This is a genomic window from Streptomyces sp. NPDC126499 (assembly GCF_040302485.1).
Classification (GTDB): Bacteria; Actinomycetota; Actinomycetes; order Streptomycetales; family Streptomycetaceae; genus Streptomyces.
The window spans coordinates 54,648-112,318 of the sequence record NZ_JBEOUO010000012.1 but is presented as its reverse complement, the minus strand read 5'-3'; the positions used below and the strand labels follow the sequence as shown (position 1 = coordinate 112,318).

The following is a 57,671-nucleotide window of genomic DNA, read 5'->3' as shown; positions in this document are numbered from 1 at the left end:
AACCGAGACGCCGTCGAACTCCAGGTGTTGGAGGCCCAGGACGACGAGGAACGAGGAGTCGGAGAGCTCCAGGCACGTCACTGTCCAGGGCACCCTCGCCGCCGGATCGGGCATGCTCGAGCGGGCTGCCTCGGCGTGCCGGGTGACGGCGGCGGCCCGTTCCCCGGGCGTCAGCGACCTGAGGTCCGTGAAGAGTTCGGCGTCGTCGGGAAGGATCTCGTCGAGCCCGACGACCACCGCCTTCTGGTCCTCAAACCTCCAGCGCAGGACGTCGTGCCGATCGGCGACGGCGAGCAGCGCGGTCCGCAGGGCGGCGCGGTCGAGGGTCACCTCAAAGCGGATGGGGACGAGCAGGCGGCCGTAGCCGACGGACAGCAGCTTCAACCAGCGGGATTGCTGGAGGGAGATGCGGTGGACCTCGCCGGTGATCGCGTTGCCCGTAGCGGGCGGCCGCGAGGCGGACGTACCCGCGCCCGCTCCGACGGACGTCCCGGCGCCGGTTCCGGCGGACGGGTCCGCCGGTCCGCTCGCCAGGTATGCGAGGCCGGAGAGGTACGTGGTCAGGCGGTCGACCGTCGGGTACTGGAAGCACAGGTTGGCGGGCAGCGGCTGTCCGAGGCGGCGCTGGAGTCCGTTGCGGAGCTGGATCGACGACAGCGAGTCCATGCCGGACTCGACGAGCGGCCGGTCCGAACCGGCCGGGTCGGCGGCCTCGGCTCCGAGGACACGCTCCACCTGGCGCCGGATCTCCTGCGCGATCAGTTCGGTCCGCTCCTCCCCCGTGGCCTGCGCGAGTACGCCGGCCAGGTCGACGGCGGCTGGGCGTGCGGGCGCGGCGGCCGCGACGGCGGCGAAGAAACCGCGCCCTTCCAGGTGCAGATGGTCGAGGAAGACCGGCCAGTCCACCGGGGCGACGACGACCCGGGCTTCGGCGGTGTGCAGCACCCGGTCGATCAGGGCCGCCCCGGCGGCGCGGTCGATGCCGCTCATGCCGATGCGGGCCAGCTTCTCCAGGGTGTCCGGCCGTCCGGCCAGGATGCCGGTGTCCGACCAGGCTCCCCAGTTGACCGTGGTGGCGGGCAGACCGCACGCGCGACGGTGGTGGGCGAGGCTGTCGAGGCCCGCGTTGGCCGCCGCGTGGTTCGCCTGCCCCGAGTTGCCCAGGAGACCGGTGGTGGAGGAGAAGAGAACGAAGAGTTCCAGCGGGTCACCGCGTTCGGCGGTGAGCCGGTGCAGGTGCCAGGCGCCGTCCAGCTTGGGGGCGAGGACCGTCTCGAACCGGCTCCAGTCCAGCTGGCCCAGGGTGGCGTCGTCCAGGACTCCCGCCGCGTGGACAATGCCGCGCAGCGGCCTGGCGGCGGTCGCCGCCCTGTCGAGCGCCTCGCGCACCTGCCTCTCGTCGGAGATGTCGGCGGAGACGGTCTCGACCTCGACACCGCGCCCGCGCAGCCGTTCGATCGTCCTGAGCGCGGTGGCGTCGGGTGCGCTGCGGGCCAGCAGGACCAGTCGTCCGGCCCCCGCCTCGGCGAGCCTCTCCGCGGCGAGGAGGCCGACACCGCGCAGTCCGCCGGTGACCAGGTAGGTGCCCTCGGCCGTGAGGGTGCGATCCCGGGCCTCGGCGCGGCGCGGGTCGGGCACGAGCCGGGGCACGTGCCGCACCCCGCCGCGGATGGCGACCTCGCTCTCCACCGCGTCGGCCGCGAGTTCGCGCAGCAGCACCTCGGCGTCCGCCGCCGGGTCCGCCGCCGGGTCGAGGTCGACCCGGGTGCACTCCAGGTCCGGGTGCTCGATGACCGCGACCCGGGCCATCCCCCACAGGGGGGCCCGCCGTGCGCCGTCCTCGGTGACGTCCGCTCCGGTGGCGGCCTGGGCGCCACGGGTGGCCAGCCACATCCGGGTGGGGGTGGTGGCGCGCGCGGTCAGTTCCTGGAGCAGGTGCAGGGTGCCCGTGCCGGCCGACGCGACCGGGTACGCCGGGTCGAGGGCGAGCAGGTCGACGATCCCCCGGAGCGGCTCGGACCGGTCGTCGAGGAGGCGGGACACCTCGGCGCGCGAGGTGAAGTCCACGCCGTGGGCCGGCGCGTGCTCCGCCCGGCCGCCCGCTCGCCGGATGTGCGCGGCGAGGGCGTCGGCGAGGGGCGCGGGGCCGCCGCAGAGCAGCCAGGTCCCCGTCAGGTCGGCGGGGGCCGCCGCTTCCCCGGCCGGCTGCCAGGTGACGTCATGCAGCCAGTTCGCCCACGCGGGCAGTGCGTCGGCGGCCGCTTCACGGCGCACCGTGCCCGGCGCGTCGATCCAGTGCCGCCGGCGCTGGAAGGGGTACGTCGGCAGGTGACGGCGCCGGAAGGGCTCGCGATACACGGCGTCCCACGCCACGTCCAGGCCCTGCTCGTACAGCGCGCCCAGGCCCGCCAGGACCTCCGTGCGATCGTCGCTCCCCGGCCGCAGGGACGGCAGCCACAGCATCGGGCTGTCCGGCAGGGCCGCGACGGCGACGCCGGTCAGGACGGGCGCGGCGCCCATCTCGACCGCCGCGTCGACGTTCAGCCCGGCCAGGGCGGTCAGCCCGTCCAGGAAGCGTACGGGTTCGCGCAGATGGCGGCGCCAGTAGACGGGATCGGTGACCTCGGTGGTCACCGGGGCTCCGGTCAGATTGGACAGGAGCAGATGCCGGGGCTCGTGCAGGGTGACGCCGCGTACCACTTCTTCGAAGGCGTCGAGGATCGGGTCCAGGAGTTCGCAGTGGGCGGCGCGCGTGATCCGCAGCTCCTTGACCTCGATCCCGTGCGCGCGCAGCCGGGCGGACACCTCGGCCACCGCTTCGGCGCGTCCGGAGAGCACCGTGTTGGCGGGGCCGTTGACGGCGGCGACCGAGATCCGGTCACCCTCGCGCAGCAGTGCGCAGACGTCCTTCTCTCCCGCCAGTACGGCGACCATCGCGCCGTTCTCGGGGAGTTCCTGGAGCAGCCGGCCGCGCTCGGCGACCAGCCGCAGCCCGTCCTCCAGGGAGAAGACGCCGGCGGCCCAGGCCGCCGCGTACTCACCGAGGCTGTGTCCCATCATGACCGTGGGGGCGACGCCCCAGGACTCCCAGAGCCGGAACAGCGCGGTCTGCAGGACGAAGACCAGCGGCTGGGCCTCGGCGATGCGGGGGACGGCCCCGATCTCCGTCGCCGTGTAGAGGAACTCGGCGACGGACGAGCCGAGGTACTCCCGCAGAACGGGGTCGCAGGAGTCCACGGCGGCCCGGAAGACCGGCTCGGTCTCGTACAGGCCCCGGCCCATGGTCAGGTACTCCCCACCCTGACCGCTGAAGAGGGCGGCGACGCGCGGCGCGCCGTGGCCGCTCCGCCTCGCGGCGGGCAGGCCGTCCTCCAGACGGTTTCCGAGCAGCGCGGCGGCCCGCTCCGCGTCGGCGGCCACGACGGCCATGCGGTGCGGAAGGTGCCGTCGCCCGAGGGCGGCGGTGGCGGCGACCTCGGTGAACGGCGTGCCGGATCCGGCGGCCAGCCGGTCGCGATATCGGCCCGCGAGCTCGGTGAGCGCCTCGGGGGTCGCGGCGCTCAGCGGCAGCAGCACCGCCTCCTGGCGGTCCACGGCGAGCGGCGGCTGTCCGGGCGCCTCCTCCAGGATGACGTGGGCGTTGACGCCGCCGAGGCCGAAGGCGCTGACGCCGGCCCGGCGCGGGGCGTCCTCCCCGGCCGGCCAGTCGGTGCGCTCGGTGACCACGTGGAAGGGCGTGTGCTCGAAACCGATCCGGTGGTTCGGACGGCGGAAGTGGAGCGACGGCGGGATCGTGCGGTGGTGCAGGGCAAGCACGGTCTTGATCAGCCCGGCCATGCCCGCGGCCCAGCCCAGGTGACCGATGTTGGTCTTCACGGTGCCGATCCCGCACCGGTGGCTGCCCGGCTCGGTGCCGTAGGCCTGGGTCAGGGCCGCGACTTCGATGGGGTCGCCGAGCGTGGTGCCGGTGCCGTGCGCCTCAACGTAACCGATGGTGTACGGGTCGACGCCCGCCACGTCCAGTGCGGCCTCGATCACCTCGGCCTGGCCCTGGACGCTGGGCGCGGTGTAACCGACCTTGCGCCCGCCGTCGTTGTTGATGGCCGATCCCTTGATGACGGCGTACACGCTGTCGCCGTCGGCGAGGGCCTCGCGGAGCGGCTTGAGCAGGACCACGCCGGCCCCGCTGCCGAAGACCGTGCCCTCGGCGTCCTCGTCAAAGGCCCGGCAGTGGCCGTCGGGCGAGAACACCATGCCCGGCTCGTACGCGTACTCCTCGATCTGGGGCACCGGGATGCTGACGGCGCCGGCGAGGGCGGTGGCGCACTCGCCGTTGAGCAGCGCCTGGCAGGCGAGGTGGACCGCGTAGAGCGAGGTGGCACAGGCTGCCTGCACGGCGACGGCGGGGCCGGTGAGGTCCAGCTTGTACGAGACCCGGGAGGCGAGATAGTCACGGTCGGCGGCGACCGCGATCTGGAGGTCGGCCATGGAGTCGAGGAAGTTGCTGTCACTCCGGGAACCGCGGGCCGGATACACATTGTTGATCATGTACGTGCTGAGGCCGGAGCCGCCGTAGACGCCGACCGGTCCCTGGAGCCCGGCGGGGTGGTATCCGGCGTCCTCGACTGCCTCCCAGGCGCATTCGAGGAAGGTCCGGTGCTGGGGATCCAGCAGTTCGGCGTCCCGCGCGCTGTACCCGAAGAACGAGGCGTCGAAGGCATCGACGCCGGGCAGCACGGCGGCGGCGCGCACCTGCTGGTCGCCGCCGTCGGCGGGCGCGGTCGGGGACACGGTGACGGACTCGACCCCGTCGGCGAGGTTCCGCCAGAACGTCTGCGGGTCCGGAGCCCCAGGGAAGCGGCAGCCGATGCCGATGACGGCGATGTCGACGGCGTCGGCCGCGGCTTCGTCGTCGTGGGAGTCGAGGGCGGAAACGGCGTGGTCGTTCATGCCAGGGTGTCCTTCGTCACGGCTGTGGTGGTTCGTCGGACGGACCGGTCACGGCGGACGCGGCCACGGGCCGGCCGTCCGCGCGTGGGACCGGAGGCGTCCTGGTCCAGGTACTCCGCCAGGGAACGGATGGTGGGTCGGTCGAAGAGCACGACCAGGGGGAAGCGTCGGCCGACGACATCGGTCAGCCGCGTGTACATGTGCGCGACGAGCAGCGAATTGCCGCCCAGGTCGAAGAAGTTGTCGTCCACGCCGACCTCGTCGAGCTGGAGCACCTCCCGCCACACGGCGGCGAGGCGTTCCTGGTCCGGGGTGGCCGGCGGCACCAGCGGGACCGCGAGCGCCGGGCGGGCGGTGGACGGAGCGGGCAGCGCGGCCCGGTCGACCTTGCCGCTGGGCGTCAACGGGAGCCGTTCCAGCAGGACATAGGTGGGGGGTACCATGAACTCCGGCAGCTTCTCGGTCAGATGCCGGTGCCACTTGGGCACGCCGCGCATCGTCACCGGTTCCCTCACGCCGTGTTCGGCCGCGCCCGGCGCGGGCACGACGTAGGCCGCGAGCTGGTTCTGCCCGGCCTGGTCGACCGTGGTCACCACGCAGCACTCCTCCACGTCCCGGTGGGCGGCCAGTGCCAGTTCGACCTCCCCGGTTTCCACGCGGTGTCCGCGGATCTTGACCTGTCGGTCACCGCGGCCGAGGTACTCCAGGGCGCCGCCGGGCAGCCGCCGCGCCAGGTCGCCGGTGCGGTAGCGTCGTGCGGTGCCGTCGGCGGGCTTCTCGAAGCGCTCGGCGGTCAGATCGGGGCGGTTCAGATAGCCGTCGGCCAGGCAGAGACCGGACAGGAACAGCTCCCCGTGTTCGCCGTCCGGGACCGGTCGCCCGTCACCGTCCAGGAGCAGCACGTCCACGTACGGCATCGGCTTCCCGATCGGCGGCAGTTGCGGCCAGTCGGCCGGATCGCCGTCGAGCACGTGTGCCGTGACGGCGTGGGACTCGGTGGGCCCGTAGTGGTTGTGCAGGCGGCAGCCGGGCATGGCCCGGAGCCACTGCCGGACCGCGTCCGTGACCTGGAGCTGTTCACCGGCGCATACGATGTCGCGCAGGGCCGGCCGGTCGGGGCGCCGTACGCCGCGCTGGGCGAGCTGGTGGAGGGCGGCGGCCGGCAGGAAGAGCCGGGTGACCCCGTGCCGTATCAGCAGGTCGAGCAGCCGGTCGGGATCGCGCCGGGACTGCTCGTCCACGAGCGCGAGCGTGCCCCCGGCGCACAGCGTGGTGAAGATCTCCTGGAACGAGACGTCGAAGCTGATGGGGGCGAACTGGGCGGTGACCAGCCCCGCCTGCGGTTCGTCGGTCCTGGCGTGCCAGTCGACGAGCCGGGCCAGCGGCCCATGGGGCATGGCGACGCCCTTGGGCTGCCCGGTGGAACCCGAGGTGTACAGCACGTACGCGAGGTCTTCCAGCGCCACCGCCGGGAGCTCCCGGGCCGCGCCGCCGGCGGGCGTGGGCCGTACTGCCATGTCGTCCAGGCACAGCATCCGGAGATGCGCCCCCGCCTCGGCGACAGCCGGCACCTCGACGGCGGTGCGACTGTCGCACAGGAGCACCTCGGCGCCGGAGTCGGCCAGCATGTGCCGCAGCCGGGCGTCCGGGTAGGCCGTGTCGAGGGGCACGTACCCCCGCCCCGCGAGCAAGGCGCCAAGCACCGCCACGACGAGTCGCGGAGAACGGTCGAGGCAGATCGCCACGGGGGTACGGGGCCCAGGGCCGTCGGCGAGACGGGCCGCCAGATCGAGGGCCCTGTCGAGGAGTTCACGGTAGGTGAGCCGGGACGCGCCGGAGACGACGGCGACGGCGTCGGGGGTGGTGCGGGCCTGTCGGACAAAAGCCTCGGTCACGCTGCTTGTCATGCGTGCTCGCCTCTCTTCGGGAGCAGGGCCCCGCTCAACGGGGTACGGGGATGGCTGCCCGTGCCCCGTCGGCCCGGCCGCGGGTTCTCACGGAGCATGTGGATCTGTCACGCGGGGGCGTCGATGCTGAGGAGCCCGGCCCGCGCCTGCGCCTGCTCGGCGGTGCGCAGGCGCGCCATGCGCCGGGCCACGGCCGTGCGGTACTCGTCGAGGACGTCCTGGGGAGCGCGGCCCAGGGGACCACGCTCCAACTGGAAGTTGCCCTGGTCGTCCTGGCCGCTGACCAGCATCGCGGAGTCCGGCAGATCACCCGTCGGCCGCACGCGCGTCGACAGGTAGTCGATGGCGAAGGCGATGCGGGGGCGCTCCGTGCTGTTGCCGCCGGACCCGTGCACGACGAGCATGTCGTGGAGTGAGCACTGCCCCGCCGACAGCACCACGTCGTGCAGCTCGCACCCCGTGACGTCGACGTCCACCTCGTCACCGACGCGCGTGGCGGATTCGGCCGCGGTGCGGACGTGCCGGAAGACTCCCTCCCGGTGGGTTCCGGCCGCGTAGCGAAGCGTTCCGTTCTCCGGTCCGGTATCGGTCAGCGCCAGCCAGACGCGCACGCCGCCGCGCGTACCGCGTTCGAGATCGTAGGTGAGAGCGTCCTGGTGCCAGGCGTAGTCGACCTGCTCGCCCGGGTTCTTGACGAAGATGTTCGTGCTCCACACCAGGAGGTCGGGTCCGAGCATGGACCGGGCTATGTCCAGCAGGCGCGGATCCCGTACCAATCGCTCCGCCCAGGGCTGGAGGACATGCACCTTGGGGGCGGCGGCGAAAGTCGAGACGATGCCGCCGACGAGACGGGATTCCCTGATGTGGTTCTCCACCTGAGAAGCGAGCTCGGCGGCTTCGCCGGCGGAGAGCACGTCCACCGGGAAAAGGAATCCGTCCCGGTCGAATGCCGCCTTCTGGTCAGCTGTCGGCGGAGCCGATGTCACGTTTGCCATCCTCTGCTATGTGCTGGAGAACGTCGCTCCAGGATCGGTACATCGCACTGCACACGGCGTCGATTCCGCCGGACCCTTGACGCAGCCAGGCGGAGGCAAATCGAAGCGCCCAATGGAGACCCACACTGGTGTGCGCGGGCTGCTGATCCGGCACAATGGCCACGCCTATTCCCGGCGCGAACTTTCCACCGAATGCCGGCACCTGAGGATCGAGATCCCGCGCGATCTCCGCCTTTCCGAGGACCGCGACAGCGGAAGGCAACTCCTTCGGCGCCAGATAGAGCACGCCGCTGTCGGCCCTTTCCAGGAGAGCGCGTGAGCCGGCGATCTTCGAGGTGAAGACCACCCCGGCGCCGTGCAGCGCACGGACCGTCCGGCACCAGGTATCGACGCCCCGGTCGGGAGAGAGATTGAGGTAGATGCGCGCGCGCAGGGCTTCGGCATCCGGGACCGGCGGGTTCCAGCGCAGCCACCGGACGTCCGAGGAGACGGCGACGGCCGGGGCCCTGACGGCCACCTGCCCGTCGTCGCGGATCTCGACGAAGGACCGGGGAACGGCCACCTCGCCACCGGACCTGTGACGAACCACGAAGGATTCACCAGCACTGCCCACGAGTGCCCAGTTCGCGAGGGGAACGGTCACATCGGAGAGACGGCCCCGAATCCCGGTGAGCATGCGCGCATATTGTTCACGATGGGCGTTTTCCCGACCGTTGGACGGGATTCTCCGACTGTGCAGGGCGCTGTAGATCCGGCTGGCCAGTTCCTCCTCCCCCGGCGTCGATCCCCCACGTGCATCCTGGAGAACCACCCGCTCGATGTCACCGCGCAGATCCCGCATACGATCTCGTTCATCCCTGAGCATCGATCGCCTTCCAGCGTTCCGGCGCACGCAGAAGCGACGATCCGACCTCGTACAGGCACGCCACCGTACGGTCATAGGTCGTATAGGCCGCCCGCGTGAACGCGCGCACCAGCAAGGCCGATCCGACGGCGGGACCCACGATTCCGCCGAGGTCGTCGCCGTTCGCCCGGCGATATCCGGAGAGCGCCGCGCGTACGGCCACGGTCCATCGGTCGACAGCCGTCGCGAGGACGACGGACGGGTCGGTTCGCACCGGACTTCCGGAGTGCACGAGCAGATCGGACAGGATCGCCCCGAGAAGACCGGCCATATCGCCCGCGGGGTGACCGCGACCAGCCGATTCCCAGTCGATCAGCACGGAATCGGAGGATTCCGTCACACAGAAGTTCGCGGTACGCGCGTCACCATGACAGAGCGTGATCTCCTCGCGCAGCCGCTCGCGCACCAGCCGGCCTCGGTCCCGGAGGACGCGGTCGCCGTGCAACGCGCTAAGAATTCTCGATTGGGCGGCGGAGAGCCCGAGATGGGTCTCCAGGGAAACCGGTTCCCACAACGGCTCTTCGAACGCGGCGGACCCGGTCACGTCGACGGCCGACGTGGCACTGTGCAGGGTCGCCAAGGTACGGCCGGCGCTCTCCAAAAGAACCGGGGAATACCGGCCTGTACGGATGCGCGTGTCCAGCCTGGGCCCGGGAACGCGCTCCAGGCGCGGACGCCCGGAACGAACACCGACCACCGGCGGCGATACGACGCCGCCGTCCGGCCCGCGCAGAGTCGCGGCCCAGGCCGCCACGGCGACTTCCCTCACGCCGCCTCCTCCCTCAGACGCCGGCCCGCGGGCGGGGACCCGCCCGCGGGATCCGTGCCTCAGACCGTGTGGCAGGGCAGGGTCGGGTTGATGCGGACGGCCCACTGCTCGCCGCCGAAATCGACCTCCAGCTCGGCGAGACCGGCAACGGCCTCCGTGTCACCCAGAAGGCCGGCCAGAACGCTGTCACCGGAGGTGGTCGTGAACTTCTCCATGGAACTCATCCCTTCAACGCTGATCAGGGAGGCACTTTGGTGCGCCACCCACGACTGGGATTCAATCAACAGTCATGCGCACCAGTCAAGAGAAGTCGCCGCAATGCCCAGGCAGGACCATACATAAGGCCTCCACTCGATGACACAAGACGCGACCTTCGACCGATACGAGTCATGCAGTCGAGTCATGCACGTCATCCGACGGCTCACAGGCATGACAAAGGGCGGGGAACAGGCCAGAGGCGTCTTTACGGTCTCGCCAGCAGGTTCCTGAGGTGGTTGGTTGGAGCGTCAAACGAGCGTCACGCCCCCACGCCCCCTGCGGAGAGACCCCTGAGCCGGAGCTGGTCGACCGTGCTCTCCGCATCATGCATGGCCGACGGCGATACCGTGTCACGCGCTCCCCGCATCGCGTCGAGAAGCCCCGGCGTCGCCTGGCCCACTGCATAGCAGCGCTGTGACCAGGTAAAACGGCAAACAGGCGGGCGAGACACGGGTCTCACGCCCAGGCGGTCGCGTCGTACACGCCACCGCAGTGCGGGTCGACGGCACCAGGGATGCGCACTGCCTTTGGTGGAGGCCCACCAGCCCACAGGACGGCTTTCCCTGGACTCCGGGTCGGTCGTACCGACGTCGACGCCGATCGCGCCCCGCTCGGGCAGCGCGAGATAGAGGCTGACAGCCCCTCCGTCACGCGCATCGAAGCCGACGAGGCGGTAAAGGGCCGGGCGACGGTGGCCGCTGGGTCATGCCAGGACGGATCGCCGACGAGATCGGCCACTACGTGGTCCAGGGCCCCGGCTGCCGTCAGCCTGTCGAGGTCGAGCAAGTCCGTCTCGGTGCTGCCGACCGCCCAGCGGGCCGCTTCGCGCAATGCGCCCACGTACCACCAGGAGCCGAGCGACGTCGACGTGGCTCCTGGGCGGTGGGGTTCGATCAGAACCGTCCTGGACGTGTCGTCTTCGAGACGGACACGGATGACTCCGGGAAGCGGCAGGAAGGGCCGTAAACGCCGGAAGTTTGAGCTGACTCCGCGCCGCCGGACGCAAACGCACAGGTCAGAGTCGCCCCAATACCCCATCCACGCGCAAGACGACCCCTCCTGGGCTCGGAACTCTTGATCGGGATACCGGTTGAAGGTGTTCACGATGGTCGATGGTCTGGTAGGCGGTGTTCGTCTCGGGTGGTGCGGGTTGGCCTGGAGCCGGTGCGAGTTCGGCGATGACCTTGGTGACCGGGTTCGCGAGTCGTGCTTCGGTCTCGGTCAGGGTGGCGGTCAAGTGCCGGATCGACTGAGCAGTTCGTCGGCACGGGCTGCGGTCTTGTCGCGCCGGGCCTGGACGTCGGCCAGGAACTCAATGCCGTTCACGCGGCCAGTCCGAGCGTGTCGCGCCAGGCTGGACTCGGTGTGGTGAGGCGGCGAGGACACGGCGGCGCTGGTAGACCGCGAGGGTGGAGCGGATCGAGGTGATCGCCTTGCGGGTGCGGTCGGAGGGCATGCCCTCCATGAGGACCAGGGCCTGGGTCCAGGCGGCAACGGCCTCGTCGGCGCGGGCCTGGGCGGCCAGGCTGTCGCCGAGGTCCGCGTGGGTGAGGGCATGGACGCGCTTGTACTTCTCCGGGTCCCAGCGGGTGAGCGCGTCCCGGTGCTGCTGCTCGGTGCCGATGCGATCGGCGAGGTCGGTCAGGGTGCGAGCGGTGTGGATGGTCACGGTTCCAGCAGCGGGGCCGCCTACGCGTGAGTAGCTGGGCTGGGGGCCGTCGTCTCGGAGGAGGGCGTCTTCGGCGGCAAACAGGGCGCGTGCGGCCGACGACTTCTCATCGTGGCGGCGTAGGCGCGGGCGTGGGTGATGTGGAGGAGGGCCTCGGTCTGGCTATCGACGTGGCCGAGACCGCGTCGAAAAGGGCGCCTTCGACGAGGTCGACGCAGTGGTGGGGCTGCTTGAGGCTGAGGGCCTGGTGGGCGAGGGTGCGCATCATCCAGGCGGCGTGGCCGTGGGGGTCGGCTTCGCAGGCGAGCTTGTAGCCGACCTGGTAGTAGCGCTGGACGGCGCCTTCCTGGCCGAGGTCGTGGTGCTTCCACCCTGCGAGATAGGCCAGTTCGGCGACAGCACCGAAGGCGGCCCGGCGTAAGGCTTCACTGGGGAAGCGTCCGCGCAGCATGGGGGCGGCGATGTCGGCGAGGTAAGCGGTGACGGAGGTCAGGCCGTGCCCACCGCCGAGGCGCTCGTCGGCCGCACTGAAGGCCGCGCTGATCTGCCGTACGACGTCCACGTCCTCCGTGCCGACCAGGGACGTGCCGGCGCGGGCGCGGAGCATTCGGGCAGTGGCTTCGTGGTCGTATCCGAGAGGCATGGCGACGCCGGCGGTGGTGAAGGCCGCAATGGCGAGGAAGCGGCGGCGCTCGACGTCGGCGCGGCCCAGGTCGGTGGCGGCGCCCCTGGAAGGGCTCGACAGCGCCGGCGCCTCGTCCAGGAGGGCCGTCGAGGCGTTCTACGAGGCCCGAGATGCGCGCGACCGCCTCCATCGCACCGTGGTCGCCATCGCCGACCACATCAAGGCTCATTCCGACAGCTCGCGGGCGATCCACGAGCAGTGCCTCCGCCTCATGGGCGACGAGCGGGACGCTCGCGCACTCAGCGGCGACATCGAGGACGGCGGCCACTACTGACAACCGACACGAAGGAGAAGCCACTTGGCCAACATCCAGAAGCGCCCCAATGGCCAATGGCGAGCTCGCTACCGTGACCTCGACGGCAAGGAGTACGCCCGCCACTTCGACCGCAAGATCGACGCCCAGCGATGGATCGACGAGGTCACGGCCAGCCTGGACACCGGTCAGTACGTCGACCCGCGATCGGCGAAGAAGCCCTTCAAGGAGTACGCGGAGGAATGGCGGGCCATCCAGCCGCACCGGCCTTCCACTGCCAAGGCGGTGGCACAGCACCTGCGCTGCTACGTCTACCCGGCGTGGGAGAAGCGGGCGCTCGGCGCAGTCAAGCCCGGTGATGTACAGAGCTGGATCACCAGCCTGACCACCACGCACGGGCTGGCCGCCAGTACCTCACGGACGGTCTTCAACACGGTCAACGCCGTCTTCCGGGCGGCTGTCCGTGACCGGATGATCCCCCACAACCCGTGCGCCGAGGCGAAGCTGCCCTCGGTGCCCCGGAAGAAGATCGTGCCGCTGGCCGTCGAGCAGGTGCGGACGTTGTCCGAGGAGATACCCTCGCGCTACAGGGGCCTCGTGCTGCTCGGCGCGGCCACCGGGCTCCGCCCCGGCGAGCTCTTCGGCCTCCAGCTCCGGCACGTGGACCTACTGCACGCGACCGTCTCGGTCGAGCAGCAGATCCAGCCGACCGCCAAGCACGGCGTGTACGTCTGCCCGCCCAAGACCGCTCGCTCGCATCGCACGGTCCCGCTCCCCCGCATGGCGGTGGATGCGATGGAGGCCCACCTGCGGGACTTTCCCGCCGATGGGCCCGAGGGCTGGATCTTCACGGCGCCGCAGGGCGGACCCGTGGTCTACACGCACTTCATGGACGCGTCCTGGCGGCCCGCCTGCGCGAAGGCCCGCATACCGAAGGGCACCAAACCCCACGCCCTCCGGCACCACTACGCCAGCCTGCTGATCAAGCACGGCGAGTCCGTGAAGACGGTCTCCGAGCGTCTCGGCCACACCAATGCGGCCATGACGCTGAACATCTACACCCACCTGTGGCCCGACTCCGAGGAGCGGACCCGGGCCGCCGTCGACAAGGCGTACGCGGACCAGTCCGCCGATGCCCAGCCACAGGTCGCCGAAGCGGCGTAGCCGCTCCCCCGCGCGCTGACCGAAGTCAGCACGCTGCGGACTCCGTGCGGACCGCAAAGGCCGCCCAACCCGCTCCGTCGCAGGTCAGACGGCCTTTCGCCGAACGTATTAGACGTTGAAGCGGAACTCCACCACGTCGCCGTCCTGCATCACGTAGTCCTTGCCCTCCATGCGGGCCTTGCCAGCCGCGCGGGCCTCGGCGACCGAGCCCGTCTCGACGAGGTCGTGGAAGGAGATGACCTCGGCCTTGATGAAGCCCTTCTGGAAGTCGGTGTGGATCACACCGGCCGCCTCGGGGGCCGTGGCGCCCTTCTTGATGGTCCAGGCGCGGGACTCCTTGGGGCCGGCCGTCAGGTAGGTCTGGAGGCCGAGGGTGTCGAAGCCGACGCGGGCCAGGGTGGCGAGGCCGGGCTCCTCGGCACCGACGGACTGGAGGAGCTCCATGGCGTCCTCCTCGTCCAGCTCGGCCAGGTCGGCCTCCAGCTTGGCGTTGAGGAAGATCGCCTCGGCCGGGGCGACGAGGGCGCGCTGCTCGTCCTTGAACGCCTCGTCGGTCAGCTCGTCCTCATCGACGTTGAACACGTAGAGGAAAGGCTTCGTGGTCAGCAGGTGGAGGTCGTGCAGGAGCTCCGCCTTCTCCGAGCCCTGGACGATGCCCTGCGAGAAGAGGGTGTCGCCCTTCTCCAGGATCGCCTGGGCCGCCTCCACCGCCGCGACCTTCGGGGCCACGTCCTTCTTGATCCGGGACTCCTTCTGGAGGCGCGGGAGGACCTTCTCGATGGTCTGCAGGTCGGCGAGGATCAGCTCGGTGTTGATCGTCTCGATGTCGTCCTTGGGCGAGACCTTGCCGTCGACGTGGACGACGTTCTCGTCCTTGAAGGCACGGATGACCTGGCAGATCGCGTCCGACTCCCGGATGTTCGCCAGGAACTTGTTGCCGAGGCCCTCGCCCTCGCTCGCGCCGCGCACGATGCCGGCGATGTCGACGAAGTCGACCGTGGCCGGGAGGATCCGCTGCGAGCCGAAGATCTCGGCGAGCTTGTCCAGGCGGGCGTCCGGCACGCCGACGACGCCGACGTTGGGCTCGATCGTGGCGAACGGGTAGTTGGCCGCCAGCACGTCGTTCTTGGTCAGGGCGTTGAACAGGGTCGACTTGCCGACATTCGGCAGGCCGACGATTCCGATCGTGAGCGACACGGTGGCGACTTCCCTATAAGGAGTGGATTCGGTGTGTCCCCAGTTTACGGGCGCACCGGACCGTCCCAAGACGGCGCTCTTCGCGCCAAGGTCACCCAAAGGGCGTGTCCCGCACCCGGTTCCCGGCCCCTTCCGACCTACGTTGGTGGGGTGGAGCAGCACAGGACACGCAAGCCGCAGCCCCGCCGCCCCGCCGGGGGACGGCCGAAGGCCCCTCTGACGCCGCCCGGCGCGCTGGTCGAGGGTGCGGCGGTCTACCGCGTCGCCGCCCGGCCGGGCCCGGGCCGGCCGCGGCTGGAGCGGCCCGCGCCGCCGGTGGTCGTGGCGCTGCGCAGGCTGCCCAGCCCCCGGCTCACCGGCCTCGGCGCCGGTCTGTTCGCGTCGGCCGTCATGCTGGTGATCGGCTTCCTCGACTGGCTTCTGTTCGACGGCTCGCCGCTGGTCTTCGGCCTGCTGTTCCTGCCGGTCAGCGCCCTGACGGCGCTCTGGGTCAGGACGGCCGACCTCGTGACAGCCCCGATCAGCGTGCCGATCGCCTTCGCCGTCGGCGTCGTGCCGATCTCGGGCGGTACGAGCGGGGTCGGCGGCCAGGCGATGGCCCTGGTCACGGCCCTCGCCGTGCACGCGGGGTGGCTGTACGGCGGCACCCTCGTGGCCGGTGTCATCGCGAGCGTGCGCAAGGTCCGGGACATGGGCCGCCGCCAGCGGGCCGCCGCGGCGGGCTCGCCCGTACGCCCCGTACGCCGTCCGGCACCCGAGCGCGGCTAGCGGGACGGGCGGGCAGCAGACCGGGCGCCACAAGCGCGGCGCGGCCGGGCCAGGGCGGGGCGGCGCGGACGGGCGGCGCAAGCCGGGGCGGGCGGCGTGGGCCGACGCGGCCGGGGGCGCCCCGGCGGCGTACGGCCCTGGCCACGCGGAACCGCTCGGCGCGGGCCCGGACCGCACGGGCCAGGTCCCCCGGGCGCCGTCCCCACCCCGTAACGGAAACCCCTATGCCGCCGGCCGCGCCGCCATCGCCGCGCCCACGATGCCCGCGTTGTTCTGCAGCTCCGCCGGGACGATCTCGGCCTCGATGCCCTCGATCAGGGGCAGGAACCGGTCCGCCTTGCGGCTGACGCCGCCGCCGATGATGAAGAGCTCCGGCGAGAACAGCATCTCCACGTGCGCCAGGTACTTCCGCAGGCGCCGGGTCGCCCAGTGCTCCCAGGTCAGGTCCTCGTCCTCGCGGGCCTTCGCCGAGGCGCGCTTCTCGGCGTCGTGGCCCTTGAGCTCCAGGTGGCCGAGCTCGGTGTTGGGCAGCAGCCGGCCGCCGGTGAAGACGGCCGAGCCGATGCCGGTGCCCAGGGTCAGCACGATGACGGTGCCCGTGCGGCCCCGGCCCGCGCCGAAGGACATCTCGGCGAGGCCGGCCGCGTCGGCGTCGTTGAGGACGGTCACCGGCAGTCCGCCGAGCCGCTCGCTGATCAGCCGGCCCGCGTCGACGCCGATCCAGCCCTTGTCCACGTTGGCGGCGGTACGGATCGTGGAGCCGGTCACGACCCCGGGGAAGGTGACGCCGACCGGCCCGGACCAGCCGAAGTTCCGTACGACCTCGACGACGCGGCCCACGACACCGTCGGGTGTCGCGGGCTGCGGGGTGAGTACCTTGTGGCGGGGCTCGGCCAGGTCGCCGCGGTCGAGGTCCACGGGGGCGCCCTTGATGCCCGATCCGCCGATGTCCACTCCGAAGACGTTCATGGACCCACCGTACGGGCCGGGCGGCGGCGTTACTCGCTTTCCACCAGTGCCGCCGCCTCCGCGCGCAGGTCCCGGTTGCGGAGCTCCTTGGGCAGCGAGAAGGTGAGCGACTCGTCGGCGGTCTTGACCAGCTCGACGTCGGCGTAGCCGCGCTCGGCCAGCCACTCCAGGACCTCCTGGACCAGCACGTCCGGGACGGAGGCGCCGGAGGACAGGCCGACGCTGGTGACGCCCTCGAGCCAGCTCTCGTCGATCTCGCTGGCGAAGTCGACCAGGTAGGCGGCGGGGGCGCCGGCCTGCTTGGCGACGTCGACCATGCGCTGCGAGTTCGAGGAGTTCTTGGAGCCGACCACGATGACCAGCTCGGCCTGGCCGGCGAGCTCCTTGATGGCCAGCTGGCGGTTCTGGGTCGCGTAGCAGATGTCGTCGGACGGCGGGGAGATCAGCTGCGGGAACTTCTCCTTCAGCGCGTCCACCGTCTCCATGGTCTCGTCGACCGAGAGCGTGGTCTGGGAGAGCCAGACGACCCGGGACGGGTCGCGGACCTCGACCTTGGCGACGTCCTCGGGGCCGTCGACGAGCTGGATGTGGTCGGGGGCCTCGCCGGAGGTGCCGATGACCTCCTCGTGGCCCTCGTGACCGATGAGGAGGATGTCGAAGTCCTCCTTGGCGAAGCGCACGGCCTCCTTGTGGACCTTGGTGACCAGCGGGCAGGTCGCGTCGATGGTCTTGAGGCGGCCCTGGCGGGCCTCCTCGTGGACGGTCGGGGCGACGCCGTGGGCGGAGAACATCACGATGTTGCCCGGCGGCACCTCGGTCGCCTGGTCGACGAAGATGGCGCCCTTCCGCTCCAGGGTCTGCACGACGTACTTGTTGTGGACGATCTCGTGCCGGACGTAGATCGGGGCCCCGTACTGCTCCAGGGCCTTCTCCACCGCGATCACGGCGCGGTCCACGCCCGCGCAGTATCCGCGGGGAGCGGCGAGCAGGACACGCTTCGGGCGGTTCGTCGCGGGCGTCGGCGCGGGCGTTGCAGTCATGGGCCCCATCGTAAGGCCGCGTCGGTCAGCGGTTTGCTCCCCGACGTGGCCGAAACTGGCGCCATGGCACAGGAAGCCCAGGTCGGGGAGCACGAGAGCCTTCGCCGGAATCTTGGATTCCGCGATCTTGTCGTGTACGGACTCCTCTTCATCGCCCCGATGGCACCGGTCGGCGTCTTCGGCACCCTCGACGCCAAGTCGCACGGGGCCGTCGCGCTCGTGTACGTGGTGGCGACCGTCGCCATGGCGTTCACCGCCTTCAGTTACGCGCAGATGGTGCGGGTCGCGCCGAAGGCCGGGTCCGTCTTCACGTACGCGCGGACGGCGCTGGGCGAGGGGCCGGGCTTCGTGGCCGGCTGGATGGCGATGCTCGACTACCTCCTCATCCCGGCGGTCGCGTACCTCTTCGCCGGCATCGCCATGGAGGCGCTGGTCCCCGGGGTGGACCGGTGGGTGTGGACGGGCCTCGCGGTCGTCCTGACGACCCTGCTCAACCTGTGGGGCGTGCGGGCGGCGGCACGGGTCGGCTTCGCGGTGCTGGCGATGGAGATCGTGGTGCTGCTGGTCTTCGTCGTGTCCGCGCTCGTGGTGCTCGTACGGGACGGGACGCGGCGCGACTGGTGGTCGCCGCTGACGGGGGACGCGGGGTTCTCGGCCGCGGCGGTCGTCGGGGCGGTGTCGGTGGCGGTCCTGTCGTACCTGGGGTTCGACGCGATCGCGTCCTTCGCGGAGGAGGTGACGGGGGGCTCCGCAAAGGTGGCGCGGGCGGTGCTGTTCTGCCTGGCGCTCGCGGGGGTGCTGTTCGTGGCGCAGACCTGGCTGGTGGCGCTGCTCGAGCCGATGTCGTCCGCGGAGCTGGCGGCGAATCCGTCGGCGCAGGGCTCGGCGTTCTACGACGCGGTGGATTCGGCGGTGGGCGACTGGCTGCACGATCTGGTCGCGGTCTCGAAGGCGATCGGCGCGGCCTTCGCGGCGCTGGCCGGCCAGGCGGCGGGCGGGCGCCTGCTCTTCGCGATGGGCCGCGAACGCCGTCTCCCGCACGTCCTGGCCCGTACGGACTCGGGCGTGCCGAGGGTGGCGCTCCTGGTGTCGGCGACGGTGACGATGATCGCCGCCGTGTGGGCGGCCCGCCGTGACGACGGGCTCGACCACCTGGTGTCGGTCGTCGACATCGGCGCCCTGACGGCGTTCGTCCTGCTGCACGCGAGCGTGGTGGGCTGGTTCGCCGTCCGCCGCATGGCGGGCCCGCCCCGCTGGCTGCCCCACCTGGTGGCCCCCGCCGTCGGAGCGGCGATCCTGGTCGCGGTGATCATCGAGGCGGCCCCCTCGGCCCAGGTGGTGGGCGTGGTCTGGCTGGGCGTCGGTCTGATCGTCCTCGCGGTGCAGGGGGTTCGGCGGCCGGTGGGGTAGTCCGGTCCGGGGGGCCCGGACGAGGCCGGGGACGAGCGGCGGTGTCCGCGCGTCGGCGCCGACGGCGGGCCGCTCCGCACCGCGCGCGTGCGGGCCGGGTCAGGCGGGTGGGCAGGCGTACGCCCTCGGCACGCGCCCCGCACGCGCCCCCTCCGCGCACCCGCCTCTGGCCTCGCACCGCGCAGCACCCCTCCGGCCCCGCACCGCGCGCCCCCCTCTGTCCGAGCCGCCCGTTACGCTCGGCGCATGGGTCTGAACACGTCTGCGGAAGCGCCGTTGCCCGTCGGCGAGGTCTCGCGGCTCATCGGGGGGTGGATCGACCGGTTGGGGGCCGTCTGGGTCGAGGGGCAGATCACGCAGTTGTCGCGGCGGCCGGGGGCCGGGGTCGTGTTCCTGACGCTGCGGGATCCGTCGTACGACATCTCGATCAACGTCACCTGCTACCGCCAGGTCTTCGACGCCGTCGCCGACGTCGTCTCGGAGGGCGCGCGGGTGGTCGTGCACGCCAAGCCGGAGTGGTACGCGCCGCGCGGGCAGCTGTCGTTGCGGGCGGCGGAGATCAGGCCGGTCGGGATCGGGGAGCTGCTGGCCCGGCTGGAGCAGCTGAAGCGGAGCCTGGGCGCGGAGGGTCTGTTCGCGCTGGACCGCAAGAAGCCGCTGCCGTTCCTGCCGCAGCTGGTCGGTCTGGTCGTCGGCCGGGCCTCGGCCGCCGAGCGTGACGTCCTGGAGAACGCGCGGCGGCGCTGGCCGGCCGTCCGGTTCGAGGTGCGGAACGTGGCGGTGCAGGGTGTGAAGGCCGTGCCGCAGGTCATCCAGGCGGTGAAGGAACTGGACGCCCACGACGACGTGGACGTGATCATCGTGGCACGGGGCGGCGGCAGCGTCGAGGACCTGCTGCCGTTCTCGGACGAGCAGCTGGTCCGCGCGGTCGCCGACTGCCGTACGCCGGTGGTGTCGGCGATCGGCCACGAGCCGGACTCGCCGCTGCTCGACCTGGTCGCGGACCTGCGGGCCTCCACGCCGACGGACGCGGCGAAGAAGGTGGTCCCGGACGTGGGCGAGGAGCTGGAGCGCGTGCGGGGCCTGCGGGACCGGGCGCTGCGGTGTGTGCGCGGGCTCCTCGAACGGGAGGAGCGGGGCCTCGCGCACGCACTGGCCCGGCCGGTGATGGAGCACCCCCAGCGGATGGTGGAGGTAAGGGAGGACGAGCTGGACGCGCTGCTGGCCCGGAGCCGGCGGACCCTCGGCCACCTCCTGGACCGGGCCGACTCCGAGCTGTCGCACACCCGGGCGCGGGTCCGGGCGCTGTCGCCGGCGGCGACGATGGAGCGGGGGTACGCGGTGCTGCAGCGGGCGGACGGCTCGGTGGTGCGGGACCCGGAGGAGGTCGCGGTGGACGAGCGGCTGCGGGCCCGGGTCGCCGCGGGCGAGTTCACCGTGCGCCGGGTGGCCGAGCCCGACCCCGGCGCCGCCTGACCTCCCTCTCCCCGCCCCCGCCCGTACGGAAGACGACGAACCAACATGGAGGACGGCATGGCAGCCGGCACGGAAGAGACCGCTCTCGGTTACGAGCAGGCGCGCGACGAGCTCATCGAGGTCGTCCGGCGCCTGGAGGCGGGCGGGACGACCCTGGAGGAGTCGCTGGCGCTCTGGGAGCGGGGCGAGGAGCTGGCGAAGGTGTGCCGGCGATGGCTGGAGGGCGCGCGGGCGCGGCTCGACGCGTCGCTGGCCGCCGAGCGGGCGGCGGAGGAGACCGCCGAGGCCGAGTAGCCGCGGAGCCGCGACGGCCAGCGGCAGGCGCGACAGCCCGCGACAGGCGCGACAGGCGCGGCGGGTGCGGCGGGTGCGGCAGTGCCCAGCCCGCGGCAGGTGCCACAGCCCGCGGCAGGCACGTCACTCAGGCGCGGCAGGCGTGGCAGCGCCACAGCCCGCGACAGGCGCACAGGCTCACCGGCTCACCGGCTCACGGGCGTCGCGACAGCGGCCATACGCGCAGGTCATCACGGTCCGGCGGCCCCAACCCTGTGAACCGGATCACTATCCACTTCGTTTAGTTGAAAGTTCACCTACTCCGGGCGTACTGTCGTGACATCGCTCGATCCCCCCGACGGGCGACCCCGCAGTCCGGAAGGTACGCAGCATGTCCCTCGCCCTTGACCCCGCCGCCCAGGACCTCCTCTTCCGCGAGGCCCGCACGGCCAACACGTTCACCGACGAGCCGGTGACCGACGAGCAGGTCCAGGCGATCTACGACCTGGTCAAGTACGGCCCGACCGCCTTCAACCAGAGCCCGCTGCGCATCACACTGGTCCGCTCCCCCGAGGCCCGCGAGCGCCTGGTCGCGCACATGGCCGAGGGCAACCAGGCCAAGACCAAGGCCGCCCCGCTGGTCGCGATCCTCTCCGCGGACAACGAGTTCCACGAGGAGCTCCCGGCCCTGCTCCCCCACTTCCCGCAGGCCAAGGACATGTTCTTCGCCGAGCGCCCGGTCCGTGAGCAGTCCGCGCTGCTGAACGCCGCGCTCCAGGCCGCCTACTTCATCGTCGGCGTCCGCGCCGCCGGTCTGGCCGCCGGCCCGATGACGGGACTCGACTTCGCGGGCGTCCAGAAGGAGTTCCTGGACGACGACCACACCCCGCTGATGGTGGTCAACATCGGCAAGCCGGGCGAGGACGCCTGGTTCCCGCGCTCCCCGCGCCTCGCCTTCGACGAGGTCATCACCACCGTCTGACACGTACGGGAAAGCCGTGCGGCCACGCCGTACGGGAAGGGCCCCGGTGCACACCGCACCGGGGCCCTTCGCCGTACGTGCGGCAGGCGCCGCTCCGCCCGCCGTACGTCGCCCGCCCTACGCCTTCTGCGCCTTCTGCGCCTGGAGCGAGCCCGCCATCTGAGCGAGCCGCTCGAACGAGGCCGTGCCGGTCACCACGGTCGTCACACCGCCCTCGGAGCGCACCAGGGCGTCGTACTTCGGCCCCTCCCAGCGCTGCCAGACCTGCCCGGCGACCGTCTGGGTCTTCCCCGAGTCCTTCGCCTGCAGGGTGACCTCGGGGACGTACTTCTTCGGGTCCTCGGTCGACTGGTTGACCGCCACGTACTGGGTGTCGGGGTCCAGGAAGCCCAGCCGCCAGGCGTTGTGGTCCTCGCGCTTGTACGAGACGACCGTCGCCCGCCAGTCCTCGCCGAGGCCCTCCGGGGCCAGCACCGGATACGGCGCCGCCCGCTGGGCCGTCAGGAGCTCCACCCGGTAGTCCTTCGTCCGGACCGGGTTCGCCTTCTCGTCGTGCGGGATGAAGAGATACATCACGCCCGCGGCGACCATGATCACCGCGAGGGACTGGAACATCCCGCGTACCGTCTGTCTGCCTCGCATACCTGCCACGCACCCATGGTCGCATCATGGTGGTGTGCTCATACGTGGGGCCCTCTGCTCAATATGTCGGCCTGACGATAGAGTCGCATCACCCTCTTCATCCCGGCCGTCGCCGTACAGAAAGGTGCGCTCCGATGACCGAGCACCACTTGCCGCCCGAGCTGGAGGTCTCCCCCGAGGCCCCCGACCGCAACCTCGCCCTCGAACTGGTCCGCGTCACCGAGGCCGCCGCCATGGCCGCCGGCCGGTGGGTCGGCCGCGGGGACAAGATCGGCGCGGACGGCGCTGCGGTGAACGCCATGCGGACCCTGATCTCCACCGTCTCGATGAACGGCGTCGTCGTCATCGGGGAGGGCGAGAAGGACGAGGCGCCCATGCTGTTCAACGGCGAGCGGGTCGGTGACGGCACCGGCGCCGAGGTCGACATCGCCGTCGACCCGATCGACGGCACCACGCTCAACGCCAAGGGCATGCCGAACGCGATCGCCGTCATGGCCGCCGCCGACCGTGGCGCGATGTTCGACCCGTCCGCGGTCTTCTACATGGACAAGCTCGTCACCGGCCCCGAGGCCGCCGACTTCGTCGACATCAACGCGCCCGTCTCGGTCAACATCCGCCGGGTCGCCAAGGCCAAGGGCATGACGGCCGAGGACGTCACCGTGGTCATCCTGGACCGGCCGCGTCACGAGGGCATCGTCAAGGAGATCCGCGAGACCGGCGCCCGGATCAAGTTCATCTCCGACGGCGACGTGGCCGGCTCCATCATGGCCGCCCGCGAGGGCACCGGCGTCGACCTGCTGATGGGCATCGGCGGCACGCCCGAGGGCATCATCTCGGCCTGCGCCATAAAGTGCCTGGGCGGTGTGATCCAGGGCAAGCTGTGGCCCAAGGACGACGCCGAGCGGCAGAAGGCCCTCGACGCCGGTCACGACCTGGACCGGGTGCTCACCACCCACGACCTGGTCTCCGGCGACAACGTCTTCTTCGTCGCCACCGGCATCACCGACGGCGAGCTGCTGCGCGGCGTGCGCTACCGCTCCGAGACCGCCACCACCCAGTCGCTGGTCATGCGCTCGAAGTCCGGCACGATCCGCCAGATCGACTCGACCCACCGGCTCGCGAAGCTGCGCGCCTACAGCAAGATCGACTTCGACCGGGCGAAGTAACCCGCCCCCGCGGCCGGGCCACCGCGCCCGGACCGCGACGCGGCGAAGACGGTACGAAGAGGGGCGCCCCCATGTGCGGTGGGGGCGCCCCTTCCCGTACGGGTGGCGGGACCCGTCAGCCTGCCGTCGGCCGGCCGTCAGCCCGCCTTGGCGATCCGCTCGGCGCGCTCGGCCGCCGCGGCCTTGCGCAGCTCGACGTCCCGGCGGCGGCGCCGGGCCAGCACGACACGGCGCTCGGCGGCGGTGAGCCCGCCCCACACCCCGTACGGCTCGGGCTGGAGCAGCGCGTGCTCCCGGCACTCGACCATCACGGGGCAGCGGGCGCAGACCCGCTTGGCGGCTTCCTCGCGGGAGAGCCGGGCGGCGGTGGGCTCCTTGGAGGGGGCGAAGAAGAGTCCGGCCTCGTCCCTCCGGCACACCGCCTCCGTGTGCCAGGGACCGGCCTCGTCCTCCCGAGCGGGGATACGCTGGGGCGGCACGGCGGCGGCGACCCGGAGGGGCTGATGCGGCGTGTGCAGCACGGTCTACTCCTGACGACGGCTTCCGCGGGCGAGCGACGATGCCCCAAGCCCTACCCGTTGTGCGCGCGCCTATGCACTGCGTGGCTCCGCAGCCCGGACACCGGACGGCGAAATCCGGTCACCGCCCGCAGCTGAGACGCCGTTCAGTGGCCGTCAGTGGCCGAGATGTCGACGGAATTTGTCCTGAACCCGGTTCTGCAGGTCGGTGACCCACGCGCCGCGCCGGGGTCTGGCCTCCACGTTCCCGAAGACCGCGTAGCCGTTGACGACCACGACCGGGGCCTGCGGGTCGGCACCCTCCAGGGTCACCACCTCGAAGTTGCCGAAGATGCCGGTGCCGGTGCCGCGCAGCGTGATGTTCTCCGGGACGCGCACCTCGACGTGGCCGAAGATCGAGGTGGCGTTGATGGTGGTGAGCCGCTGGGCGAAGATCGCCTCGGTCAGGTCGATCTCGATGCTGCCGAAGAACGAGAAGGCGTTGGTCCTGCGGCCCACCCGCCAGCGTCCCTTCCGGGTGGAGGCGGAGAAGACGGCGACCATCGTGTCCGCGGGGCCGTCGGTGTCCTCGGGGCCGTAGAGCGGGGCCGGCGCGGGGGTCGTCCGGGTCCCGGGGGCGGGCAGGTCCCGCACGATCGGCTCCAGCTCGCCGACGGTCTTGGCGCGGTAGACGGCGTCGATCCGCTCCGCGTGCTCCTCGGGATCGATCCGCCCCTCGGCGAGGGCCTCCCTGAGGATGTCCGCGATCCGGTCCCGGTCGGCGTCCGAGGCCCGCAGCGAGCCCTGCGGATCGGCAGGCGCGGGCCCGGTAGCGGGCGCGGGCGCCGGGGCGGGGGCGGGCGCGGGCGCCGAGGCGGGGGCGGGCCCGTCCGGAGCGACCGGCTGCTGGGGCTGCTTTTCGAGGTCCACGAACTCAGCCTAGCGAAACGCGATAGATCGCGACCAGGGGCGCAAGCCGTGTCCTGTGGACAACCCGCAAACCCGCTCCCGGGCGTGGGCTGTGGGCAACCCGCAAACCCGCTTGCGCCCGTGTCCTGTGCACGACCCCCGCGAACCCGCTCCCTTGCGCGCACCGTGGACAACCCGCCACCGCTCGCCCGCGGGCGGCAGAACACGCCGTTCCGGCGTGGTCGCGGCCGCTAGTGAGCCTTACCTCACAGGATCCGGGCCGCACCCGCGTCTTACGCTGGAGGGCGCGCCCGCCAACGGAGGCGGCGCGCTGCTGTCTGCCGAGTGAGGATTGCCGCCGTCATGCCAGAGTTTGCGTACTCCGATCTGCTCCCCCTGGGAGAGGACACCACGCCCTACCGCCTGGTGACCTCCGAAGGCGTCTCCACCTTCGAGGCCGACGGCCGTACGTTCCTCAAGGTCGAGCCGGAGGCCCTGCGCAAGCTGGCCGCCGAGGCCATCCACGACATCCAGCACTACCTGCGCCCGGCCCACCTGGCCCAGCTGCGGAAGATCATCGACGACCCGGAGGCGTCGAGCAACGACAAGTTCGTCGCGCTCGACCTCCTGAAGAACGCGAACATCGCCGCCGCGGGCGTCCTGCCCATGTGCCAGGACACCGGCACCGCGATCGTCATGGGCAAGCGCGGCCAGAACGTCCTCACCCGCGGCGAGGACGAGAAGGCGCTCTCCCAGGGCATCTACGACGCGTACACCAAGCTCAACCTGCGCTACTCGCAGATGGCCCCGGTGACCATGTGGGAGGAGAAGAACACCGGCTCGAACCTGCCCGCGCAGATCGAGCTGTACGCGACCGACGGCGGCGCGTACAAGTTCCTCTTCATGGCCAAGGGCGGCGGCTCCGCCAACAAGTCCTTCCTCTACCAGGAGACCAAGGCGGTCCTGAACGAGGCCTCCATGATGAAGTTCCTGGAGGAGAAGATCCGTTCGCTGGGCACCGCCGCCTGCCCGCCGTACCACCTGGCCATCGTGGTCGGCGGCACCAGCGCCGAGTTCGCGCTGAAGACCGCCAAGTACGCCTCCGCGCACTACCTGGACGAGCTGCCCACCGAGGGCTCGGCCGAGACCGGTCACGGCTTCCGCGACAAGGAGCTGGAGGAGAAGGTCTTCGAGCTCACGCAGAAGATCGGCATCGGCGCGCAGTTCGGCGGCAAGTACTTCTGCCACGACGTCCGCGTGGTCCGCCTGCCGCGCCACGGCGCCTCGCTGCCCGTCGCGATCGCCGTCTCCTGCTCGGCCGACCGCCAGGCCGTCGCGAAGATCACCGCCGAGGGCGTCTTCCTGGAGCAGCTGGAGACCGACCCGGCGCGCTTCCTGCCGGAGACCGAGGACGCGCACCTGGACGCGGGCGAGGTCGTGAAGATCGACCTCAACCAGCCGATGGACGACATCCTGGCCGAGCTGACCAAGTACCCGGTGAAGACCCGGCTCTCGCTGACCGGCCCGCTGGTCGTGGCCCGTGACATCGCGCACGCCAAGATCAAGGAGCGCCTGGACGCGGGCGAGGAGATGCCGCAGTACCTGAAGGACCACCCGGTGTACTACGCGGGCCCGGCGAAGACCCCCGAGGGGTACGCCTCCGGCTCCTTCGGCCCGACGACGGCCGGCCGGATGGACTCCTACGTGGAGCAGTTCCAGGCGGCGGGCGGTTCGAAGGTCATGCTGGCCAAGGGCAACCGGAGCAAGCAGGTCACGGACGCGTGCGGCACGCACGGCGGCTTCTACCTGGGCTCGATCGGCGGCCCGGCGGCCCGGCTCGCGCAGGACTGCATCAAGAAGGTCGAGGTCGTCGAGTACGAGGAGCTCGGCATGGAGGCGGTCTGGAAGATCGAGGTCGAGGACTTCCCGGCGTTCATCGTGGTGGACGACAAGGGCAACGACTTCTTCCAGAACCCGGCCCCGGAGCCGACCTTCACGCACATCCCGGTGCGCGGCCCGGGTCTCGCCTGACCCCCTGATCTCTGACGCCCCCCGGTCCCCCGCGGACCGGGGGGCGTCGCGTTGTCGGTCGCCGCTCAGAAAGTGGCTACCGACTGGTAGCCCTCTGGTCGCCTACCGGCCAGTATTGGCCGCGAGCATGTCAACTACTGAGCCGGTCGACCACTCGGGAGCCCCCCATGCCCTCCGCCAAGGCCACCAAGGCCACCACCGCCGCCGCCACGCTCGGACTGACGGCCCTCCTCGTCGTCGGGCCCGCCCCCGCCGCCTCCGCCGCCGATCCGGACACCCACGTCACCTCCACCGCCGCCCTCGCGGACATCGACTACGGGACCTGGCGCCGTGACGTGGCGGCGGTGGTCGCCGAGGCGCGGCCGTACATCGAGAAGCGGGCCGAGGACGCCGGACGCGAGAAGCAGGCGATCGTCCTCGACATCGACAACAGCTCGCTGGAGACGGACTTCCACCCCTTCTGGGAGCTGCCGACCCCGGCCATCCCCGAGGTGCGCGAGCTGGTCCGCGACGCCCATGACCGCGGTGTGGCCGTCTTCTTCGTGACCGCCCGCCCCGGGATCATCCACTCCCTCACCGACTGGAACCTGAAGCAGGCCGGCTACCCGGTCGACGGGTTGTACGTGCGCTCCCTGCCCGACCTGTTCGCCGAGGTCGGCGCGTACAAGACGCAGAAGCGCGCGGAGATCGAGGGCAAGGGCTACACGATCATCGCGAACATCGGCAACAACACCACCGACCTGGTCGGCGGCCACGCCGAGCGCGCGTTCAAGCTGCCCGACTACGGCGGAAAGCTGTCCTGACCCACCCGCTCCCCCGGCGGCCGCCGCCGGGGGCCCGCCGCCGGTCGTGGATGATGAGCGCATGCCAGAGAGAGCACCGATACGTACGGCGGTCCCCGCCACCCTGCTGGCGGCCGGGCTGCTGCTGACCGGCTGCGGTACACAGGCCGCCCCCGCGGCGCCCGCCGCCCCGCCGCCCGCCGCTCCGTCGAAGAGCGCCGCCGCCGCGCCCGAGGTCGCCGCCCCGGCCGGGTCGCTCGGCGGCGCCGGGAGCGCCTGCGTCCTGCCGGTCACCTTCTCGCTCGCCAAGGGCTGGAAGCCGAAAGCGATCGACGTGCCCAAGGACCCTGATCTCGCCGACGCCCTCGAGGGGCTCTACCGGCAGGGTCCGGCCACGGCCGTCTGCGAGGTGGACGCCAAGCCGTCCGGCAACATCGGCTTCCTTCGGGTGTGGACGGCCCCCAAGGGCTCGGCACGGGGCGCGCTGGAGGCCTTCGTGAAGGCGGAGGACGGCTCCCGCAAGGCGGTCTACGCGGAGACGAAGGCGGGCGCGCTGCCCGCCGTCGAAGTGACGTACGCGGTCTACAGCGAGCTCATGGAAGAGACGAGCGACAAGCGCGCCCTCGCCGTCGCCACCCCGAAGGGCGTGGTCATCGTCCACCTCGGCGGCCTCGACTCCGAGGAGCACAAGGAGATGCTGCCGGCGTACGAGCTGGCGAGGACGTCCCTCAAGGTCTCCTAGCCGCCTCCTCGCCGCCTCCTTGCCGTCCTCCCGCCGTACCCCCTAGCCGTCCCCTCGCCGGCTGGGCCTTGCGGCCCCGAGGCGGCCGTGGCCCCCGTCCCGCACCGGACGGGGGCCACGGGGCTTCGCGGGCGGGACGGTTAGGCGACGAACCGCTGGTTCGCCGAGCCGTCGCAGCTCTGCAGCCGGATCGGCTGCCTCGCCGCGCCCTGGGTCAGGCACAGGCCGGTCGCCGCGGCCGGGCGGAGGGTGTCGCCGTCCCGGACGAACTTCTGGTGGGCGGCGCCGTGGCAGTTCCACAGGACGAGTGCCGCGCCGGCCTGGTAGCGGGCGCCCGGCACGTCGAGGCAGCGGTCCTGGGTGAGTTCGGTGTGGACGCTCCGGCGTGCGGGGTCGTACCACCAGCCCTGGTTGCGGCCGCCGTGGCAGTCCCAGCCGAGGACGGCGGTGCCGTTGGCGGACGCGGAGGCGTCGACGTCGAGGCAGTTGCCGGTGGCGGCGTTCTTCAGCGGCTTGTAGACGTCGTCCCAGGCGAACGGGAACAGCACCGGGCTGCCGGAGGAGTTCACGTCCGCGCAGCTCGCCTCGCGCAGCGAGGAGCCGTAGAGCTGGGTGAGGCAGGACGCGAAGGCCGCGTGGCCGCCCTTGTTGGGGTGGAAGGACTGGCGTACGGAGTTCTCGTCCGGGGTGCCCGGCTTGGAGAGGTCGATGTAGAGGCCGCGGGCCCAGGTGTCCTCCATGCAGACCTCGTGGCCGTGGAAGAGCCGCGAGTTGTCGAGGTAGACCGCGCCGGTGGCGGCGGCCGCCCTGCGCATGCCGCGCTCGAAGGCGGGGACGGCGGTGTTGCGGCCCCAGACGGTGTCGGAGTCGTAGCCGAGGCCGCCGCAGGCGAGCTTGCCGGGGAAGTCCGGGTTGTCGTGGAAGTCGGGGCCGATGGGGCTCGGGTAGCCCATGACGACGAGTTTGTAGTCGCCGTCGGCGTACCCGGCGTCGCGCATGACGGCCTTGAGGTCGCGGACGGTCTGCTCGACCTTGGGGACGAGGCCGTCGACCCTGGCCTGCCAGCCGGGCGCGTACTTCGGCTCACAGGGGCCCTGGAGGAGCAGATAGCGCTGGACGCAGTCGGTCATGACGGGACCGAACTGGAGGTCGTCGTTGGCTCCGGCGACGAGCAGCACCATCTTGATGCGGGTGTTGCGCGCCTTGATGGCCAGGCTGTCGCTCTGGACGAGCTCGTCCGCGTACTGCTTCGACCCGCCGATGCGGATGTTGCCGGTGTACGCGCCGGAGCAGGACACGTTGAAGGTGAGGTCCGCGGGGATTCGGGTGCGGTGGATGGCGGCGTCGGGCGAGCGGTGGCACCAGTTGGTGGGGCCGTTGGTCGGCGGCTCGTAGGTGCCGACGCCCTCGCCGGAGATCTCGCTGTCGCCGAGCGAGATGAGGCCGGTCTTGCGCTGGGCGAGCGGGCGTTCCTCCGGGGAGCCGTAGATCTTGGTGGCCTCGGCCGCCCGGATCGCCTCCAGCTCGGGCGGGAGCGGTACGGAGGTGATTCCGGCCGTGGTCGCCGTGTCGGCCGCGCCGGCGGGTGCGGCGGCCGTCATGGTTCCGAGGAGTGCCGCGGCCGCGGCGCCGGCCGCGATCGTCCATCGGAGTCTGTACCTGGTGCGCGTCATTGCGCCTCCTGGAAGTGGGGTTACCCACGGTTTTTACTGGCCGGTAAACGACTTGGGAATACGTCGAACAAGACAAGTGCTCAACTTTTAGAGGAGGTTGACGAACCATGAGCAACGAAGAGGCCGGCTCGGACGGCTACCGCGTCGAACACGACTCCATGGGCGAGGTACGGGTGCCCGCCCACGCCAAGTGGCGCGCCCAGACCCAGCGCGCGGTGGAGAACTTCCCCGTCAGCGGACAGCGCCTGGAGCGCGCCCACATCGAGGCACTGGCCCGCATCAAGGCCGCCGCCGCCAAGGTGAACGCCGAGCTCGGCGTGATCGACGCGGACCGGGCGGAGGCGATCGTCTCGGCCGCCGAGGAGGTCGCGGAGGGGCGTTGGGACGCGCACTTCCCGGTGGACGTCTTCCAGACCGGCTCGGGCACCTCGTCCAACATGAACGCCAACGAGGTGATCGCCACGCTCGCCGGGGAGCGCCTGCCGAAGGGCCGGGAGGTGCACCCCAACGACCACGTGAACGCCTCCCAGTCGTCCAACGACGTCTTCCCCTCCTCCATCCACATCGCCGCCACCGCCGCCGTCACCCACGACCTGATCCCGGCGCTCGATCATCTGGCCGCGTCCCTGGAGCGGAAATCAGCCGAATTCGCGAGCGTGGTGAAGTCGGGCCGTACGCATCTGATGGACGCCACCCCGGTCACCCTCGGCCAGGAGTTCGGCGGCTACGCGGCCCAGGTGCGGTACGGGATCGAGCGGCTGCGCTCCGCCCTGCCGCGGCTCGCCGAACTGCCGCTCGGCGGGACCGCCGTGGGCACCGGCATCAACACCCCGCCCGGCTTCTCGGCGGCCGTGATCGCCGAGGTGGCCCGCGTCACCGGGCTGCCGTTCACCGAGGCCCGTGACCACTTCGAGGCCCAGGGCGCCCGGGACGGACTGGTGGAGACGTCCGGGCAGCTCAGGACCATCGCCGTATCCCTCACGAAGATCGCCAACGATCTGCGCTGGATGGCGAGCGGCCCGCGCACCGGACTGGCCGAGATCAATCTGCCGGACCTCCAGCCCGGCTCGTCGATCATGCCGGGCAAGGTGAATCCGGTCATCCCCGAGGCGGTGCTCATGGTCGCCGCGCAGGTGACCGGAAACGACACCACCGTCGCGGTCGCGGGCGCCGCCGGGAACTTCGAGCTCAACGTGATGCTCCCGGTGATGGCCAAGAACCTCCTGGAGTCGGTCCGGCTGCTCGCGGCCGCCTCCCGCCTCCTCGCCGACCGCACGGTCGACGGGATCACCGCCAACGCCGAACGGGCCCGCGAGTACGCCGAGTCCTCGCCGTCCGTCGTCACCCCGCTGAACAAGTACATCGGCTACGAGGAGGCCGCCAAGGTCGCCAAGAAGTCCCTCGCCGAGCGGAAGACGATCAGGGAGGTCGTCCTGGAGTCGGGCTACGTGGAGCGCGGCGACCTCACCCTGGAGCAGCTCGACGAGGCCCTGGACGTCCTGCGCATGACTCATCCGTGACCTTCGCCGCAGCGGTGCCGGGGACCCACCCCTAAGATCTGCGCATGACAGGATCCGGCCGTCCCAGACACTGGGCGCCAGGGGACCAGATCCTCTGGCGCTACCGCGACAACGGCACCGGCGACGTGCACATCTGCCGCCCGGTGACCGTGGTCCAGGACACCCCGGAGCTCCTCGCGGTCTGGATGGCCCCCGGCACCGAATGCGTCAAACCGGTCCTGGCCGACGGCACCCCCGTCCACGAGGAGCCGCTGGCCACCCGGTACACGGCGCCGCGCACCACCACCCGGTCGCGCTGGTTCGGCACCGGCGTGCTCAAGCTGGCCCGGCCCGAGGACCCGTGGTCGGTGTGGCTGTTCTGGGAGCGGGGCTGGCGCTTCCGCAGCTGGTACGTGAACCTGGAGGAGCCCCGCACCCGCTGGTCCGGCGGCATCGACTCCGAGGACCACTTCCTCGACATCTCGGTCTACCCCGACCGCAGCTGGCTGTGGCGGGACGAGGACGAGTTCGCGCAGGCCCAGCGCGCCGGCCTGATGGACGCCGGGCAGGCGGCCCGGGTCAGGGCGGCCGGTGACGCGGCCGTCGAGCTGATCCGGGCCTGGGGGGCGCCGTTCTCGGACGGCTGGGAGGACTGGCGGCCCGACCCCGCCTGGCCGGTGCCCGAACTGCCCGCGGACTGGGATCTCATTCCGGCGCACACGGCACCATGAGACCCTTGATGCGCCCCCGGGGTGCAAACGTAGGATCGTCCTCCGCAAGCACTCGACCGATCGGACCGCACGTCAGAGAACCGGCACGGCACAGGACCTGACCACGAGTCACCCGCTAGTCATCCACGATTGCTTCTTGAGGGGGAGAGCAGTGCCGGACCTGTGCGCGGCTGTGCGGACGCCCTCCTCCACATCGACCTCGTGCCGGTGGTTTAGGGCCGCCGAAGGCGCGGCATCGGCGAGAAGAGCGCGTGCAACGCACCACCGGCCCGGACGGACGGAATCCCAGGCGTGACGGAGCATCCCACCTCCCACGAAGGCCGCAAGGCGATGGCTGCCCGGCCGCAGGAACGCACTCGCCCCCGCCAGGAGACGGCGGCGACGACGGCGGGGGCAGCGGCTCCGGCGGCTGCCGTCGCCGTGCCCGCGCCGGCGCCCGGAGGCGGCAACGGCAACAGCGGCGGCGGTCAGACCGGCGCCGAGGCCGCGGCCCGGCGCGAGGGCGAGCGGCTGCGGTTCGTGGGCGCGGCGACCCGGCGGATCGCGCGCGGACTCGACCTCGACGAGATCGTGCTCGGCCTGTGCCGGGCGACGGTGCCGACCTTCTCCGACGTGATCCTGGTGTATCTGCGCGACCCGCTGCCGGTGGGCGACGAGCGCCCCGCCGAGCCCTTCGTGCTGCGGCTGCGCCGCACCGACCGGCTGCGGTTAACGGACCTGGAGGGCGAGGAACTGGTCCTCGTCCCGGACCCCGACCCGACGCCGGCCGCCGAGCTGTGCGAGGTCCGCTCGGGCAGCGCGCTCGCCGAGGTGCTGCGCGGGGTGCGGCCGGTGCCCGGCGACTCCGCCGCCGCGCGGGCCGCGCTGCCGGAGCTGCTCGGCCAGGACCACCCGGTGCCCGGCGGGCAGCGGGCCATACTCGCGCCGCTGCGGGGGCGGCGCCGGGTGATCGGCGCGGCCGTGTTCCTGCGCCGGCCGGAGCGGGCCGGGTTCGAGCCCAACGACCTGCTGGTCGCCGCGCAGTTGGCCACGCACACCGCCCTCGGCATCGACAAGGCGGTGCTGTACGGGCGCGAGGCCTACATCGCGGACGAGCTCCAGCGCACGATGCTGCCGGACTCGCTGCCGCAGCCGACGGGTGTGCGGCTCGCCTCGCGCTATCTGCCCGCGGCCGAGACGGCCCGGGTCGGCGGCGACTGGTACGACGCGATCCCGCTGCCCGGAAGCCGGGTCGCCCTGGTCGTCGGCGACGTCATGGGCCACTCCATGACCTCGGCGGCGATCATGGGCCAGCTGCGCACCACCGCGCAGACCCTGGCCGGGCTCGACCTGCCGCCGCAGGAGGTGCTGCACCACCTGGACGAGCAGGCGCAGCGGCTCGGCGAGAACCGGATGGCGACGTGCATGTACGCGGTGTACGACCCGGTCTCGCACCGGATCACCATCGCCAACGCGGGCCACCCGCCGCCGATACTGCTGCACCTGGGCGGCCGGGCCGAGGTGCTGCGGGTGCCGCCGGGCGCGCCGATCGGCGTGGGCGGGGTGGACTTCGAGGCGGTGGAGCTGGACGCGCCGGCCGGGGCCACGCTGCTGCTGTACACAGACGGTCTGGTGGAGTCCCGGCTGCGGGACGTGTGGACCGGCATCGAGCAGCTGCGCGAGCGGCTGGCGGCGACGGCCCAGCTGACCGGGCCCGACCACTCGCCTCCGCTGGAGGCGCTGTGCGACGACGTGCTCGACATGCTGGGGCCGGGCGACCGGGACGACGACATCGCGCTGCTCGCGGCCCGTTTCGACGGGATCGCGCCGAGCGATGTGGCGTACTGGTTCCTGGAGCCGGAGGACGCGGCCCCGGGGCGGGCGAGGCGCCTGGCCCGGCGGGCGCTCGCCCGGTGGGACCTGGAGGAGCTGACGGACTCCGTCGAGCTGCTGATCAGCGAGGTCGTGACCAACGCCGTGCGGTACGCGGAGCGTCCGGTGACGCTGCGGCTGCTGCGGACGGACGTGCTGCGCTGTGAGGTCGGCGACGACTCGCCGCAGCTGCCCCGGCAGCGGCGGGCGCGGGACACCGACGAGAGCGGGCGCGGTCTGTTCCTGGTGAACCGGCTGGCCCGGCGATGGGGCGCGACCCGGCTCTCGGGCGGCAAGGTGGTGTGGTTCGAGCTGGCCACGCGCTGAGCCGCGTGCCGCCGTGACCTCGTACGGGACGACGGCCGGGCCCCTGGGCGGGGGCCCGGCCGTCGTCGTACGAGCGGTCCTTCGTCAGTCGCGGGGGCGGCCCCCGGCGCCGCTGTCGCCGTCCGGGAGGGGCGGGAGCGTGGGATCGGTCGTCTTCGTCGACGTCGGCTCCGGCGGGACGGTGACGTCCGGGGTGGTCGGCTCCGGAGGAGTCGTGACGTTCGGCGTGGTCGGCTCCGGAGGCGTGGTGGGCTCGTCGGTGGCCGTCGCGGTGGGCGTCGGCGAGCCGGTGGACCGGGTCGGCGTCGGGCCGGTGTCACCGCCGGAGGTGCCGTCGGTCTCCAGGTCGAACGGGGTGTCCGAGCCGCCGCCGAGCGCCCGCTCGGTGTAGGCGCCCCAGATCTGCGCCGGGGTGCGGCCGCCGTTGGCGCGGCCGGGGTTGATGGTGTCGGTGAGGGTGACCTGGTTGCCCTTGGTGTCCTCGCCGAAGAGGCCGACGGCGGTGACCAGTTCGGGGGTGTAGCCGACGAACCAGGCCGAGCGGTTGTTCTCGGAGGTGCCCGTCTTGCCGGCCGCGTGGTAGTCGCCGGCGGCCCGGAAGCCGGAGCCGGACTGGACGACGCCCTGCATGGCCTTGGTGGTGGTGTCGGCGGCCACGCGGCTGATGACCCGCTCGCCGATGGACTTCACCGGCTCGGCGGTGCGGTCCTTGTGCTCGGCGGACTTGACCAGGGTCGGGGTGACCTTGACGCCGTGGTTGTCGAGGGTGGCGTAGGCGCCGGCCATGTCGACGGTGGAGGCGCCCATGACGCCGAGCGACATCGCCGGGGTGGCGCCGAAGTCGGCGCCGTCCTTCATGCCGAGGGCGAGGGCGGTCTGCTTGGCCTTGGCGGGGCCGACGTCCACGATCATCTGGGCGTAGACGGAGTTGATGGAGTTGTTGGTGGCCTTCTGGACGGTGACGGGGCCGTAGCTGCGGTCGTCCTCGTTCTCGGGGGCGAAGGCGATGTCGCTGCCGACGACCGGGCGCTTGCTGGTGCCGTCGTAGATGGTGCCGAGGCCGATCTTGCGGCCGTCCTGGGTCTCGGCGCCGTTGTCGAGCGCGGAGGCGAGCACGATGGGCTTGAAGGTCGAGGCGGGCTGGTAGTCGCGCCGGGTGGCGTTGTTGGTCCAGTGCTCGGTGGCGCCGACCCCCCCGTACATGGCGACGATCGCGCCGGTCTTCGGGTCGACGGAGGTGGCGCCGGCCTGGACGGTGGCGTCCTTCTCGTCGCCCTTGCGGTCGAGCTTGTCCTCCAGCTGCTCGTCGACCGACTTGACCAGGGCCTTCTGCTTCTTCTCGTCGATGTTGAGGGTGACGGTCCAGCCGCCGGCCTTGAGGTCCTCCTCGCTGACGCCCTGGCGCATCAGCTCCTGGTTGGCGGCCTCGACGATGTAGCCGCTCTGGCCGCTGAGGCCCTTGGGGGCCTTGGGCTTGTGCGGGACGGGGAACTTCATGCCGGAGCGCCGGGCGGTGTCCAGCCAGCCCTCCTCGACCATGTTGTCGAGGACGTAGTTCCAGCGCTCCTCGACGAGCTTGCGGCCCTCGGGGCTGGCGGAGGTCCAGTCGTACTGGCTGGGGGCCTGGAGCAGGGAGGCGAGGTAGGCGCCCTGGCCGACGGTCAGCCGGGTGGCGTCGATGCCGTAGTAGGCCTGGGCGGCGGCCTGGATGCCGTAGGCGTTGCGACCGTAGTAGCTGGTGTTCATGTAGCCGGCGAGGATCTCCGGCTTGGACATGTTCTGGTCGACCTTGAGCGCGATGACCATTTCCTTGAGCTTGCGCGTGGCCGTCTGGTCCTGGCTCAGGTAGTAGTTCTTGACGTACTGCTGGGTGATCGTCGAGCCGCCCTGCTTGCCCTTGCCCGTGACGGTGTTCCAGGCGGCGCGGACGGTGCCCTTGATGTCGACGCCGTGGTCCTTGTAGAAGGTCTTGTTCTCGGCGGCGACGAAGGCCCGCTGGACGTCGACGGGAACCTTCTCCAGGCCGACGATCTCACGGTTGATCTTGCCCGTGCGGGCCATGACCTTGCCGTTGGAGTACTTGTAGACGTTGCTCTGCAGCGTCGCGTCGGCGTTGGCCGTCGGCACCGGGACCATCAGGTAGAGCGCGTAGAAGGCGCCCATCGCGAGCAGGCAGCCCACGAAGAACGTGCCCAGGAGTTTCTTCCAGGTGAAGAGGCGGCGTATGCGTCCGCCCTTCCTCGCCTGGCTCGTGCCCGTTCGGCCCATGTCCTCGTTCGCTCCGCTCGTCGTCGAATCAGCTCAGCAAGCTAACACCGCCCATCGCGACAAAGCGCGACCCATCCGGCTTTCCGGGCGTGAGAATCAGCACCCACTCCCGAACCGTCTCCCGACGGAACGACGCTCCACGGGTCCGGATGGTTGTGTGCGCCCGGTCACAGGCAGCCCGTTCGAAGGGTGTCATTCCCGCCGAGGGCGCCCGCCACCAGGGCTATACATCGCGTGTATACACCCCGTGTACAGTGACGGGCATGTCCATCGGTCACACCCTTCTCGGACTCCTGGAGTCCGGCCCGCGCCACGGCTACGACCTCAAGCGCGCCTTCGACGAGCGCTTCGGCCACGACCGGCCCCTGCACTACGGGCAGGTCTACTCGACCATGTCCCGGCTCCTGAAGAACGGCCTCGTCGAGGTCGACGGCATCGAGGCCGGCGACGGCCCCGACCGCAAGCGGTACGCGATCACCGAGGCCGGCATCACCGACGTCGAGCAGTGGCTCACGACGCCCGAGAGGCCGGAGCCGTACCTCCAGTCCACCCTCTACACCAAGGTCGTCCTCGCCCTGCTCACCGGCCGGGGCGCCGCCGAGCTGCTCGACGTCCAGCGCGCCGAGCACCTGCGCCTGATGCGCGAGCTCACCCGGCGCAAGAAGGACGGCGACCTCACCGACCAGCTCATCTGCGACCACGCCCTCTTCCACCTGGAAGCCGACCTGCGCTGGCTCGAACTGACCGCCGCCCGCCTCGACCGGCTCGCCGAGGAGGTCCGCCGATGACCAGCGGCACACCGCTCCTGAAGGCCGACGGGGTGGACAAGGCCTACGGACCGACCCCGGCCCTCGTCGGGGCCGACTTCTCCCTGCGCGCCGGGGAGGTCGTCGCCGTGATGGGCCCCTCCGGCTCCGGCAAGTCCACCTTGCTGCACTGCCTCGCCGGCATCGTCCGCCCCGACGCCGGCACCATCCACTACAACGGGCGCGAGCTCACCGCCCTCAGCGACGCACGGCGCAGCGCCCTGCGCCGCTCCGACTTCGGCTTCGTCTTCCAGTTCGGCCAGCTCGTCCCGGAGCTCACCTGCGTCGAGAACGTCGCCCTCCCGCTGCGCCTGAACGGCGAGCGGCGCCGGCACGCCGAGACCCGGGCCCGCGAGTGGCTGGCCCGCCTGGAGGTCGAGGACGTGGCCGGAAAGCGCCCCGGCGAGATCTCCGGCGGCCAGGGCCAGCGGGTCGCGGTCGCCCGCGCGCTCGTCACCGCCCCCCGGGTGATCTTCGCCGACGAGCCGACCGGCGCGCTCGACTCCCTCAACGGCGAACGCGTGATGCGGCTGCTCACCGACGCCTCCCGGGACACGGGTGCGGCCGTCGTCCTGGTGACGCACGAGGCGCGGGTCGCCGCGTACTCCGACCGCGAGATCGTGGTCCGCGACGGCTCCGTACGGGACACGGAGTGGGCGGCATGAGCGAGACCGGCACCGGCACGGGCATGAGCGAGACCGGCACCTCCACCGGCGGGAGCGAGACCGGGACGAGCGAGACCGGGACGAGCGAGACCGGCCTCGGTACGGGCACGGGGACGAGCGACGCCACCAGCGGTACGGGCACGGGCATGAGCGGCACCGCCAGCGGTACGGGCACGGGGACGAGCGACACCGGCACCGGTACGGGCACGGGCATGAGCGGCACCGCCACGCGCGCGTACCGCCCCGGACCGCGCGCCTGGATCCGGGACCTGGCCCTCGGCGCCCGCTTCGCCGTCACCGGCGGCCGCGGCGGCTGGCTGCGCACCGCCCTGACCGCCACCGGCATCGGCCTCGGCGTGGCCCTGCTGCTCGCCGCCGCGTCCATGCCGAACATGATGTTCCAGCGGGAGGTCCGCGAGGCCGCCCGCGCCGTCGACGCGAGCGAAAGGGTGACCGAGCGCGGGCCCGACACCTTTCGCTACGCCGACCAGTCCACCGTCTACCGCGGCGACACCGTCACCGGACTCCTGCTGCAGCCCGACGGGCCGCGCCCTCCGGTCCCCCCGGGAGCGGCGAAGGTGCCTGCGCCCGGCGAGATGCTGGTCTCCCCCGCCCTCCGCGACCTGCTCGCCTCGCCCGAGGGCACCCTCCTGCGCGAACGCCTCCCGTACGAGATCACCGGCACCCTCGGCGACGCGGCCCTGATCGGCCCGGCCGAACTGCGCTATGTGGCGGGCACGGACGTCCTCGCCGCGTACGGCCACGAGGGCCGGGGCAAGCACTACGGCTGGTCCGTGCCCGAGGAACCCATGAACGCGTTCCTGCTGCTCCTCGTCGTCATCGCCTGCGTCGTGCTGCTCCTGCCCGTCCTCGTCTTCATCGCCACCGCCGTCCGCTTCGGCGGCGAACAGCGCGACCGGCGGCTCGCCGCGCTGCGCCTGGTCGGCGCCGACACCGCCATGACCCGGCGGATCGCGGCCGGCGAGTCCCTGGCCGGGGCCCTGTTCGGGCTCGCCGCCGGCGCCGGGTTCTTCGCCCTGGCCCGGCAGCTCGCCGGCACCGTTCAGATCTGGGACGTCAACGCCTTCCCGTCCGACGTGTCCCCGGTGCCCTGGCTGGCCGCGCTGATCATCGCCACCGTGCCGGTCGCCGCCGTCGTCGTCAGCCTCGTCGCCCTGCGCGGCGTGGCCATCGAACCGCTGGGCGTGGTCAGGACCTCCGCCCCGAGGCCGCGTCGGCTCGCCTGGCGGCTCGTCCTCCTCCTCGCCGGCGCCGCGATCCTCGTACCGAGCGTCGGCCAGGTCGACATCGACGACACCTCGATCAACATGCCCGGCGTCGCCCTCGGCGCCACCCTCGCCCTCATCGGCCTCACCACCCTGCTGCCCTGGCTGGTGGAGGCCCTGGTCAGGCGACTGCGCGGCGGCCCGGTGGCCTGGCAGCTCGCCACCCGCAGGCTCCAGCTCAGCAGCGGCACCGCCGCCCGCGCGGTCAGCGGCATCGTCGTCGCCGCGGCCGGGGCGATCGCCCTGCAGATGCTGTTCCAGGCCATGCAGAACGACTTCATGCGGGTCACCACCATGGACACCGCCCGCGCCCAGATGGAGACCAAGGTCGAGGCGAGGACCGCCGACGACGCCCGCCGGGCCATCGAGAAGCTGTCGCGGACGAAGGGCGTCACCGGCGTCGTCGGCACCATCGAGTCGAGCGTCTGGCGCCCCGGCCCCCTGAAGGCGGGCGAGGACTTCACCCCGATCACCTCGATCGCCGTCGGCGACTGCGCCTCCCTCAAGGAGTTCGCCCACCTGCCGTCCTGCGCCGACGGGGACGTGTTCATCGCCCTCGCCCACGGCAAGGAGGGCCCCGACGACGCCTGGGTCGCCAGGACCGCGAAGCCGGGCGCGACGGTCGCCCTGCGCGACCCCGAGACCCACACCGGCGGACCGCTGCCGACCTGGCGCATCCCCCCCACGGCCCGCACCGTGGACGCGCGCCTCGACCCCATGGGGCGCGTGCAGTTCGGCGTGATGGCCACCCCGAAGGCGATCGACGCCACCCGGCTGGAGGCGCCCGAGGCCGGTGCCATGATCCGCATCGACCCGACGGTGCCGGACGCGGCCGAACACGTACGGAACACGGTCGCCGCCCTCGACCCGGTGACCCGGGTGCAGACCCTTCAGGACATCGAGCGGGACGCCCAGTTCACCAGCGTCCGCACCGGCATCCTGGTCGGCGCCACCCTCACCATGCTGCTCGTCGCGGCCTCGCTCCTGGTGACCACCCTGGAGCAGCTGCGCGAACGCAAGCGGCTGCTGTCCTCGCTGGTCGCCTTCGGTACCCGCCGCGCCACCCTCGGCTGGTCGGTGCTGTGGCAGACCGCCGTACCGATCACCCTCGGTCTCGCCGTGGCGGTGGCCGGCGGGCTCGGGCTCGGCCTGGTGCTGCTGCGGATGATCGGCAAACAGGTGGAGGACTGGTGGGTCTTCCTGCCGGTCGCCGGGGTCGGCGCGGCCCTGATCCTGCTGGTCACCCTGCTCAGCCTGCCGGTGCTGTGGCGGCTGATGCGGGCCGACGGCCTCAGGACGGAATAGCCTCTCCGGGCTCCCCCGCCTCCCCGGTCTCCCCGTCCACGATGCGCACCGGCAGCCGCCGCATCGCGTCCCGGAGCGAGCCCGCCAGCTCCTCGAACTCGGACTGGCGGGCCGCTCCCGTACGCATCGCGAGCGCGACCCGCCGGGACGGCGCCGGCTCGGCGAAGGACCCCGTGAACAGGGCGGAGTCGCGGGCGGTCTCCACCTTCACGGCGGTACGGGGCAGCAGCGTCACCCCCAGTCCGCCCGCCACCAGCTGGACCAGCGTCGAAAGGCCCGCCGCCGTCGTGGTGACCGGCGCGCCCTCGGTGCGGCCGGCCTCCCGGCAGATGTCGAGGGCCTGGTCGCGCAGGCAGTGCCCCTCGTCCAGGAGCAGCAGCTTCAGCTCCTTGAGCGCCTCGCGCGGAATGTCGCCGCGCCCGGCCAGCGGATGCCCCTCGGGCGTCACCAGCACGAAGTCCTCGTCGAACAGGGGCAGCTCGGTGACCCCGGGCACCCCGAGCGGCACCGCGAGCAGCAGCAGGTCGAGCCGCCCGGCGGCCAGCCCCTCCAGGAGCGAGGAGGTCTGCTCCTCGTGGACCTGGAGGTCCAGCTCCGGATAGCGGGTGTGCACCAGCCGCAGCACGGTCGGCAGCAGATACGGCGCCACCGTCGGGATCACTCCGAGCCGCAGCACCCCCGTGAACGGCGCCTGCGCCGCCTCCGCCTCCTCCATCAGCTCCCCGACCGCGTCGAGCACCGCGTGCGCCCGCACCGCCAGCCGCTCCCCCGCCGGCGAGAGCAGCACCTTGCGCGTCGTACGCTCGAGCAACTGGACACCGAGTGCCTCTTCGAGAGCCGAAACCGCGCCCGAGAGCGCCGGCTGGCTCATCCCGATGGCCGCCGCGGCATCGCGGAAGTGCAGATGCTCCGCGACCGCCGCGAACGCTCTGAGCTGGGACAGGCTGGGTTGCTTCACCCGACGTACCGGAATCACTGATAACCACCTTCGATCAATGTGACCCAGTTTCGCCCAAATAGTCCTACGAGGGCAATTGACCTCCTCCGAGCCCGAGGGCCAGGATTCTCCGCCTGCGAGGCCACCTGGGACGGCTCGCTTCGGGTGGATTCCTGCTTCCGCCCCCCGAGAGGGGATTGCGCGCGCCGCCCCGCTCACCGCAGGGTCTTACAAGCGCTCCACAGGCATGAACCGCCGCCGTCACCGGCAACGGGCCCCCGGTCCGGGGGTGGGTGGTGCTGTCTTCGCGGCCGCGAGGATTCGCCGCCCCTCGCATCGGATGGCCTTACCGGCGTTCCAGTCTCGGTCATGACAGACCCGGCACACGGGACAGGTCCACATACGCACCTGGAGCCGCTTGGGGCCGTCGCAGTGGCCACAGGCCGAACACATCCGGGAACTGGGAAATCGGCGATCGACCCGGACGAACGAACGCCCACGACGCTTCGCCTTGTACTCCAGAAAGCCGATGAACTGACGCCAGCCCGCGTCATGCACGCTCTTCGCCAGCCGGGTACGCATCATTCCACGCACGTTAAGGGTCTCGCAGTAGACGGCTTGGTTCTCGCGCGTCAGCCGATGGGACCACTGATGGTGAAAGTTCCGGCGCGCGTCCGCCACGGCGGCATGAGCGCGAGCGACCTTGATCCGGGCCTTCTCCCGATTCTTCGAACCCTTCTCCTTGCGCGACAGCTCCCGCTGCCGCCTGACCAGTTTCCTCTCGGCCCGCCGCAGGAACCGCGGGCTCGCGATGTGGGAGCCGTCCGCCAGCACGGCAAAGCGGGTCAGGCCGAGGTCGATCCCCTGATCGCCGTCGACCGCAGGCAACACATCCTCAGCCGGATCCGTCTCCACCACGAACGACACCCAGTAGCGGCCGGACCGATCCTTGATCAGCGTCACCGAGGACGGCACCGACGGAAGATCGCGACTCCATTTGATCCGAATGTCCCCAATCTTCGGCAACCGGAGCCTCCCGTCCGGGAGGAGCCTGAACCGATCCGAGACCGTGAACCGAGCCGTTTGCCGACTGTCCTTCCGGCTCTTACGCACAGGCACACCCACACGGGGACCCGGCCGGCGACCGGCCCTGGAATCCTCGTGCGCCTTCCAGGCCGCGTCCAGATCACGGAGAGCCTGCTGCAGGACTCCGACCGGAGCGTCGACGAGGAACGACCGCCGCACGGTCTTCTTCGCCTCCGTGATCAGCAGTCTGCTCAGCTCGGCAGACTTCGGGACGGCCCAGTACGGCCCCTCGACCCGCCGCGCTCCCAGTCCGCCGAGGAGTCCGTTCGCGCGCTTGCGCGGCGTCACGATCGCGAGTGCGTCGTTCCAGACGACCCGCTTACAACCGAACACCCGCGCAGCGTCCATGCGCTGGCCGGGCGTCGGGTAGGCGCGGAACTGGTAACGAAGCTGCACAACTGGACCGTACGACACATGCACCTGGCACATGCTGATCGACCGAATTTGTAAGGAAACGATCACAGACCCCTTCGCATCAACCAAAGGCGTCCGCCTTCTGACCTGCGATACTGCGTTCGGACCACTCTGGGCTCAGACTGATAGGTGTCTCAAATCAGACTGACCCGATTGATCGATTTCACTGTCCGATATCCGGTGTGCAAGCCTTCATGCGTCCAACCCCTCGTCCGCATGGAGAAGCACTGTGCTCACTGTCGGTGACAAGTTCCCCACCTACGATCTGACCGCCTGCATGTCGCTGGAGAGCGGCAAGGAGTTCGCGCAGATCAACCACAAGACCCATGAGGGCAAGTGGCGTGTGGTGTTCTTCTGGCCGAAGGACTTCACCTTCGTCTGCCCCACCGAGATCGCCGCGTTCGGCAAGCTGAACGACGAGTTCGCGGACCGCGACGCGCAGATCCTCGGCGTCTCCGGCGACTCCGAGTTCGTCCACCACGCCTGGCGCAAGGACCACGCGGACCTGCGTGACCTGCCCTTCCCGATGCTCGCCGACTCCAAGCACGAGCTGATGCGCGAGTGCGGCGTCGAGGGCGAGGACGGCTTCGCGCAGCGTGCCGTGTTCGTGATCGACCCGAACAACGAGATCCAGTTCGTCATGGTGACCGCCGGCTCCGTCGGCCGTAACCCCAAGGAGGTCCTGCGGGTCCTGGACGCCCTGCAGACCGACGAGCTGTGCCCCTGCAACTGGACCAAGGGCGAGGACACCCTCGACCCGGTCGCGCTCCTGGCCGGTGAGTGACCATGGCGCTCGATGAGCTGAAGGCCGCCATACCGGACTTCGCCAAGGACCTGAAGCTGAACCTCGGTTCGGTCATCGGCAACAGCGAGCTGCCGCAGCAGCAGCTGTGGGGCACGGTGCTCGCCTGCGCCATCGCCTCGCGTTCGCCGAAGGTCCTCCGCGAGCTGGAGCCGGAGGCGCAGGCCAACCTGAAGCCCGAGGCGTACCAGGCCGCCAAGTCGGCCGCCGCGATCATGGCGATGAACAACGTCTTCTACCGGACCCGGCACCTGCTGTCGGACCCGGAGTACGGGACGATGCGCGCCGGTCTGCGGATGAACGTCATCGGCAACCCGGGTGTCGAGAAGGTCGACTTCGAGCTGTGGTCGCTGGCCGTGTCCGCGATCAACGGCTGCGGCCAGTGCCTGGACTCGCACGAGCAGGTCCTGCGCAAGGCCGGTGTCGACCGCGAGACGATCCAGGAGGCCGTGAAGATCGCCGCGGTCATCCAGGCGGTCGGCGTGACGCTGGACGCCGAGGCGGTCCTCGCCGAGTAGCGGTGCCGTGTACGCGAAGGGCCCCGGGGTTCGACAGAACCCCGGGGCCCTTCGCGTATGCCGGGTCAGCTCTTGAGCGCCTTCATCAGCTGCTGCATGTCCTCGACCAGGTAGGTGTGGACGGCCGCCGGGTCCAGCTCGGGCACCTCGATGGGCTGCTCCTTCTCCTCGTCCCAGTTGTCCGCTTCGAGCGTCAGGGAGAGGACGGCCTGCCCGTCCAGGACCCGCAGCGAGTCGTCGCCCAGCGCCCCGCCGAGGTAGGCGATCTCCCCGACGCCGGCGACCCGGTCACCGCCGTCGGACAGCTGCGGATCCGCCATCCGCGCCTCGAACTCCGGGCCCGGGTCGGTCACCCGGTGCAGGGTGTAGCCGATGCGCAGGGTGTACGGGACGGGCTTGGCCGCCAGCGTGAGGGCACAGTGCCACTCGAAGAGGGCGGGATGGTCGGCCTTGAGCGGCTCCTCGGCGGCCGAGCCCTTCGGACCGATCGCCGAGCCGAGGCCCTCCAGCTTCGCCACCTCGCAGGGGTTGCGGTCGGTGCGGTAGCCGCCGAGGTCGGGGCGGTCGTCGCCGTCGTACGCGACGAGTCCGCCGGCCCACAGTGCCGAGGCGGCGACGGCTCCGCCCAGCGCCCACAGCCAGGGGCGGCGGGTGCGGGGCGGAGGGCCGGGCGGGGTGGCCCCGGGCGGCGGCGGGTACAGCGGGCCGGTGAGTGCGGGGCCGGGGGTGGGGGCGGGGAAGTCGGGGCCGCCGACGAGTTCGGGTTCGGAGATCACGCGTCGCCTCCCGGCTGCCGGTGGGCCGAGCCGGGCGCCGGGGTCGGCGCCACCTCGTAGGCGGTCGCGCCGCGCGGCTCGGGGGCGGCCCGCAGGGCCTGCTCGGTGCTGTAGGCGCGAAGGTAACCGACCACGGTGTTGGCGACGGCGACCAGCGGGACGGCGACGACGGCTCCGCCGATGCCGGCGGTCAGTCCGCCGGCCGCGACCGCGAGGACGACCGCGAGCGGATGGACCCGCACGGCCCGGCCGAGGATGAAGGGCTGCAGGACGTGGCCCTCGATCTGCTGCACGGCGAGCACCACCACGAGCACCATCAGGGCGGTGAACACCCCGTTGGTGACCAGGGCCACGACGACCGCGAGGGCGCCGGAGACGACGGCGCCGACGAGCGGGACGAAGGCGAACAGGAAGATGAAGACGGCGAGCGGCACCGCCATCGGCACCTCCAGGAACCACAGGCCGAGGCCGATGAAGACGGCGTCGATCAGGGCGACGAGGACGGTGCCGCGGACGTACGCGGTCAGGGTGCGCCAGGCCCGGGGGCCGGCGCCGGCCACGCCCGGCCGGGCCTGGGCGGGCACCAGCTTGAGTGTCCACTCCCAGACCTTCTTCCCGTCGTAGAGCAGGAAGAGGGTGGAGAACATGGCGAGCAGGATGCCGGTGATCGCCTCCACGACCACGGTGACGCCCTGGAGTCCGGCGGAGGTGATCTGTTCGGCGTTGGTGCCGATGGTGTCGCTGAGGTTCTGGGCGATGTCGTTGATCTGCCGCTCGGTCACGTGGAACGGGCTGTCGAGGAGCCAGCGCTTGAGCTCCTCGATGCCGTCCCTGACCCGGTCGGTCAGGTTGTCGGTGTTGTCCATCACCTGCCAGACCACGAACCAGCCGACCAGGCCCATGATCACGAAGCCGGAGACGGCGGTGACGGCGGTGGCGAGTCCGCGCGGCAGGCCCTTGCGGCGCAGGAGCGCCACGGTGGGCTGGAGCAGCGCGGTGATGAGGAGGGCGGCGACGAAGGCGAGCACGACGAGCTGGACGGAGCTGATCACCTTCATCAGCACCCAGACGGTGCCGGCGAGGACCAGCAGGCGCCAGCCGGCCTCGGCGGCGACCCGCATGCCCCACGGGATCGCGGCCACCGGGTCGGGGCGGGCGGCGACGGCGGGGGCGTAGGCGGGCGGTGGGGGGACGGAGGCGGGTTCGGGGACGGAGCCGGCGGTCCCGGAGGTCGGGCCGGGGGCCGGTTCCGCCGCCTCCGAGGCGGGGGCGGTCTTCCCTGCGGGGCGCGGTGCCGGTTCGGGGGTGGGGGCGGGAGCGGGGGTGGGGGTGGCGTACGGCGGGCCGATGGGGTCGTCGCGCTCGGCTTCCGCCCGGCGTTCGTCAAGGCGTTCGCCCACGCGGCTGAGACTCTGGCCCAGCCGGTGCAGCCATCGTGGCAGTCTCGACATGCTCTTCCCTCTCCCCCTTCGGGTCCCCGAACCTACCCCACGCACGCGTGAAGCCCCCCACCGAAGGACGGCGAGGGGCTTCGCGAAGTTGACTGCCGGTGGCTAGTACCAGTGGTTGGCCTGCCAGAACGACCAGGCGCCGCAGGGGCTGCCGTAACGGCCGTCCATGTAGCTGAGGCCCCACTTGATCTGGGTGGCCGGGTTGGTCCGCCAGTCGGCTCCGGCCGAGGACATCTTCGAGCCGGGGAGGGCCTGGACGAGACCGTAGGCGCCCGAGGAGGGGTTGGTGGCCCGGTAGTTCCAGCCGGACTCGTGGTCCACGATGTTGCTGAAGCACTGGAACTGGTCCGCCGGGATCATCTGGCGGGCGATGGCCTTGACCTCGGCGATGGTGTACGAGCCCTGGGCGGAGAAGCTCGACGCGTCCCGCAGGGAGTCGCGGTTGGCGCGCTCGGCGGCCTCCTTGCGCTCCTTCTCCGCCTTGTCGGCGGCCTTCTTCTTGGCCTCGGCGTCCTTGGCGGCCTGGATGCGGGCGGCTTCCTCGGCGGACTTGCGCGCGAGGGAGTCGGCGGCGGCGGCCTGGACGTCGGCCTGCTCCGTGAGGGAGGAGACCTGTACCTGGGCCTGCTCGCCCGCGGGGATGTCCGCGAGCAGGGTGGTGTCGGCCGCGGTGGCCTCGAAGTTGTCGTCCGAGGGCTGCGCCGCGTTGCCCGAGGCAACGCCGACGACGGCGCCGACAGTGGTGACCGCAGTGGCCGAAGCCACCGCGAATCCCCGGACCGAGATCCGGCTCACACGGTTTCCTTCCAGCATCGCCCGCACAGGTGACCAAGCGGGCGAAATCGTGCCCCTGGCGCTGGTCTTCGACTGCATGGGTCACTGAAGACACGGGCCCGTGGTGCTGTGGGCGGCATACGGCGAACGGCTGTTGAGTTGTGAGGTGCCGCACCCCTGAGGGTGCACGTGTGCCGTATGCGGGGCCTGACGGAAGCAAGACTCTGCCGGACGTCGACGCCGCGAGGCAATTCCACGTTGCGTGTGAAAGCTCACACCGGTGTGGACCCACGGGATTTGGCGCATACCGGGGACAGCGCGGCGCCGCCCGGCTAAGCTCTCGCGCTTTGCCGGGCGGCGCCAACGGGGCTCAGAAATCGGTCAGATGTGGCCGTCCTCCAGCATTTCGGTCACGAGCGCGGCGATCTGCGAGCGCTCGGAGCGGGTGAGTGTGACGTGCGCGAAGAGCGGATGGCCCTTCAGCTTCTCGACCACGGCGACGACTCCGTCGTACCGGCCCACCCTCAGGTTGTCGCGCTGGGCGACGTCATGGGTCAGGACCACCCGGGAGTTCGCGCCGATCCGGGACAGAACGGTCAGCAGTACGTTCCGCTCCAGGGACTGGGCCTCGTCCACAATGACGAAGGCGTCGTGGAGCGAGCGGCCCCGGATGTGGGTGAGCGGCAGCACCTCCAGCATGCCGCGGCCGAGCACCTCCTCGATCACGTCGCGGCTCGCCACGGCCGACAGCGTGTCGAAGACGGCCTGGGCCCAGGGGCTCATCTTCTCGGCCTCGGTGCCGGGGAGATAGCCGAGCTCCTGCCCGCCGACCGCGTAGAGGGGACGGAAGACCATCACCTTCTGGTGCTGACGGCGCTCCAGGACCGCCTCCAGGCCCGCGCACAGCGCCAGTGCCGACTTTCCGGTGCCGGCCCGGCCGCCCATGGAGACGATGCCGACGTCCGGGTCGAGCAGCAGGTCGAGCGCGATCCGCTGCTCGGCGCTGCGGCCGCGGATGCCGAAGGCCTCCCGGTCGCCCCGCACCAGCCGTACGCTCCCGTCGGCGGTGACCCGGCCGAGCGCCTTGCCGCGCTCGGACTGCAGGACGAGACCGGTGTGCACCGGCAGCTCGGCCGCCTCCGGCACGTAGAGCGTCTCCTGGTCGTACAGGAGGTCGATCTGGTCGGCGGCAAGAGAGACTTCGGACATTCCGGTCCAGCCGGAGTCCGTGATGGCCAGCTCCGCCCGGTACTCCTCCGCGAGGAGCCCGACCGAGGAGGCCTTGATCCGCAGCGGCAGGTCCTTGGAGACGACCGTGACGTCGTACCCCTCCGCCTGCAGGTTGCGCGCGACCGCGAGGATCCGCGAGTCGTTGTCCCCCAGCCGGTAGCCGGCCGGCAGGACGCCGGGGTCCGAGTGGTTGAGCTCGACACGCAGGGTGCCGCCCAGGTCCCCGATGGGGAGCGGGGCGTCGAGGCGTCCGTAGCGGACCCGGAAGTCGTCGAGGAGGCGCAGGGCCTGCCGGGCGAAGTAACCGAGCTCGGGGTGGTGCCTCTTGGCCTCCAGCTCGGTCACCACGACGATGGGAAGCACCACTTCGTGCTCCTCGAAGCGGGACATCGCGCTGGGGTCGGCCAGCAGGACGCTGGTGTCGAGAACATAGGTGCGCCTGTCGGACAAGCGGCGCTTAGTGCTGGTCACCACGGAAGGACAGACCCCCTTCGAGGACCCCTGTGAGGGCGGGGTGCGACGGCTCCACGGGACGCGGAACCGGTGTCGCGGCGGAATGGGACCGGGCTCTGGCCACGATGCGCGGGCCGAGCGCCGGCCCTCCGCTTCGTCCGTGCGTGTCCCGCACGGTCGTCCTGGTGCAAAGGGCCTCCCGGGTGGCGGTCTCCGTGCCGCTCACTTCACTGGGGATATGCCCTTCCGCACACCCCGTCATGCCATGGCATATGACGGCGTGTTCATGAACGGAGGGTGACGGGAGATGCCAGGGGCCGGCCAGAGGGCCGGGCGGTGTGCCGGCCGGGGGTCCGAGGGGGTCCGTCAGAGGCCCCTCAGGGACCCGGGGGGCGCCGGAGCGGGCCCGGCGGGGGCGCCGAAGGTGGCTCGGCGAGGTGGCTCGGCGAGGGTCGGAGGGGGCGGCGCGGGCTCAGCTGCCGAAGCGGCGGTGCCGGGCCGCGTAGTCGCGCAGCGCGCGCAGGAAGTCGACCTTGCGGAAGGCCGGCCAGTGCACCTCGCAGAAGTAGTACTCCGAGTGGGCGCTCTGCCACAGCATGAAACCGGACAGGCGCTGCTCGCCGCTGGTGCGGATCACCAGGTCCGGGTCGGGCTGGCCGCGGGTGTAGAGGTGCTCGGAGATGTGCTCGACGTCGATGGTCTCCGCGAGCTCCTCGAAGCTGGTGCCGCGCTCGGCGTGCTCCAGGAGCAGCGAGCGGACCGCGTCGGCGATCTCCTGCCGGCCGCCGTAGCCGACGGCGACGTTCACGAGTATCCCCGTGTTGTCCAGGGTGGCCTGCTCGGCCTCCTTCAGGACGGACTGGGTGCGCGCGGGGAGCAGGTCGAGGGTGCCGACGTGGTGGACCCGCCAGCGGCCGTCGGCGGCGAGCGCCCGCACCGCGTCCTCGATGATGGCGAGCAGCGGGACCAGCTGCTCCTCGGGGCGGTTCAGGTTGTCGGTGGAGAGCATCCAGAGCGTGACGACCTCGACGTCGGTCTCGGCACACCAGCCGAGCAGCTCCTGGATCTTGTCCGCGCCTGCCTTATGACCCTGCTCCGGGGTGCCGCCGGAGGCCTTGGCCCAGCGCCGGTTACCGTCGAGGATGACACCGATGTGCTTGGGCACCTGGGCGTGATCGAGTCGGCCTTCCACCCGGCGTGCGTAGAGCCCGTACACCAGGTCGCGCAGGTTCACTGTTCTTTACCCCTCCATGCAGTGTCGGCCCCCGAAGCCGCCACATTACTGCGCAGGGGTGACCGGCTCCCAGCCCGGGACTGTCACAAGTCCGTGATAAGCAGAGATACGTGACTGATTCCCTCCTCTACCGCGCCGCCGAGGACCGCTACGACTCCATGGAGTACCGGCGCACCGGCCGCAGCGGACTGAAGCTGCCCGCGATCTCGCTGGGCCTGTGGCACAACTTCGGCGACGACCGGACCCTCGACTCGCAGCGCGCGATCCTGCGCCGCGCCTTCGACCTGGGCGTCACCCACTTCGACCTGGCCAACAACTACGGGCCGCCGCCCGGCTCCGCCGAGCTGAACTTCGGCAAGATCTTCGCCCAGGACTTCGCGCCGTACCGCGACGAGCTGATCGTCTCGACCAAGGCCGGCTATCTGATGCACCCGGGGCCCTACGGCGAATGGGGCTCGCGCAAGTATCTGATGTCCTCGCTCGACGCCTCCCTGAAGCGGATGGGCCTCGACTACGTCGACATCTTCTACTCGCACCGCTTCGACCCGCACACCCCGCTCGAGGAGACGATGGGGGCGCTGGCCTCCGCCGTGCAGCAGGGCAAGGCGCTGTACGTGGGCGTGTCCTCGTACACCAGTGAGCAGACCGCCGAGGCCGCGCGGATCCTGAAGGAGATGGGCGTCCCGGCCCTGATCCACCAGCCCTCGTACTCGATGATCAACCGGTGGACGGAGGAGGACAACCTCCTCGACACGCTGGAGGCGGCCGGGATGGGCTGCATCTCCTTCGTGCCGCTGGCGCAGGGCCTGCTCACCGACAAGTACCTCCAGGGCATTCCCGAGGGCTCCCGGGCCACCCAGGGCAAGTCCCTCGACCCGAACCTGCTCTCCGACGAGGTGCTGCGCCGTCTGCGCGGTCTCGCGGACATCTCGCGGCGGCGCGGGCAGTCGCTCGCCCAGCTGGCCCTGACGTGGGTGCTGCGCGACGAGCGGATGACCTCGGCCCTGATCGGCGCGTCGAGCGTGGCGCAGCTGGAGGAGAACGTGGCGGCGCTCGCCGGGGCGCCGCTGACGGAGGAGGAGCTGAAGGAGATCGACTCCTTCGCCGTCGACACGGCGGGCACCAACATCTGGGCCGGGCGGGGCTGAGGCCTCGGCCTCTCCGGGGAGTTGGAGAAGGAAGAACCGGGGAGCCGGAGAAAAGAAAACGGGCCGGTCCGTGGGGGGGATACGGACCGGCCCGAGGGGGGGTTTCCACCATAACCCTTCATTAGTCGTGCTGGGTGCCACCCGCGCCGATCGGACGCCGTCGGATTCGCCGGAGCCCAGGCGGCACAAGGGTTGTAGTGCCCCGTGGCGGGTTTGCGCCCGGGCGTGGCGGCGGATTCCGTACCCCCGACGGGGGACCCCCGCCCGCTCGCCCGGTTGACGCGGCGACGCGGCTCACGGGCGGGCCGGAGCGGGGCGGGGGCCGCTCGGATCGGTGTGGGGGCGGGCGGGGCCGGTGGGGCGGGGCGCGGGGCCGGTGGCGGTGGGGCGGGGCGCGGGGGTGCGGTGCAGGAGGGTGATTCCGTCGCGTACGGCCACGACCTCGTAGCCGTGCCTCTCCCGGGCCGCCCGCAGCTCCGCCCGCTGCTGCTCCAGGGGGTAGGGCCAGTGGCCCTTCGGGTACGGCCAGGCCTCGGGCGCCTCGGCGTCGTGGACGATCCACTCGGCGGTGGGCGGCGGCAGGTCCTTGCGGCCCGGCTCGTAGAGCCGCCCGGCGACCGGGAAGGTCGGGAAGAGGACGACCGTGCAGCGTGAGGTGAGCTGGGGCGCCAGCCGGTTCGATGCGGCGACGGTCGCGCCGTCCGGGATCCGCGCGAGAAGCGCCCGCGCGGCCTCCACGTGCCCGGTGGTGCGCCAGGTGGCCCGCTGGGCGACCTGGGCCAGCGGAAAGGAGGGGACGAGGGCGGCGGTCACGGCGAGGACGGTGGCGAGGGCGGCACGGACGTTGCGGCGGTTGTTCTCCCGGCCGAGGACGTCGAGGAGCCCGGCGAAGACGACGGGCATGAGGACCGCGCTGTAGTGGAACGCCGTGCCCCAGTGGAAGCCGTTCTCCGAGGCCAGCCGCCAGCCCAGGGTGGGCAGGGCGATCAGGGCGAGCGGGGAGCGCAGGGCGAGCAGCGCGGACGGGGCGAAGACCAGCACGAGCATGGTCGCCTTGATCTCCGGGCGCAGCAGGTCCAGCGGGGCGTGGGCGAGCGCGGACAGCAGGGAGTCGTGGCCGGCGGCCAGGTTGCCGCCGTGGACGTAGCCGCCGGTGGGGGCGAGGGCGGGCAGCAGCACCTTGATCTGCAAGAACGAGCCGAGGACCCCGGCGGCGGCGGTCGCGATGCCGAGCCGGCGCGGGCCCTTCCAGGCGACGTACGCGCCGATGGCGGCGAGGGTGAGGCCCAGGTCCTCCTTGACGAGCAGCAGCGGCGCGGCCCAGGCGACGGCCGCCCGCCAGCGCCGGCGGCCGAGGGCCTCCAGGGCGAAGGCGAGCAGCGGTACGGCGAGCGCGACCTCGTGGAAGTCGAAGGCGGCGGCGGAGGCGATGCCCCAGCTCAGCCCGTATCCCACGGCGATGGCATGGGCGCCGCGGCGGCCGACGACGCGCAGCGCCCAGCGGACCAGGGGGACGGCGGCGAGCGCGAGGAGCGCGGACTGGGCGACGAGCAGGGTGAGCGGGGAGGGCGCCAGGCGGTAGAGCGGGGCGAGGACGGCGAGGAGGGGGTGGAAGTGGTCGCCGAGGAGGTTGAAGCCCTCTCCGCGCAGGGGGACGACGGGGGCGCGGAGCTCGGCGTAGGCGCGGACGGCCTGCTCGAAGATGCCGAGGTCGTAGCCGGTGGTCCGCAGGAGGAGATGGCGGCGTACGGCGACGGTGGCGTACAGCAGGCACAGGGCGGCGGCCCAGGCCCAGGGGAGGTGCCGGGCGAGGGGCGCGTACGCGGGGGCGGGCGGGTCGGGGAGCGCCGCTTCCTGTCGATTTGGTGACGGTTTCTCAGCGATTGTCCGCATATGGCGTGATGCTAGAGCGGTCCGTTCAGGGCAGGGCGGTGAACGCGCCGAGCAGCAGCCCGAGGAGCGCGCCGACGAGCATGAACGGCCCGAAGGGGATCGCGGCGTCGCGCGCCGCGCGCCGGGTGACGACGAGCCCGAGCCCGTACAGCGCGCCGAGGAGGAAACCGGCGAAGGCCCCGGCGAACAGCACGCCCCAGCCGTACCAGCCGAGGGCCGCCCCGATCGGCACGGCCAGCTTCACGTCGCCGAAGCCCATGCCGTTCGGGTGGAGCAGGAACAGCAGCAGATAGCCGCCGCCGAGCACGAGCGCGCCGAGCAGGCTGTGCGACCAGGACCCCGCCGCGTACGGGAGCGGCGCGACGGCCGCGAGGAGCAGCGGCAACGCGGCGGCGAGCGGCAGGGTCAGCCGGTCGGGCAGCCGGTGGACGCGCACGTCGACACAGGCGAGGAGGGTGCCGAAGGGGGCGGCGAGCAGCCAGACCAGCAGCTCGGGCCGGGGCACGCCGGTGGCCGCGGCGAGCGCGGCGCAGGCGAGCGCGGTGACCAGCGGCGCGGCGAGCGGTGCGGAGGTCGTGGCACAGCCGGCCCGGCCCGGCCCGCCCAGCCAGCCGCGGGCCGGCCCGGCGAAGGCGTGGCCCGCGGGGCAGTGGGAGCGCCAGGGCTCGTCGGGGGCGACGGACAGCCGGTACGCGGCCCGGGGCACGAGCAGCCCGGCCGCCGCGCCCCACAGGGCGGCGGCGCTGACGAAGGCGATCGACAGGGCGTCCACGGGGCGACCCTAGGGCTAGGGTCGGGTCCATGGGGAGTACGGGGAGTTCGGGGGGCGCGGGGAGTACGGGGAGGGCTCGGCGGGCTGCGGGGAGCGGGGGCTCCGCCCGGGTCTCGCGGGTCTGGCGCTGGCGGGATGGCGGTGGTGGGCGGGCCGGGTGGTCCAGGCGGCGGGCCAGGCGGGCCTTGCGGGATGGCGGCGGTTGGCTGGAGGCTCCGGCCGGGCGGGTGCCGTTGGAGGTCGCGGCCTCCTACCGGGCCCGGCGGCGCGGGCTCCTGGGCCGCGACGGCCTCGACGGCGCGCTGCTGATCACCCCGACCAACAGCGTCCACACCTTCGGCATGCGCTTCACCATCGACGTCGCCTACCTCGACCGCTCGTGGACCGTCCTCGACGTGGTCACCATGCGGCCGGGCCGGCTCGGCATGATCCGGTGGCGCGGCCGTCACGTCCTGGAGGCGGCGGGCGGCGCGATGGCCGGCTGGGGTCTGCGGCCGGGCGTACGGGTCTCGGTCCTGGCGGAGGAGGGCGGGGCGGGCGGGGCGGGGCTCGCGGAAGGCCGGTCCGGGCTCACGGAGGGCGGGGGCGAGGAGAGCGGAGGCGGGCTCACGGAGGGCGGGGGCGAGGACAGCGCAGGCGGGCTCACGGAACGCCCGTCCGGACTCACGGAGGGCCCGAGCCGAGGAGCGTGAACGCCCCGTAGGCGGCGGAGGCGAGCGCCAGGGCGGCCAGGACGGGCGCCGCCGCGCGGGTACGGAGCCGGGCCAGGGCCACCGCGGGCGGCAGGAGCAGTCCGAACGCGGGCATCATCAGGCGCGGCCGGGAGCCGAAGTAGGCGGCGCCGATGAGGGAGACGAGGACGACGCCGAGCGTGTACACGAGCAGCGGCAGCGGCTGGCGCTGCCGTACGCACAGGACGATCAGCCAGGCGAGCAGCGCGAGCGCCGCGCACAGCCCGAGGGCGGCGGGCCACGGCAGACCGGCGATGAACAGGGCGAGGGCGACACCGCCGTCGACGGAGTTGCCCCAGGCGGCCTGCACGTCGAAGTAGGCGGTGGGGCTGCCCTGACGGACGCCCACGTAGACGACGTAACCGAGCCAGCCCAGCGGGGCGAGCAGGACGCCGGCGGCGACGCGGGCCCGCAGCCCGCGCTCCCGGACCACGGTGACGAGGGCGGTGATCCCGATCGCGGCGATCAGCGCGGCGGCCGTCGGCCGGGTGAGGCCGGCGAGCACGCACAGCGCGCCCGCGAGGACCCAGCGGTCGCGCAGCACGGCCCACAGCGACCAGGCGGCGAGGGCGGTGAACAGGGTCTCCGTGTACGCCATCGACTGCACGAACGCCGTCGGGTACACCCCCCACAGCACCGCGAGCACCACCCCGGCGCGCGGCCCGGCCACCTGCGTGCCGACGGCGTGGATGCCCCACGCGGCGGCGAGCGATGCGGTCCATGAGATCAGCAGCCCGGCGGTCGCCGCGTCGACCGGGAGAGCGGCGGACAGGCCCCGCTCCAGGGCCGGGAGCAGCGGGAAGAACGCGAGGTCGGCGTGGACGGCGCCGTCGGGCAGGGTGACCTCGTAGCCGTAACCGTGCTCGGCGATCCGCACGTACCAGACCGCGTCCCAGCGCCTCGAGAGCCGGTGCAGCCCGTCCTTGCCGGTGGCCGCGGCGACGGCGGCGAGGACGGCGAGACCGAGCAGGCGGGTGGCGGCGTAGCCGCCGAGGGCGGCCCAGGGCGGGGCGGTCGCCCGCGAGTCGGTCGCCTGCGAGACGGTCGCCTCCGATTCGGTCGCCTCCGATTCGGTCGATGGCGCGGCCGACGGCGGCGGGGCGGGGGTGGCGCGGGACATGTGCTCGATTATCGGCCGGACGTCCGGACGATCAGCCGCCGGGGCGCAGGCGCAGGAACCTGGCGGCCATGACCGGCCCCAGCTGCCGGACGATCCCGTACCCCGGCTCGCCCCGGTGCGGCAGATCACCGAGGAAGGAGGTGACGATCACCTCGTCGACGCCGACGTCGCCCCGGCGGCTCTGCTCCTCCAGGAAGTCGAGCGTGCTCTGCCAGTCGGCCGCGCTCCCTTCCTGTCCCAGGTACGCGCGGACGGTCCCCTGGACGACGTCCCAGAAGAAGACGTGCGGCAGGACACCGCCCTGGGTGAGGACGTGGGAGTCGTACGCGGCGCGGAGGGTGGGGATACGGGCGACGAGGTCGTTGACCAGCTGGACGCTGGGGGCGGGCGCCGAGTTGGGGGTGGTGCGGGGCGGGGTGGTCGGGGTGGTCGGGGTCGGGGTGGTGGGGGCCGGGGTGGTCGGGGTCGGGGTGGTGGGGGCCGGGGTGGTCGTCATGGGCTGCCCAGTTCCGGAAGCGGGGAAGGACGGTAGGCGGGATCAGGATGCTCCTCGCCCCGTGCCCGCCCCGCCGCTTTTGCGCTTTCCTGACGGGCTCTTTCGACGGGTTTTCCACAGGGGGTGCGAACTGTCGCTCTTCCGTGGATCGTTGCTCGTATGTACGAGTTGATGATGCTCGCCAGGGGCGGGGTGCTGCTCACGGTGTGGGCGCTCGCGGCGGGCTGGCCGTGGAGCCGGCTGGCCGGGCGGTTGCGCGGGGACGGGTGGCAGCGGATCTGCCGGGGCGCGTGGGCGGTCCCGGGGAAGGAGGTGGACTGGCGGCTGCGGGCCAGGGCGGTCCAGCTGCTGCGGCCTGAGCTGGTGTGCAGCCACCGCACGGCGGCGGCGCTGCACCGCATCGAACTGCTCGCGGAGGGACGGGGGGAGGCGGACGCCCTGGACTTCGCGGACCCCCGTGGCCGGGGAGGGCATGCGGCCGGCGGGCGGATACGGGTGTACGGCACGACCCGGCTGACGGACCGTGACTGTTCGCTGCGGCGCGGGCTCAGGGTGACGAGTCCGGCGCGGACGGTCGGCGACCTGATACGGGCGGCCGCCAGCCGGGAGGCCGCCGTGGTCGTCGCCGACTCGGCGCTGTCCCACCGCTTCGTCGGCGGCCTGCGCCGCGTCCCGCTCGTCCGGGTCGAGGACCTGGCCGCCGAACTGGCCGCGCCCCGCTGCCCGGGAGGCCCGGCGGCCCGCCGCTGGCTGCCCCTCGCCGTGCCGGGCTCCGGCTCCCCCGCCGAGACGGTCGCCCGCCTGCGGATGCGCGACGCGGCCCTGCACCCGGAGGTCCAGCCGACCCTGCACACCCTCGATGGCCGGCCCCTGCGTCCCGACTTCTACTTCCGGGCCGCCGGACTGGTCGTCAAGATCGAGGGCTTCGCCTACCACGGCACCCGCGAGGCCCACGAGCGCGACGTCCGCCGCTTCAACGAGCTGCAG

At 71.9% G+C, this 57,671-nt stretch carries 45 protein-coding genes and 3 pseudogenes (2 of these 48 cut by a window edge); 22 read left to right on the top strand and 26 right to left on the bottom strand.

All coding sequences use genetic code 11. The annotated features are described in order from the left end of the window. The 7 genes and pseudogenes from ABTZ91_RS19720 to ABTZ91_RS19690 all read right to left on the bottom strand — a co-directional run. Positions 1-4,950, bottom strand: partial view of an SDR family NAD(P)-dependent oxidoreductase gene (locus ABTZ91_RS19720; protein ID WP_352078457.1) — the 5' portion only. 906 nt of this gene lie to the left of the window's left edge; 4,950 of the gene's 5,856 nt are visible here — the first part of the coding sequence; its start codon is at positions 4,948-4,950; the stop codon falls past the left edge of the window. Next, complete coding sequence (locus tag ABTZ91_RS19715; protein ID WP_352078456.1) at positions 4,947-6,857, bottom strand: non-ribosomal peptide synthetase; 1,911 nt, start codon at positions 6,855-6,857, stop codon at positions 4,947-4,949. The genes ABTZ91_RS19720 and ABTZ91_RS19715 overlap by 4 nt, the downstream gene beginning before the upstream one ends. Before the next feature lie 107 nt (positions 6,858-6,964). Continuing rightward, positions 6,965-7,852 carry a phytanoyl-CoA dioxygenase family protein gene (locus tag ABTZ91_RS19710; RefSeq protein ID WP_352078455.1) on the bottom strand — a complete coding sequence of 296 codons (888 nt, stop codon included), beginning with the start codon at positions 7,850-7,852 and terminating at the stop codon, positions 6,965-6,967. After that, on the bottom strand, positions 7,818-8,693 hold the full coding sequence (locus ABTZ91_RS19705; RefSeq protein WP_352078454.1) for a T3SS effector HopA1 family protein: 876 nt from the start codon (positions 8,691-8,693) through the stop codon (positions 7,818-7,820). Before ABTZ91_RS19705 ends, ABTZ91_RS19710 begins: the two co-directional genes overlap by 35 nt. A 10-nt stretch (positions 8,694-8,703) precedes the next feature. Beyond that, complete coding sequence (locus ABTZ91_RS19700; protein WP_352078453.1) at positions 8,704-9,525, bottom strand: phosphotransferase; 822 nt, start codon at positions 9,523-9,525, stop codon at positions 8,704-8,706. Positions 9,526-9,584: 59 nt separating this feature from the next. Next, complete coding sequence (locus ABTZ91_RS19695) at positions 9,585-9,740, bottom strand: hypothetical protein (RefSeq protein WP_352078452.1); 156 nt, start codon at positions 9,738-9,740, stop codon at positions 9,585-9,587. Positions 9,741-11,095: 1,355 nt separating this feature from the next. Further along, positions 11,096-12,212, bottom strand: a pseudogene (locus tag ABTZ91_RS19690) (tetratricopeptide repeat protein); the annotation flags it as partial. Between ABTZ91_RS19690 and ABTZ91_RS19685 the strand changes: the two are divergent. Together ABTZ91_RS19685 and ABTZ91_RS19680 are read left to right on the top strand one after the other, a co-directional pair. After that, positions 12,169-12,411: pseudogene (locus ABTZ91_RS19685) on the top strand (XRE family transcriptional regulator); the annotation flags it as partial. The pseudogenes ABTZ91_RS19690 and ABTZ91_RS19685 sit on opposite strands and share 44 nt — an antisense overlap. 24 nt (positions 12,412-12,435) lie before the next feature. After that, complete coding sequence (locus ABTZ91_RS19680) at positions 12,436-13,554, top strand: site-specific integrase (protein WP_352078451.1); 1,119 nt, start codon at positions 12,436-12,438, stop codon at positions 13,552-13,554. Between the two features lie 108 nt (positions 13,555-13,662). Here ABTZ91_RS19680 and ychF read toward each other — a convergent pair whose 3' ends face one another. Beyond that, positions 13,663-14,751: a redox-regulated ATPase YchF gene (gene ychF / locus ABTZ91_RS19675; protein WP_352078450.1), complete on the bottom strand. Its 1,089-nt coding sequence runs from the start codon at positions 14,749-14,751 to the stop codon at positions 13,663-13,665. Positions 14,752-14,901: 150 nt separating this feature from the next. Here ychF and ABTZ91_RS19670 point away from each other — a divergent pair, with 150 nt between their 5' ends. Continuing rightward, a complete protein-coding gene (locus tag ABTZ91_RS19670; RefSeq protein WP_407077992.1) occupies positions 14,902-15,519 on the top strand; it encodes a DUF6542 domain-containing protein in 618 nt (205 codons plus the stop codon). Between the two features lie 222 nt (positions 15,520-15,741). Here ABTZ91_RS19670 and ppgK read toward each other — a convergent pair whose 3' ends face one another. Next, the gene (gene ppgK, locus ABTZ91_RS19665) at positions 15,742-16,488 is read right to left on the bottom strand and encodes a polyphosphate--glucose phosphotransferase (protein WP_352078449.1); all 747 of its coding nucleotides are present in this window, start codon (positions 16,486-16,488) and stop codon (positions 15,742-15,744) included. Positions 16,489-16,517: 29 nt separating this feature from the next. Next, on the bottom strand, positions 16,518-17,537 hold the full coding sequence (locus ABTZ91_RS19660; protein WP_352078448.1) for a 4-hydroxy-3-methylbut-2-enyl diphosphate reductase: 1,020 nt from the start codon (positions 17,535-17,537) through the stop codon (positions 16,518-16,520). Positions 17,538-17,591: 54 nt separating this feature from the next. Between ABTZ91_RS19660 and ABTZ91_RS19655 the strand changes: the two genes are divergently transcribed. From ABTZ91_RS19655 to ABTZ91_RS19640, 4 genes are all read left to right on the top strand, one after another. Beyond that, positions 17,592-18,938, top strand: a complete 1,347-nt coding sequence (locus ABTZ91_RS19655; RefSeq protein WP_352078447.1) for an APC family permease — start codon at positions 17,592-17,594, stop codon at positions 18,936-18,938. Positions 18,939-19,184: 246 nt separating this feature from the next. Continuing rightward, on the top strand, positions 19,185-20,414 hold the full coding sequence (xseA, locus tag ABTZ91_RS19650; protein ID WP_352078446.1) for an exodeoxyribonuclease VII large subunit: 1,230 nt from the start codon (positions 19,185-19,187) through the stop codon (positions 20,412-20,414). Between the two features lie 57 nt (positions 20,415-20,471). Then, complete coding sequence (locus tag ABTZ91_RS19645; RefSeq protein ID WP_352078445.1) at positions 20,472-20,708, top strand: exodeoxyribonuclease VII small subunit; 237 nt, start codon at positions 20,472-20,474, stop codon at positions 20,706-20,708. A 370-nt stretch (positions 20,709-21,078) separates the two neighbouring features. Then, complete coding sequence (locus ABTZ91_RS19640) at positions 21,079-21,669, top strand: malonic semialdehyde reductase (protein ID WP_352078444.1); 591 nt, start codon at positions 21,079-21,081, stop codon at positions 21,667-21,669. Positions 21,670-21,786: 117 nt separating this feature from the next. Here ABTZ91_RS19640 and ABTZ91_RS19635 read toward each other — a convergent pair whose 3' ends face one another. Beyond that, positions 21,787-22,311, bottom strand: coding sequence for a DUF4245 domain-containing protein (locus tag ABTZ91_RS19635; RefSeq protein WP_352078558.1), 525 nt, complete (start codon positions 22,309-22,311; stop codon positions 21,787-21,789). Positions 22,312-22,445: 134 nt separating this feature from the next. Here ABTZ91_RS19635 and glpX point away from each other — a divergent pair, with 134 nt between their 5' ends. Beyond that, on the top strand, positions 22,446-23,477 hold the full coding sequence (glpX, locus tag ABTZ91_RS19630) for a class II fructose-bisphosphatase (protein ID WP_352078443.1): 1,032 nt from the start codon (positions 22,446-22,448) through the stop codon (positions 23,475-23,477). Positions 23,478-23,614: 137 nt separating this feature from the next. Here the strand turns inward: glpX and ABTZ91_RS19625 are convergent, their stop codons facing one another. Beyond that, entirely contained in the window at positions 23,615-23,998 is a 384-nt protein-coding gene (locus tag ABTZ91_RS19625) for a WhiB family transcriptional regulator (RefSeq protein ID WP_352078442.1), read from the bottom strand. A gap of 153 nt (positions 23,999-24,151) precedes the next feature. Next, entirely contained in the window at positions 24,152-24,904 is a 753-nt protein-coding gene (locus tag ABTZ91_RS19620; protein WP_407077991.1) for a DUF1707 domain-containing protein, read from the bottom strand. Between the two features lie 342 nt (positions 24,905-25,246). On the opposite strand from ABTZ91_RS19620, the gene ABTZ91_RS19615 reads away from it, so the two are divergent. The 3 genes from ABTZ91_RS19615 (at position 25,247) to ABTZ91_RS19605 (ending at position 28,438) form a co-directional block, all read left to right on the top strand. Then, complete coding sequence (locus ABTZ91_RS19615; protein WP_352078441.1) at positions 25,247-26,914, top strand: fumarate hydratase; 1,668 nt, start codon at positions 25,247-25,249, stop codon at positions 26,912-26,914. Positions 26,915-27,081: 167 nt separating this feature from the next. After that, a complete protein-coding gene (locus ABTZ91_RS19610; RefSeq protein ID WP_352078440.1) occupies positions 27,082-27,717 on the top strand; it encodes an HAD family acid phosphatase in 636 nt (211 codons plus the stop codon). Between the two features lie 61 nt (positions 27,718-27,778). Then, the gene (locus ABTZ91_RS19605; protein ID WP_352078439.1) at positions 27,779-28,438 is read left to right on the top strand and encodes a lipoprotein; all 660 of its coding nucleotides are present in this window, start codon (positions 27,779-27,781) and stop codon (positions 28,436-28,438) included. A 140-nt stretch (positions 28,439-28,578) separates the two neighbouring features. Here the strand turns inward: ABTZ91_RS19605 and ABTZ91_RS19600 are convergent, their stop codons facing one another. After that, positions 28,579-30,111: a ricin-type beta-trefoil lectin domain protein gene (locus tag ABTZ91_RS19600; protein ID WP_352078438.1), complete on the bottom strand. Its 1,533-nt coding sequence runs from the start codon at positions 30,109-30,111 to the stop codon at positions 28,579-28,581. A gap of 107 nt (positions 30,112-30,218) precedes the next feature. On the opposite strand from ABTZ91_RS19600, the gene ABTZ91_RS19595 reads away from it, so the two are divergent. The 3 genes from ABTZ91_RS19595 to ABTZ91_RS19585 all read left to right on the top strand — a co-directional run bounded on the left by ABTZ91_RS19595 (position 30,219) and on the right by ABTZ91_RS19585 (position 34,519). Beyond that, the gene (locus tag ABTZ91_RS19595; RefSeq protein WP_352078437.1) at positions 30,219-31,631 is read left to right on the top strand and encodes a class II fumarate hydratase; all 1,413 of its coding nucleotides are present in this window, start codon (positions 30,219-30,221) and stop codon (positions 31,629-31,631) included. Positions 31,632-31,675: 44 nt separating this feature from the next. Continuing rightward, entirely contained in the window at positions 31,676-32,341 is a 666-nt protein-coding gene (locus ABTZ91_RS19590; RefSeq protein WP_352078436.1) for a DUF402 domain-containing protein, read from the top strand. A 291-nt stretch (positions 32,342-32,632) separates the two neighbouring features. Then, positions 32,633-34,519, top strand: coding sequence for an ATP-binding SpoIIE family protein phosphatase (locus ABTZ91_RS19585; protein ID WP_352078435.1), 1,887 nt, complete (start codon positions 32,633-32,635; stop codon positions 34,517-34,519). Positions 34,520-34,603: 84 nt separating this feature from the next. Here the strand turns inward: ABTZ91_RS19585 and ABTZ91_RS19580 are convergent, their stop codons facing one another. Next, positions 34,604-36,787 carry a transglycosylase domain-containing protein gene (locus ABTZ91_RS19580; RefSeq protein ID WP_352078434.1) on the bottom strand — a complete coding sequence of 728 codons (2,184 nt, stop codon included), beginning with the start codon at positions 36,785-36,787 and terminating at the stop codon, positions 34,604-34,606. A 263-nt stretch (positions 36,788-37,050) separates the two neighbouring features. Here ABTZ91_RS19580 and ABTZ91_RS19575 point away from each other — a divergent pair, with 263 nt between their 5' ends. The 3 genes from ABTZ91_RS19575 (at position 37,051) to ABTZ91_RS19565 (ending at position 40,849) form a co-directional block, all read left to right on the top strand. Continuing rightward, positions 37,051-37,575 carry a PadR family transcriptional regulator gene (locus ABTZ91_RS19575; RefSeq protein WP_352078433.1) on the top strand — a complete coding sequence of 175 codons (525 nt, stop codon included), beginning with the start codon at positions 37,051-37,053 and terminating at the stop codon, positions 37,573-37,575. Next, positions 37,572-38,258 (top strand): ABC transporter ATP-binding protein, encoded by a 687-nt coding sequence (locus ABTZ91_RS19570; protein WP_352078432.1) that lies wholly within the window; start codon positions 37,572-37,574, stop codon positions 38,256-38,258. The genes ABTZ91_RS19575 and ABTZ91_RS19570 overlap by 4 nt, the downstream gene beginning before the upstream one ends. A gap of 212 nt (positions 38,259-38,470) precedes the next feature. Further along, entirely contained in the window at positions 38,471-40,849 is a 2,379-nt protein-coding gene (locus ABTZ91_RS19565) for an FtsX-like permease family protein (protein ID WP_352078556.1), read from the top strand. On the opposite strand, the gene ABTZ91_RS19560 is transcribed toward ABTZ91_RS19565, so the two are convergent. Then, entirely contained in the window at positions 40,836-41,825 is a 990-nt protein-coding gene (locus ABTZ91_RS19560) for a hydrogen peroxide-inducible genes activator (protein WP_407077990.1), read from the bottom strand. The two genes, ABTZ91_RS19565 and ABTZ91_RS19560, sit on opposite strands and share 14 nt — an antisense overlap. A gap of 222 nt (positions 41,826-42,047) precedes the next feature. Continuing rightward, the gene (locus tag ABTZ91_RS19555) at positions 42,048-43,268 is read right to left on the bottom strand and encodes an RNA-guided endonuclease TnpB family protein (protein WP_352078430.1); all 1,221 of its coding nucleotides are present in this window, start codon (positions 43,266-43,268) and stop codon (positions 42,048-42,050) included. 247 nt (positions 43,269-43,515) lie between these two features. Here ABTZ91_RS19555 and ABTZ91_RS19550 point away from each other — a divergent pair, with 247 nt between their 5' ends. Both ABTZ91_RS19550 and ABTZ91_RS19545 read left to right on the top strand, forming a co-directional pair. Continuing rightward, positions 43,516-44,070, top strand: a complete 555-nt coding sequence (locus ABTZ91_RS19550) for a peroxiredoxin (RefSeq protein WP_352078429.1) — start codon at positions 43,516-43,518, stop codon at positions 44,068-44,070. Positions 44,071-44,072: 2 nt separating this feature from the next. Then, on the top strand, positions 44,073-44,606 hold the full coding sequence (locus ABTZ91_RS19545) for an alkyl hydroperoxide reductase (protein ID WP_352078428.1): 534 nt from the start codon (positions 44,073-44,075) through the stop codon (positions 44,604-44,606). Positions 44,607-44,671: 65 nt separating this feature from the next. On the opposite strand, the gene ABTZ91_RS19540 is transcribed toward ABTZ91_RS19545, so the two are convergent. The 5 genes from ABTZ91_RS19540 to ABTZ91_RS19520 all read right to left on the bottom strand — a co-directional run bounded on the left by ABTZ91_RS19540 (position 44,672) and on the right by ABTZ91_RS19520 (position 50,524). After that, positions 44,672-45,382 (bottom strand): hypothetical protein, encoded by a 711-nt coding sequence (locus ABTZ91_RS19540; RefSeq protein WP_352078427.1) that lies wholly within the window; start codon positions 45,380-45,382, stop codon positions 44,672-44,674. Then, positions 45,379-46,833, bottom strand: coding sequence for an AI-2E family transporter (locus tag ABTZ91_RS19535; RefSeq protein ID WP_352078426.1), 1,455 nt, complete (start codon positions 46,831-46,833; stop codon positions 45,379-45,381). The genes ABTZ91_RS19540 and ABTZ91_RS19535 overlap by 4 nt, the downstream gene beginning before the upstream one ends. 102 nt (positions 46,834-46,935) lie before the next feature. Continuing rightward, positions 46,936-47,646: a transglycosylase SLT domain-containing protein gene (locus tag ABTZ91_RS19530; protein WP_407077989.1), complete on the bottom strand. Its 711-nt coding sequence runs from the start codon at positions 47,644-47,646 to the stop codon at positions 46,936-46,938. Between the two features lie 342 nt (positions 47,647-47,988). Further along, complete coding sequence (locus ABTZ91_RS19525; protein WP_352078424.1) at positions 47,989-49,311, bottom strand: PhoH family protein; 1,323 nt, start codon at positions 49,309-49,311, stop codon at positions 47,989-47,991. Between the two features lie 451 nt (positions 49,312-49,762). Continuing rightward, positions 49,763-50,524, bottom strand: a complete 762-nt coding sequence (locus tag ABTZ91_RS19520) for an isoprenyl transferase (RefSeq protein WP_352078423.1) — start codon at positions 50,522-50,524, stop codon at positions 49,763-49,765. Positions 50,525-50,634: 110 nt separating this feature from the next. Here ABTZ91_RS19520 and mgrA point away from each other — a divergent pair, with 110 nt between their 5' ends. Continuing rightward, positions 50,635-51,672, top strand: coding sequence for an L-glyceraldehyde 3-phosphate reductase (gene mgrA / locus ABTZ91_RS19515; protein ID WP_352078422.1), 1,038 nt, complete (start codon positions 50,635-50,637; stop codon positions 51,670-51,672). 294 nt (positions 51,673-51,966) lie between these two features. Here mgrA and ABTZ91_RS19510 read toward each other — a convergent pair whose 3' ends face one another. Continuing rightward, a complete protein-coding gene (locus ABTZ91_RS19510; RefSeq protein ID WP_352078421.1) occupies positions 51,967-53,565 on the bottom strand; it encodes a DUF2079 domain-containing protein in 1,599 nt (532 codons plus the stop codon). Between the two features lie 25 nt (positions 53,566-53,590). Then, positions 53,591-54,328 carry a prepilin peptidase gene (locus ABTZ91_RS19505; RefSeq protein WP_352078555.1) on the bottom strand — a complete coding sequence of 246 codons (738 nt, stop codon included), beginning with the start codon at positions 54,326-54,328 and terminating at the stop codon, positions 53,591-53,593. Between the two features lie 194 nt (positions 54,329-54,522). Here ABTZ91_RS19505 and ABTZ91_RS19500 point away from each other — a divergent pair. After that, positions 54,523-54,861 (top strand): annotated as a pseudogene (locus ABTZ91_RS19500) (DUF192 domain-containing protein); the annotation flags it as partial. Between the two features lie 139 nt (positions 54,862-55,000). Here the strand turns inward: ABTZ91_RS19500 and ABTZ91_RS19495 are convergent. Further along, positions 55,001-56,200 (bottom strand): mannosyltransferase family protein, encoded by a 1,200-nt coding sequence (locus ABTZ91_RS19495; protein WP_407077997.1) that lies wholly within the window; start codon positions 56,198-56,200, stop codon positions 55,001-55,003. A 19-nt stretch (positions 56,201-56,219) separates the two neighbouring features. Beyond that, positions 56,220-56,684, bottom strand: coding sequence for a hypothetical protein (locus ABTZ91_RS19490; RefSeq protein WP_352078419.1), 465 nt, complete (start codon positions 56,682-56,684; stop codon positions 56,220-56,222). A 159-nt stretch (positions 56,685-56,843) separates the two neighbouring features. Between ABTZ91_RS19490 and ABTZ91_RS19485 the strand changes: the two genes are divergently transcribed. Then, a protein-coding gene (locus ABTZ91_RS19485; RefSeq protein WP_352078418.1) for a hypothetical protein crosses the window boundary here: on the top strand, positions 56,844-57,671 show its 5' portion. The gene runs 150 nt beyond the window's last position; only the first 828 of its 978 coding nucleotides appear in the window; its start codon is at positions 56,844-56,846; its stop codon lies beyond the right edge, outside the window.

Coding starts and splice junctions, on each gene's coding strand:
- ABTZ91_RS19655 (WP_352078447.1), top strand. CDS start 17,592: ATGGCACAGGAAGCCCAGGTCGGGGAGCACGAGAGCCTTCGCCGGAAT.
- ABTZ91_RS19710 (WP_352078455.1), bottom strand. CDS start 7,852: ATGGCAAACGTGACATCGGCTCCGCCGACAGCTGACCAGAAGGCGGCA.
- ABTZ91_RS19715 (WP_352078456.1), bottom strand. CDS start 6,857: ATGACAAGCAGCGTGACCGAGGCTTTTGTCCGACAGGCCCGCACCACC.
- ABTZ91_RS19635 (WP_352078558.1), bottom strand. CDS start 22,311: ATGCGAGGCAGACAGACGGTACGCGGGATGTTCCAGTCCCTCGCGGTG.
- ABTZ91_RS19490 (WP_352078419.1), bottom strand. CDS start 56,684: ATGACGACCACCCCGGCCCCCACCACCCCGACCCCGACCACCCCGGCC.
- ABTZ91_RS19510 (WP_352078421.1), bottom strand. CDS start 53,565: ATGCGGACAATCGCTGAGAAACCGTCACCAAATCGACAGGAAGCGGCG.
- ABTZ91_RS19605 (WP_352078439.1), top strand. CDS start 27,779: ATGCCAGAGAGAGCACCGATACGTACGGCGGTCCCCGCCACCCTGCTG.
- ABTZ91_RS19530 (WP_407077989.1), bottom strand. CDS start 47,646: ATGCTGGAAGGAAACCGTGTGAGCCGGATCTCGGTCCGGGGATTCGCG.
- ABTZ91_RS19615 (WP_352078441.1), top strand. CDS start 25,247: ATGCCAGAGTTTGCGTACTCCGATCTGCTCCCCCTGGGAGAGGACACC.
- ABTZ91_RS19545 (WP_352078428.1), top strand. CDS start 44,073: ATGGCGCTCGATGAGCTGAAGGCCGCCATACCGGACTTCGCCAAGGAC.
- ABTZ91_RS19640 (WP_352078444.1), top strand. CDS start 21,079: ATGTCCCTCGCCCTTGACCCCGCCGCCCAGGACCTCCTCTTCCGCGAG.
- ABTZ91_RS19535 (WP_352078426.1), bottom strand. CDS start 46,833: ATGTCGAGACTGCCACGATGGCTGCACCGGCTGGGCCAGAGTCTCAGC.
- ABTZ91_RS19570 (WP_352078432.1), top strand. CDS start 37,572: ATGACCAGCGGCACACCGCTCCTGAAGGCCGACGGGGTGGACAAGGCC.
- ABTZ91_RS19580 (WP_352078434.1), bottom strand. CDS start 36,787: ATGGGCCGAACGGGCACGAGCCAGGCGAGGAAGGGCGGACGCATACGC.
- ABTZ91_RS19610 (WP_352078440.1), top strand. CDS start 27,082: ATGCCCTCCGCCAAGGCCACCAAGGCCACCACCGCCGCCGCCACGCTC.
- glpX (WP_352078443.1), top strand. CDS start 22,446: ATGACCGAGCACCACTTGCCGCCCGAGCTGGAGGTCTCCCCCGAGGCC.
- ABTZ91_RS19705 (WP_352078454.1), bottom strand. CDS start 8,693: ATGCGGGATCTGCGCGGTGACATCGAGCGGGTGGTTCTCCAGGATGCA.
- ABTZ91_RS19660 (WP_352078448.1), bottom strand. CDS start 17,537: ATGGGGCCCATGACTGCAACGCCCGCGCCGACGCCCGCGACGAACCGC.
- ABTZ91_RS19575 (WP_352078433.1), top strand. CDS start 37,051: ATGTCCATCGGTCACACCCTTCTCGGACTCCTGGAGTCCGGCCCGCGC.
- ABTZ91_RS19590 (WP_352078436.1), top strand. CDS start 31,676: ATGACAGGATCCGGCCGTCCCAGACACTGGGCGCCAGGGGACCAGATC.
- ABTZ91_RS19595 (WP_352078437.1), top strand. CDS start 30,219: ATGAGCAACGAAGAGGCCGGCTCGGACGGCTACCGCGTCGAACACGAC.
- ABTZ91_RS19645 (WP_352078445.1), top strand. CDS start 20,472: ATGGCAGCCGGCACGGAAGAGACCGCTCTCGGTTACGAGCAGGCGCGC.
- xseA (WP_352078446.1), top strand. CDS start 19,185: ATGGGTCTGAACACGTCTGCGGAAGCGCCGTTGCCCGTCGGCGAGGTC.
- ABTZ91_RS19600 (WP_352078438.1), bottom strand. CDS start 30,111: ATGACGCGCACCAGGTACAGACTCCGATGGACGATCGCGGCCGGCGCC.
- ABTZ91_RS19565 (WP_352078556.1), top strand. CDS start 38,471: ATGAGCGGCACCGCCACGCGCGCGTACCGCCCCGGACCGCGCGCCTGG.
- ppgK (WP_352078449.1), bottom strand. CDS start 16,488: ATGAACGTCTTCGGAGTGGACATCGGCGGATCGGGCATCAAGGGCGCC.
- ABTZ91_RS19695 (WP_352078452.1), bottom strand. CDS start 9,740: ATGGAGAAGTTCACGACCACCTCCGGTGACAGCGTTCTGGCCGGCCTT.